This window comes from Kribbella sp. NPDC054772 (assembly GCF_053611945.1).
Genome location: NZ_JBSHBJ010000002.1, coordinates 297,515 through 354,422, shown reverse-complemented (window position 1 = coordinate 354,422; position 56,908 = coordinate 297,515). Strand labels below are relative to the sequence as shown.

Sequence of the window (56,908 nt, the reverse complement as noted above, 5' to 3'; positions counted from 1 at the left end):
GACCGTGCCGGTGGCGCGTTCGGTGAACCAGGTGTCGGGGACCAACTGGGAGGGCGCCGGCGTCGTTCCCGATCTCGACGTACCGGCGGATCGTGCCTTTGACGAGGCCTACCGCCGAGCCGCCGAGCACGTGCTGGCGCTGCCGCCGGATCCGGAACGGAACGGTGTGACGGACGAGGCGCGGACGGTGCTGGGCGCCGCGGTCGCCGCTGGGTAATCTTCAGTCGTGTTCGGCTACGACGAGGTTCGCCAGGGTGTTCGCTTCGCCTTCACCGATCGCTTCGGTGGTGCGAGCCAACCGCCGTACGGCGAGCTGAACCTGGGCAGCGCATTGGGTCCGGACGCCCACGGAGTCACGGCCAACTTCAAGCTGGTCGCGGAGTCCTTCGAGGTGCAGCCCGAAGCGGTCGTCCGGGTCAGCCAGGTGCACGGTCGCGACGTCCACGTCGTACGGCCGGCTGACGCGCTGCCGATCCAGCCGATGCCGAAGGCCGACGGGCTGGTGACGACGCGATCCGATGTCGTCCTGGCGGTCCGTGCCGCGGACTGCCTGCCGGTCGTGCTGTACGCCGACGGTGTGATCGGTGCCGCACACTCCGGCCGCAAGGGGATGTACGTCGGCATCGTCCCGGCGACCGTCGAGGCGATGCGCGAACTCGGTGCGTCGGAGATCACCGCCGTACTCGGGCCGTATGCGTGTGGGAAGTGTTACGAGGTCCCCGAGCAGATGCGGGCCGAAGTCGCGGAACAGGTGCCGGCGTCGTACTCCGAGACGACCTGGGGAACGCCCGCGATCGACGTCGCCGCCGGTGTGAAGGCGCAGCTGGCCGAGCTCGACGTCGAGGTGGTCGACGCGACGGCCTGCACGATCGAGTCGGAGAACCTGTACTCCTACCGTCGCGAAGGTCCGGAGAGCGGCCGGATGGCGGGCCTCATCAAGCTGGCCGCGCGATGACGGCGCGCGACGACGAACTGCGGGCCAATCTCGAGCAGGTGCGGGAGCGGATCGAGAAGGCTTGTCAGGCGGCCGGGAGGGCGCCGGAGGAGGTGACCCTCGTGGCGATCACCAAAACCTTCCCCATCAGCGACGTACGGGCGCTGGCGGGCCTCGGGGTCCGGGATGTCGGTGAGAACCGCGAGCAGGAGCTCAAGGCGAAGGCGCCGGACTGTCCCGACCTCACCTGGCACTTCGTCGGGCAGCTGCAGTCGAAGAAGTCCCGCTCTGTCGTGAGATATGCCTCGGCCGTGCACTCCGTCGACCGCTCGTCACTCGTCGAGGCGTTGTCGAAGGCGGCGGTCGCCGAGGAGAAGTCGCTGCGCTGCCTGATCCAGGTGAGCCTCGCTGCGTACGGACCCGCGGACGCGGCGACCGGCGCGAGTCGCGGTGGCGTCGCGCCGTCCGACGTACCGGAACTGGCCGCCGCGATCGCTGCCGCCGACGGGCTGGAGCTCGGCGGCGTGATGGCCGTCGCACCCCTTGGTTCGGACCCGGAAACGGCCTTCGCGGGACTGCGCGAAGTAGCGTCCCGGCTACGCTCCGAACACCCTGGTGCGGACTGGATCTCGGCCGGGATGACCGGTGATCTGGAGGCCGCGATCAAGCAGGGTGCGACACACGTTCGGCTCGGGCGCGCATTACTCGGTACGCGCCCTCCGCTGGGCTAGTGTCGACATCGAGCAGGTTTCTTTCCTGCTCACTGTTGTCGTCGAACCGGATCGAGGTGCTGAGGGGCCATGAGCGGCGCACTGCGCAAGATGGGTGTGTACCTCGGCTTGGTCGAGGACGGGGAGCGCTACAACGCCCGCTATGACGACACCTACGACGACGAGTACGACGACGAGTACGCCGACGAAACCGTCGACGGGGACTCCCAGGAGACCGAGCCGGTACCCGCCGGCCGGGAGAGCCGCGAGACCCGGGAGCACCGCGAGGAGCGCCCCGAGCCGAGTGGTGCCACGGTCAGCAAGTTCCCAGACCGGCGCGGGGTCGCGCCGTCCCCGGAGGTTACCGAGTTGGCCCGCATCACCACCGTGCACCCGCGCAGCTACAACGAGGCGCGCGTCATCGGTGAGCACTTCCGCGACGGCACGCCCGTCATCATGAACCTGACCGAGATGGACCACTCCGACGCCAAGCGGCTGGTGGACTTCGCCGCCGGGCTGATCTTCTGCTGCCGGGGTTCCATCGAGCGGATCACCACCAAGGTGTTCCTGGTCTGCCCGCCGAACGTCACGGTCGCCGCCGAGGAGAAGGAGAAGATCGCCGCGGACGGGTTCTACAACCAGAGCTGAGGCTCTGGTTGGTTGCCCGCGTTGCGCCGTCTTCTACACTCATTGACGACATGAATGTTCTCGCGATCGTCCTCGGTGTCCTCAGCTGGGTCCTGCTCGCCTTCTTCCTGGTGCTGGTGGCGAGGTTCGTTCTCAGTCTGATCGTCATGTTCGCCCCGCAGTGGCATCCCAAAGGCCCACTGCTGCTGTTCTTCGAACTGATCTACTCGATCACCGACCCGTTCCTGAAGCCGTTGCGGCGGATCCTGCCCCCGATCGGGGCCGGTGGGGTGCGGATCGACCTGTCCATGCTGATGCTCTTCGTCATCGTCTCGGTGGCGATGTCCATCAACTCGACGGCCATCCGGTCGTTGTTGTGAGGGTGAGCACAGCGCTGACTGGGTAGGAAGAGTCACGGAAACTCGGGGCCGTAGCACGGGGCGCCGAACGGGTGCAGAGGCGTTCTCGCCCGCCCCGATTCCGTCATAAGACAACGAAGCGATAACGTGATCTACTGAGTCGCCAAGGCGCAGGCCACGGGGACTCCGCCAAGACACAGACAAACGAGGTGAAAGATGCCGCTGACGCCGGATGACGTCCGCTCGAAGCAATTCACGCCCGTCCGACTACGGGAGGGCTACGACGTCACTGAGGTCGACTCCTTCCTCGACGAGGTCGAGGCCGAGCTCGAGCGACTTCTCGCCGAGAACGAGGAGCTGCGGGCCAAGCTCGCGGCGGCGCAGCGCGCGGGTGCGGACCAGCAGCGGCCGGTCGTCGACCAGACCGCCGCGCTGCCGCCTGTCGTGCAGCAGCCGAAGCCCCCGGTCGTCGTCGAGAAGCCGGAGGAGCCGAAGCCGCCGGTGGCGGTCCCAGGTGCGGCTGCGGCGGCCGGCACGGTCGGCGACGCGTCCAGCTCGGCCGTGCGCCTGCTGGAGATGGCCACCAAGCACTCCGACGACCTGGTCCAGGAGGCGAAGGACACCGCCGACAAGATCATCGGCGAGGCCCGCGCCAAGGCGGAGCGGCTGGAGAACGAGGCTCGCGGCAAGGCCGACCGGATGACCGGTGAGGCCCGCGCCCGCGCCGAGAAGCTCGACGGCGAGATCGCCGAGCGGCGCGCGCAGATGCTCGGCACCCTGGAGAAGCAGAAGGGCCAGCTCGAGCGCACGATCGACGACCTGCACGCGTACGAGCGGGAGTACCGCAGCCGCCTGAAGACGTACTTCACCGAGCAGCTGAAGGCGCTCGGCAACGGCGACGACACGCTGAGCCCGCGCAACGGCTTCCGCCCGGAGGCCCGCGCCCAGGCTCACGGCCACGGCGTCTAAAAAACCTCGTAGAAGAGGCGGTGCTTTCCGGCGGCACCGCCTCTTCGCCATGTCTGGACACTTCTGACACAGGGTCCCTCGACGGTGACTCGCAGTCAGAACCCAGACCGAGGCGCTCCACCAGCCCGGAAATGTGAACGCCGCCCGCCGCCGGCCCCTCCGCGCGTCATCTGACGGGGAGGGGCCAGCGGGTGCGGGTCAGGCCTTCGTCAGCCAGTAGCTGAGCTGCAGGTCCTCTTCGGTGCCGGTGGCAACATCGGCCGACTCGGACGGGGCCGACTGGGTCAGCTCCACGGCGAGCACCTCGCGGGCGATCTCGTCCGCATGCTTGCCCAGCGCATCGGTCAGCTCGGCGTCGGTCGAGGTCAGCCAGACCCGGATCCGGTCCGACACCTCGAGTCCGGCGGACTTCCGGGCCTCCTGCAACGTCCGGACCACCTCGCGGGCCAGACCGGCCTGCTTCAGCTCCGGGGTCACTTCGAGGTCGAGGGCAACGGTCTCACCCTGCTCGTTGACCACCGACCAGCCTTCCTTCGGCCGCTCGGACAGCAGCACCTCGGCCTCGCTGACCCGAACGTCCTCGCCGTCGACGACGACACTCGCCGTCCCGGTCTCCTTCAGTTCGACCGCGAGCGCGCCCGCGTCCGCCGCAGCGATCGCGGCCGCGACCACCGGCGTCTGCTTGGCGAACCGCTTGCCCAGCTCCCGGAAGTTGCCCTTGGCAGAGAACTCGACCAGGTCCGCGCCGGCCGCGGACAGCGGCTCGACCGCGCCGACGTTGAGCTCCTCGGCGATCTCCCGCAGCAGCTCGGGGGACAGGTCCGCGATCGCGGCCGACCCGACCAGCGCCCGGGCCAGCGGCTGCCGCGTCTTCACCTTCGCCTCGGCCCGCGCCGACCGGCCGAGCTCGACGACCCGGCGCGCCATCGACACGTGCTGCGCCAGTACGTCGTCGATCACCGTCTCGTCGTACGTCGGGAAGCTGGTCAGGTGGACCGATTCGGGCAAGCCCGGTGTGACGGGGCGGAACACGTCCTGCCAGACACGCTCGGTGACGAACGGCATCAGCGGGGCCAGCACCCGGGTGAGTACGTCGAGCGTCTCGTGCAACGTGGCCAGTGCGCCGGCGTCACCGGACCAGAACCGGCGGCGCGAGCGGCGGACGTACCAGTTCGAGAGCACGTCGACGAACGAGTTGATCAGCGATCCGAGCCGCTGGGTGTCGTACGCCGCATACGCCTCGTCGGTGTCGCGGACCAGTCGGTGCGTCTCGCTGACCAGCCAACGGTCCAGCACCGAGCGCTCGGCGACGGCCGGGGCGTCCGCGGGGGACCAGTCGGCCAGCCGCGCGTACAGGGAGTGGAACGCGACCGTGTTCCAGTAGGTGATGAGCACCTTGCGGACGATCTCGTTCAGCACGTTCGGCCCGATGCCGCGCGCCTTCCACGGCGAACCGGACGCGGCCATGAACCAGCGCACCGCGTCCGCGCTGTGGTTGTCCATCAACGGGATCGGCTCGAGGATGTTGCCCAGGTGCTTCGACATCTTCCGGCCGTCCTCGGCCAGGATGTGCCCGAGGCAGACGACGTTGCGGTACGACGACTCGTCGAACACCAGCGTGCCGACCGCCATCAGCGTGTAGAACCAGCCGCGGGTCTGGTCGATCGCCTCGGAGATGAAGTCCGCCGGGTAGGTCTGCTCGAACTTCTCCTTCGAGCCCTCCGCCCACGGGTAACCCCACTGCGCGAACGGCATCGAGCCCGAGTCGTACCAGGCGTCGATCACCTCGGGAACCCGGCGGGCCTCCGCGCCGCAGGTCGGGCAGTCGAAGGTGATGTCGTCGACGTACGGCCGGTGCGGGTCGGTGGCGCTCACGTCGCGGCCGGCCAGTTCACCGAGCTCGGTCAGTGAGCCGACACACACCTGGTGGTCGTCGGCGCAGCGCCAGATCGGCAGCGGCGTACCCCAGTAGCGGGAGCGCGAGACGGCCCAGTCGATGTTGTTGCGCAGCCAGTCGCCGTACCGCCCCCACTTCACCGAGTCCGGGTACCAGTTGGTCTTCTCGTTCTCGCGGAGCAGGGCGTCCTTCACCTGAGTGGTGCGGATGTACCAGGACGGGAGTGCGTAGTACATCACCGGAGTGTGGCAGCGCCAGCAGTGCGGGTACGGGTGCTCGTACGGCACGTGCTTGAACAGCAGCCCGCGGTCACGCAGGTCCGCGACCAGGTCCTCGTCGGCCTTCTTGAAGAACTGCCCGCCGACCAGCGGGACGTCCGCGGCGAAGTGACCGTCGTTGTCGACCGGGTTCACCACCGGCAGCCCGTACGCCCGGCAGACCGTGAGGTCGTCGGCACCGAACGCCGGGGCCTGGTGCACCAGACCGGACCCGTCCTCGGTGGTCACGTAGTCCGCCAGTACGACGTAGTGCGCCGGCTCGGGGAACTCGACCAGCTCGAACGGGCGCTGGTAGTTCCAGCGCTCCATGTCACGACCGGTGTACCGCTCGGTGACCGTCCAGCCCTCGCCGAGCTTGTCCAGCAGCGGCTCGGCGACGACCAGCGACTCGGTGCCGTCCGTGGCGACGACGTACTCGACGTCGGGGTGCACGGCGACCGCGGTGTTGGAGACCAGCGTCCACGGCGTCGTCGTCCAGACCAGCAGCGACGCCTTGCCGGCCAGCGGGCCGGACGTCAGCGGGAAGCGGACGTAGACCGAGGGGTCCACGACCGTCTCGTACCCCTGGGCGAGCTCGTGGTCGGACAGGCCGGTGCCACAGCGCGGGCAGTACGGCGTGATGCGGTAGTCCTCGACCAGCAGGCCCTTGTCGTGGATCTGCTTGAGCGACCACCAGACCGATTGGACGTACTCCGGGTCCATCGTCTTGTACGGGTGGTCGAGATCGACCCAGTAGCCCATCCGGGTGGTCAGCTCGTTGAACGCGTCGACGTTGCGCAGCACCGACTCGCGGCACTTGGCGTTGAACTCGGCGATCCCGTAGGCCTCGATGTCGTTCTTGCCGTTGAAGCCGAGCTCCTTCTCGACCGCGACCTCGACCGGGAGGCCGTGGCAGTCCCAACCGGCCTTGCGCTCGACCCAGAAGCCCTTCATGGTCCGGTAGCGCGGGAACACGTCCTTGAAGACGCGGGCCTCGATGTGGTGGGTGCCCGGCATGCCGTTCGCGGTCGGCGGGCCCTCGAAGAACGTCCACGGCTTGCCGCCGGCGGACTGGTCGAGACTCTTCGCGAAGGTGTCGTGCTCGTCCCAGTAGGTGAGCACCTCCCGCTCGAGCGCGGGGAAGTCGACCTGGGCCGGGACCTGCCGCCAGGGAGTTTGCGGGGTGTTCGCTGCCGCCATCGTTCCGTGTCCTTCGTCGCCAGAGCTGGTGCTGACGAGGGACGAAGTACCCAGACCGAGCTGGTTACCGCGCGGTACCACCCTCCTTGGTGACCATCCGTGCGGTCACCCACTTCCTTCACGCGTCGCTGCCGGTTCTAATAGGTCCTTACGGACTGTTCTTCCGGCGGCTCCGGGGTGATGGCCCCATCGTTGCCTCTGCGGTTCGCGGTTGTCAGTGTACGGCGTCGTACCAGGTGACTACGAATCGTCAGGACGAACAGACCGCTCGGGTGTGGGGGAGAATTAATCCAGTGGTCAAGCGAGGTATCGGGGATGAGAATTCTGCTGCGGTCCGGGAGGCCGTGCGACTGACCTGGGGATTGTTACGGACAGTGATGTCCGCAATACGGTTGTGACGCGCTGAACATCGAGCGGACTTGAAGAACCGACTACCGTATGTCCACGGTCTGCGCGTCGGACTGGTACGCCGGGGGTACCTGGCCTACTGTCTTGCGACCAGTCCGCTTCAGTCTCCGACTAAGGCAGGGGGTAGCTGATCATGGCTACATCGGCACCCAGGAAATCCGCCCCCCAACGCTCCGCCGCGGCCACGAAGAACGCCGCCAAGAAGAGTGCCGCCAAGAAATCCGAGCCGGTCCAGAAGACCGCGACCCGGAAAAGCCCGGCGAAGACCACGCCGGCCAAGAAAACCCCCGCGGTGAAGAAGTCCGCTGCGACCACCGCGGCGAAGAAGGCTCCGGCCAAGAAGACCCCTGCCAAGCAAGCTCCGACGAAGAGGGTGGCCATGAAGACGAACGAGAACAGGACTCCGGCGACGGCGCCGGGCAAGTCCGCGGCCCATACGGCCGAGACCTTCAAGGTGAAGCCGGGCGAGGATCCGTGGACCGCTGCCGAGCTCGCCGAGCTGCGCACGGAACTGGAGGGTGAGGTCGAGCACCTCAAGGAGGAGATCCGCGACGCCGAGCAGGAGATCGCGGGCCTGTTCAGGGACGGGAGCGACGGCGCCGGCAACGACCAGGCGGACGTCGGTTCCACCACCCTGGAGCGCTACCACGAGCTGTCGCTGGCGAACAACGCGCGGGACATGCTGAACCAGATCGAGTTCGCGCTGTCCCGGATCGACGACGGCACGTACGGCGTCTGTGACAGCTGCGGCAACCCGATCGGCAAGGGTCGGCTGCAGGCGTTCCCGCGTGCGACACTGTGTGTCTCATGCAAAGAACGCCAGGAACGCCGCTGAACGACCCCGCCCCGTCTCCCGAGGCGGGCGACACAGCCACCCCGGAACCGGTCGACGACAAGTCGGCCGGTTCTCCGTCGTCCCCGACGCCCATTGCCGGCCGGTCCTGGAAGTGGACCGCGCTGTTCGGCGGGGTCGGGCTGGTGGTGTTGTTCCTGGACCAGCTGACCAAGGCGCTGGCGCTGGCCCATCTGACCCCGGGTGAGTCGGTCAACGTGGTCGGTTCGCTGCTGAAGTTCACCCTGATCCGGAATTCGGGCGCCGCGTTCAGCCTCGGGGCCGGTTACACGCCGTACATCAGCGCGATCCAGATCATCGTCGCGCTCGGCGTCGTCTACCTGTCCCGGCGGCTCGGGTCGGCCGGCTGGTCGGTCGCGTTCGGGCTGCTGTTCGGCGGCGCGGTCGGGAACATCCTGGACCGGATCTTCCGCGAGCCGTCGCCGTTCCACGGGCACGTGGTGGACTTCCTCCAGACCCCGCACTGGGCGATCTTCAACGTCGCGGACATGGCCGTGACGTCGGCCGCGATCCTGCTGGTGATCCAGACGCTGCGCGGCGTCAAGCTGGACGGGACCCGGGAGCAGCGCAAGTGAGCTCACGGACCGTGATGGTGCCGGACGGTCTGGCGGGGGAGCGGTTGGACGCGGCGCTGTCGCGCCTGTTCGGCGTTTCCCGGACCAAAGCGGCCGAGCTGATCGAGTCCGGGCTCGTCCAGGTGGACGGGGTCCCGGCGCCGAAGTCGTCCCGCGTCGCGGCCGGCGTACTGCTCGATGTCGAGCTGCCACCGCCGCCGTCCGAGGTGACCGTCGTACCGGAGACCGTGGACAACCTGCGGATCGTGTACGACGACGACGAGATCGTGGTGGTGGACAAGCCGGTCGGTGTCGCCGCACACCCGTCACCCGGGTGGACGGGCCCGACCGTGATCGGGCACCTGGCCGGCGCCGGTTTCAACATCTCGACCAGCGGAGCGGCCGAGCGCAAGGGCATCGTGCACCGCCTCGACGTCGGTACGTCGGGACTCATGGTGGTCGCGAAGACGGAGTACGCGTACACCGTGCTGAAGCGCGCCTTCAAGGAGCGCACGGTGCGCAAGATCTACCACGCGCTGGTGCAGGGGCATCCCGATCCGTTCACCGGCACCGTGGACGCGCCGATCGACCGGCACCCGCACCACGACTACAAGTTCGGCGTGGTGGCCGGCGGCAAGCCGAGCGTGACGCACTACGAGACCCTCGAGGCGTTCCGGTACGCGACCCTGCTGGAGATCACCCTCGAGACCGGCCGCACGCACCAGATCCGGGTCCACATGTCCGCGATCGGCCATCCGTGCTGCGGCGACCTCACGTACGGTGCCGACCCGGTCCTCGCCGAGCGCCTCGGCCTGATCCGCCAATGGCTGCACGCGATGCGCCTCGGCTTCACCCATCCGGGCAGCGGCGAGTACGTCGAGTTCACCTCGCAGTACCCCGATGACCTGGACCACGCCCTCGACCTCCTGGTCGACACCCAGTGACACTGCACGCTGATCCGCCCCGTACGTCCATCCCAGCGAAGGAGTTTGCGCAGGTGTCCACCTACGTTTCCGGTCTGGACCTGAGCCGTCGATTCTACGATGAGGCCGTCCGGCCGATCCTGGCATCTGAATTTGCCAATGTGCCGCACAGCGCAGCGCTGATCGGACGCGGTTCAGAGGTGCTCGGCTTCGATGACGAGATGTCGACCGATCACAACTGCGAAGCCCGAGTGGTGCTCTTTCTCGACGACGAAGACCACGACGCCTATGGTGCGGCCCTCGACGTCGCGCTGGACAAACGTCTGCCGAGGTCCTTTGCCGATCGGCCAACGGCGCACGAGGTCCACACCCTGCGCGACTATGTTCGACGGAATCTCGATTTCGACATCGAGCAGGACATCAAGGTGGATGACTGGATCACCTTCGCGGAGCAACGCCTACTGATGCTGACAGCGGGCGAGGTCTATCACGACGAGGTTGGCTTGGAGGCACTGCGCCAACGGTTTGCCTACTACCCCAATGACCTGTGGTTGTACCTGCTGATGGCCGGCTGGTGGCGTATCCATCCTGAGGCGAACCTGGTCGGCCGGGCCGGCTCGGTCGGCGACGAGCTCGGCTCGGCGGTGATTGGTTCTCGGATCGTTCTGGATGTGATGCGTCTCTGCTTCCTGATGGAGCGTCAGTACACGCCGTACTCGAAATGGCTGGGTACCGCATTCTCTCGCCTCACCTGTGGTCCACAGCTAGCGCCGCTTCTCTCGGACGTGCTCCGGACGACGAGCTGGCAGGACCGGGAGAACGCTCTGCTGCCTGTGTACGAGAAGCTGTCGGAGATGCACCATGCGCTGGGTGTCACCGGCCCGGTAGCAACCGAGATCGTCCAAATGTGGGATCGGCCGTTCAAGGTCCTGTGGGGAGACTTCCCGGCAGCGTTGCATGACCAGCTCGAGGACCCGGCCGTAAAGGCGCTCGCGGCGCAGTGGCCGGTCGGAGGCGCCGACCAGTTCCGCGAGATGATGACGCCGCCGTCGTATCGCGGCCGGTTGCGTCGGGTGTTCGAGTAGTCAGCGCATCTGCGAGAGCACAGTCATGGCGGGGTCTGGGCCTGTCAGAAGTCTCTCTGCCCGCGCGAACGCGCGACAAGCAGACGAAAACCTCGGGACCGCACGGATCGCGTCGATTACAGCTGCGGTCCGGAGCAGTGGCCCTGGGACGACTTTCCCCAGTCCGAGGTACTCGACCAGAGCGCCGCTGCGACCAGCGTCCGTCACCGGTCCGGATACTGACAGGACAAGGGAGGGCACGCCCGCCGCAGCAGCCTCCTTCAAGGTATTGAACCCACCGTGTGAGATCACCAGCGCGGCCCGCTGAATCAGCTGGAGCTGTGGGGCCACTCGACAGTGAACGACGTTCTCGGGCAGTTCGCTGGGAACCGTGGAACTCCCTGTTGCCAGAACCACTTGGTGGTCCGGCAACTCTGCTGCGGCTCGTGCGACTACGTCGAACGCGTGGTCGTGGGTGCCTCCTTCAAGGCGTTCGGTGCCGAAGGCGCAGTACACCAGCTTTCGTCCGGGATCAAGCTTCTCCCAGGCGAAGTCAACCGGGGGACGCCGATTGTCGATCAGAAGCCCCAGCCGATGGATACCGCGGACCCGGGTACGGCGGAAGTCGAACGCTGTGCTGGTGAATACGAACTCGTCGGTGTCCGGAGGACGAGGGAGAGGATACGGCGGCAGACTGACCGGTGCCGGTGGACGGTCTAGCTGGACGCCGTACTTGCCCGCGAGCTGCGACAGCGAGATGACGAACGCGTGTTGAACGGAGAGGCGCGTCGACGCTGTTCGCGCTTGCCGTCTGCTCGCGTACAAGAGCGCCGACCAGGCGAGCAGCAGCCGAGCTGATGACAAGCTGCTTCCCGGAACGATGCTCGAGTTGACCGGCGGCACCTGGAGATCGAGCCGGTTGGGCAGGTCTGTACACAACGTACCGGCCGGGATGCGGAGCAGTTTGGCGAGCAGGGCCGCCTGCGGTATGTACCTGTCGTACAGGATCGCCGGCCGATGGCTGGTCGCGATGGTATCGCCCAGCCTGGCCCAGACCTCCGTCATCTGCTGGGCCCACTCCTCTGTAGACCGCCCTGACGGCAAAGGCAGGACTACGACTTGGAAATCGAGATCGAGATGCGCGAGCAGCCGTACAGCGGGAGAACCCGTCGTGAGCGTGCCAGCGAAGTCGACCAGCACATACCGCACGCTGGCGCCGCAAGCCTCCAGTTTGGACGTCAGACTCGTGGTCGGCACGACGTGCCCGTAGTTGAGCGGAAGGACAATCCAGACGGTACCGATCCGGCTCCGCATCAGCTGGGCGGTCGCCGGATCGTCGCGACCATCGCGAGTGCATCACGCATCCCGCTGATGGTTGCCTGCAGCGAACGCTGGGCAATGTACTGGCAGGCATCCTGCCCAGGCGCTGCCAGTCGAAGCAAGTCCCGGGCCTCGCGTGAGAGTTGGTCCCACACATCGATCGGCAAGGCTCGCTTGGCCAGCCGATCGGTCGCGGCGACCCTGAGAAATTCGATGCTCGCGAGACCGGCCGCACGCACCAGATCCGGGTCCACATGTCCGCGATCGGCCATCCGTGCTGCGGCGACCTCACGTACGGTGCCGACCCGGTCCTCGCCGAGCGCCTCGGTTTCACCCATCCGGGCAGCGGCGAGTACGTCGAGTTCACCTCGCAGTACCCCGATGACCTGGACCACGCCCTCGACCTCCTGGTCGACACCCAGTAGGAACTCCGGGATACGTAGACAGATCCGTAGGTCTCCCGATGGCTGGGCGGGTCCCGGTCGGCAGCCTTGCTGTGGCGTCCCCTCACCGCCCGGCCCCTCCTACCGGGCGGTCGCCTGACCGGTGGACCCGGCGTCCTGAGACCCCTGCTCGGCGCTGGGTCCGCCGTTCCAACTGCTGTGACCCCGTCCTACGCTGAGGCATGGCGGAGTCGAAGCCCGCGGTACCGGCCCGGGGGCGGCTGCCGGCCGAGCTGACGAGTTTCGTCGGACGGCGTAGCGAACTGGCGGACACCAGACGGTTGCTGTCGAGCACCCGGTTGCTGACGCTGACCGGTGTCGGTGGGGTCGGCAAGACCCGGCTGGCCTTGCGGATGGCGGCAGAGGTACGACGGACGTTCGCCGACGGAGTCTGGTTCGTCGAGCTGGCGGCCCTCCACGATCCGGCGCTGCTCGGGCACACGCTGGCCGGGGCGCTCGAGCTGAGCCAGGTCTCGGCGAACCCCACCGCCGATCTGGCCGAGTACCTCGAGGACAAGCAACTGCTGCTCGTGCTCGACAACTGCGAGCAGCTCGCCGAGGCGTGCGCCGTACTCGTGAGCAAGTTGCTCGCGGCGGCACCCGAGGTTCGGATGCTCGTGACCAGCAGGCATGTCCTGGGTGTCGAGGGTGAGCTGGTGCATGTGGTGCCGCCGCTGTCGACACCACCGGAGGATGCCTCGCCGGCCGAGGCCGACCAGTACGAATCACCTCTGCTGTTCACCGATCGGGTCCGGGCCGGGCTGCCCGAGTTCACGATCGACGACACCAATCGTGCCCAGGTGATCGAGCTGTGCCGGTGGCTGGACGGCCTGCCGCTCGCTCTCGAACTGGCGGCCGTCTGGACGCGGACGCTCACCTTGCCTGAGATCCTCGATCGGATCGAGGACCGCTTCCGCCTGCTGTCCACCGGCAAGCAGGCGGCACCTCCCCGCCAGCAGGCGCTGGAGGCTGCTATCGGTTGGAGTTACGACCTGTGCTCGCCGACCGAGCGAATGCTGTGGGAGCGGTTGGCGGTGTTCTCCGGCGGCTTCGATCTCGAGGGTGTCGAGCAGGTCTGCTCGGGCGACGAGATCGAGCGGGACGACGTGGTCGACCTGGTCGCCGCCCTGGTGAACAAGTCGATCATCGCCCGGGCCATGTCGGCCCACCCCTCGGTCGCCAGGTACGACATGCTCGGAGCCATCAGCCAGTACGGCCGTGAGCGGCTCGCCGAGGTGGGACGGCTCCGGGAGTTCGAGGCCCGTCATCGCGACCACTACCGCACACTGGCCAGGCGATGGGAGGAGGACAGTTTCAGTCCGCGCCAGGCCGACTGGTTCCTGCGGATGCGCCGGGAACACGAGAACCTCCGGGCGGCGCTCGACTTCTGCCTGAACACCGAAGGTGAGGCCGCCGTCGCGCTGGAGATCGCGGCGCCGCTCTGGAACTACTGGATCGCCGGTTTCCCTCGCGAGGCCCTGCGGTACCTCCTCCGGGCCCTCGACGCCGCGCCCGAGCAGACTCCGGCGCGGGCCCGAGCGCTGTGGACCGCGAGCTACTTCGCCATGTTCCTCGGTGAGTCCGAGCAGTTGGGCCCGCTGCTGGCCGAGTGCGAGGAACTTGCCGAGCGGTACGACGACGACCTGCTCCGGGCCGAGATCGCGGAAGTGACTGGACACGCGTTGTTGCACGACGGCGACCTTGCCGCGTCGAGCGCCAAGCTCGAACAAGCATTGGCGGGCTACCGAGCGGCCGGTCACGATCTCGGTGAGTTCGACGCCCTGATCCTGCTGGCGGCGACGAACTTCTTCCTCGGCGATCCGCGGGCGGAGGAGTTCAGCCGGGCTGCCTACACGCTGGCGGACAGCCACGGCGCGGCTTCGTCGAAGGCCTACGCGTTGCGAGGGCTCGGCCTGGTGCTCTGGCGCGACCACGAGCGGTTCGAGGAGGCGATCGACGCGTTTCGGACCGCGATCCGGTGGTGGCAACCGCTGAACGACCGGACCGGCATCGGGTTCGGCCTGCAGGCCTTGTCCTGGTGCGTCGCGTCGCTCGCGCCCGACAGGTATGCGGCCAGGCTGATGGGTGCGTCCTGGGCGGCCTGGCGGTCAAGCGGTGCCCACATCGACGAGACGACGCCGTACAGCCGGTTCGATGCGCAGGCCGGGGCGCGCATCCGGCTCGCCATCGGTGACGCGGCGTACGACGAGGCGTTCGCGCGGGGAACGACGTACTCGTTCGAGCAGGCAGTCTCGCTCGCGCTGGGGCAGGACACCGAGCACGACCGATCTGCGGGTCCGGGGATGTCCGGGCGGTTGACCCGGCGCGAGCACGAGGTCGCGGTGCTGATCGGCGAGGGTCTGAGCAACCGCGAGATCGCGGCCCGTCTCGTCATCTCCCCGCGCACGGCCGAGACCCACGTCGAGCACATCCTCGGCAAGCTCGGCTTCAACTCCCGCACCCAGGTCGCCCGGTGGGTCGTCGACCATCCGGATCGCCAGGTACCTAGGTAGCCAGATCCGTAGGTGTCCCGATGCCCGTGGCGTCCGGATCGTGAATCGTTGGCTGGCAGCGATGCCCCCTCCCTCGCACGTTACGAAGGCCCCTCCCGATGTCCGCCGAACCCTGCCGCCCACCGAGTCCCTCATGCAGCACGAGCGACTGGTGGCGAAGCGCTGTTGTCTACCAGGTCTACGTCCGCAGTTTCGCCGACTCCGACGGTGACGGCATCGGCGACCTGGACGGCGTCCGGGCCCGGCTGCCGTACCTGCGCAGTCTGGGTGTCGACGGCCTGTGGCTGAACCCGTTCTATCCGTCACCGCAGTACGACCACGGGTACGACGTCTCGGACTACCGCGGCGTCCACCCGGAGTACGGAACGCTCGATTCGTTCGACCGGCTGATCCGGGACGCGCACCTGCTCGACCTCAAGGTCATCGTCGACGTCGTGCCGAACCACTGTTCCGTCGAGCACTCCTGGTTCCTCGATGCGCTCGCGGCCGGCCCGGACAGTCCGGAGCGCGCCCGGTTCCACTTCGCCGACGGTCTGGGGGAGTACGGCGAGTCGCCGCCGAACAACTGGCGGTCCATCTTCGGCGGTTCCGCGTGGCAGCGGGTCACCGACGGGCAGTGGTACCTGCACACGTTCGCGGCCGAACAGCCGGACTTCAACTGGCGGCACCCGGACGTCTCGGCGTACTTCGAGGAGGTACTGCGCTTCTGGCTGGATCGGGGTGTGGACGGTGTGCGGATCGACGTGGCGCACGGGCTGCACAAGGCGGACGGACTGCCGGACCACGAGCATGCCGGGCACGACGAGCTCACCGGCGATCCGGTCAACCCGTACGCCTGGAACCAGCCGGAGGTGCACGACGTGTGGCGCAGTTGGCGAGCGATCGCGGACGAGTACGCCTGGCGGACCGGTCGCGAGCGGGTCCTCGTCGGCGAGGTCGGCCTGCTGGACGCCGAGCAGCTCGCGCAGTACCAGCGTCCGGACGAGCTGCATCAAACCTTCTTCTTCGAGTTCCTCCGGGCGGAGTGGGACGATCAGGGACTGCGTGACGTGATCGACCGGGGTCTCGGGACGTTCACCGGATCCGGGTCGTCGGTGGCTTGGGTCCTGAACAACCACGACATGCCGAGGTCGGTCACCCGGTATGCCGGCGGCGCACCGGGTGAGGGACCCGGTGATCTCACCCTCGGCCTGGCCAGAGCGCGTGCCGCGGCTCTGCTGATGCTCGCGTTGCCGGGGTCGTCGTACCTCTACCAAGGCGAGGAGCTGGGGCTGCCGGAGGTCACGGACCTCCCGGAGCATCAGCTGGCCGATCCGATGTTCCACCGCAGTGGTGGTGTCCGGCGCGGGCGGGACGGTTGCCGGGTGCCGCTGCCGTGGACGGCGGCAGACACCTCGTTCGGGTTCTCCCCGGACGGCACCCGAGGGACAGCGTGGCTGCCCCAGCCGGACTGGTTCGCCGACCATGCGGCGGATCGGTTGCTGGCCAGCGGCGACTCGATGCTGCACCTCTATCGCGAGGCACTGGCCTTGCGGCACCGGATCCCGGCGCTGGCGTCCGGCGATCTGACCTGGCTGCCATCGGAGCCCGGCGTACTCGCGTTCACGCGTGGCGACGGATTCGCCTGCGTCGTCAACTGCTCGTCGCGCCCGGTCTGCAGCCCGGCCGGCGGCTCCCTCCTTCTCGCGAGCGACCCTGACACCGGCGAGAAGGTGCCCCCGAACAGTGCCATCTGGACTCTCCTGCCAGGCGGCACGTGAACCGGCTGACCTGGCGTCCCTGAGCCCCCTGCTCGGCGCCAGGTCGGCCCCACCATTGTGACCGGATAGCGGGCGCCGGGGGCCGTGCGCGGTGAGCCGATTCAGAACTGTCCACGGCGCCGCATACGCTGTGTCGGTCCACCTCGTTCACGCCCTGGGAGGTCTGCGTCGATATGGCGTCCAGTGACAGCTTCGTCCACCTGCATGTCCACACCGAGTACTCGATGCTGGACGGCGCCGCGCGGATCGACGAGTTGTTCAAAACCGCCCAGGAGGCGGGGATGCCGGCCCTCGCGACCACCGACCACGGCTACGTGTTCGGGGCCTACGAGTTCTGGAAGACCGCGAAGAAGTACGACGTCAAGCCGATCATCGGCGTCGAGGCGTACCTGACACCGCAGACCCACCGCACCGAGCGCAAGCGGATCCGCTGGGGCGACGCGAGCAACAGCGGCGACGACGTCTCCGGTGGCGGTTCGTACACGCACATGACGCTGCTCGCCAAGAACACCGGCGGGATGCACAACCTGTTCAAGATGGCGTCGCTGGCGAGCCTCGAGGGCTACTACTTCAAGCCCCGGCTGGACCGCGAACTGCTGCAGACCTACGGCCAGGGCCTGATCGCGACCACCGGGTGCGTGGGTGGCGAGGTGCAGACCCGGCTGCGGCTCGGGCAGTACAAGGAGGCCGTCGAGGCGGCGGCCGAGTTCCGGGACATCTTCGGCGCGGAGAACTTCTACTGCGAGGTGATGGACCACGGCATCGAGATCGAGCGCCGGACGCAGCAGGACCTGCTGCGGCTGGCGAAGGATCTGAACCTGCCGCTGCTCGCGACCAACGACCTGCACTACACCCACCAGGCGGACGCAACTTCGCACGCCGCGCTGTTGTGCGTCCAGTCGGCCTCGACGCTCTCGGATCCGAACCGGTTCAAGTTCGACGGCAACCAGTTCTACCTGAAGACGCCGGCCGAGATGCGCGAGGTCTGGAAGGAGCTCCCGGAGGCGTGTGACAACACGCTGCTGATCGCGGAGCAGTGCGATGTCGGCTTCACCGAGGGCGAGGGCCGGTTCATGCCGCGCTTCCCCTGCCCGGAGGGGCACAACGAGGAGTCCTGGTTCGTCTCCGAGGTCGAGACCGGTCTGCACCACCGCTACCCGGCCGGGATCCCCGACGACGTCCGTAAGCGCACCGACTACGAGATCGAGGTCATCGTCTCGAAGGGGTACGCCGGGTACTTCCTGGTCGTCGCCGACTTCATCAACTGGGCGAAGGCGAACGGTATCCGGGTCGGTCCGGGCCGTGGTTCCGGTGCCGGTTCGATGTGTGCGTACGCGATGAAGATCACCGACCTGGACCCGCTGCTCCACGGTCTGTTCTTCGAGCGCTTCCTGAACCCGGAACGGATGTCGATGCCGGACTTCGACATCGACTTCGACGACCGTCGCCGCCCCGAGGTGATCCGCTACGTCACCGAGAAGTACGGCGACGACCGGGTCGCGATGATCGTCACGTACGGCACGATCAAGGCCAAGCAGGCGATCAAGGACGCCGGCCGGGTGCTGGACTACCCGTTCGCCATGGGTGACCGGATCACCAAGGCGATGCCGCCCGCGGTGATGGGCAAGGACGTCCCGTTGTCGGGCATCTTCGACCCGCAGCACAAGCGGTACTCCGAGGCCGGCGAGTTCCGCGGGCTGTACGAGTCCGATCAGGACGTCCGCAAGATCGTCGACACCGCCCGCGGCCTGGAGAACCTGAAGCGCCAGTGGGGTGTGCACGCGGCCGGCGTGATCATGTCCAGCGAGCCGCTGATCGACCTGATCCCGATCATGCGCCGCGAGCAGGACGGCCAGGTCATCACCCAGTTCGACTACCCGAGCTGCGAGACGCTCGGCCTGGTCAAGATGGACTTCCTGGGTCTGCGGAACCTGACGATCATGGACGACGCGGTCAAGAACATCGAGGCCGCGCACGGGATCCAGATCGACCTGGACAAACTGAGCAAGGACCTCGACGACAAACCGACGTACGACCTGCTGGCGCGCGGTGACACGCTCGGCGTGTTCCAGTTCGACGGCGGGCCGATGCGGGCGCTGCTGCGGCTGATGAAGCCCGACAACTTCGAGGACATCTCCGCGAGTACGGCGCTGTACCGGCCGGGCCCGATGGGTGCGAACAGCCACACGAACTACGCGCTCCGGAAGAACGGCCTGCAGGAGATCAGCTACCCGCACCCCGAGCTCGCCGAGCCGCTAGAGCCGGTGCTCGGTGTCACCTACGGCCTGATCGTGTACCAGGAGCAGGTGATGGAGATCGCCCAGCGCCTGGCCGGCTACTCGCTCGGCAAGGCGGATCTGCTCCGCCGCGCGATGGGCAAGAAGAAGCGCGAGGTGCTGGACGCGGAGTACGTCGGCTTCTCCGAGGGCATGAAGGACAACGGGTACTCCGAGGCGTCCATCAAGGCGCTCTGGGACATCCTGCTCCCGTTCTCCGACTACGCGTTCAACAAGGCACACTCGGCGGCGTACGGACTGGTCTCGTACTGGACCGCGTACATGAAGGCCAACTACCCGGCGGAGTACATGGCCGCCGTCCTGACGTCCGTGAAGGACGACAAGGACAAGATGGCCATCTACCTGAACGAGTGCCGCCGGATGGGCATCAAGGTGCTCCCGCCGGACGTCAACGAGTCGGACTCGAACTTCACCCCGGTCGGCACCGACATCCGCTTCGGCCTGTCCGCGATCCGCAACGTCGGCGTGAACGTGGTCGCCGAGATCGTCGCGGCCCGCGAAGAGAAGGGCCGGTTCGGCGACTTCGTCGACTTCATCGACAAGGTGTCGCTGCCGGTCTGCAACAAGCGCGTGATCGAGTCGCTGGCCAAGGCCGGCTCGTTCGACTCGATGAACCACGCCCGGCGGGCGATCGTCGCGGTGCACGAGCAGGCCGTCGACGAGGCCATCGACCTGAAGCGGAACGAGGCACACGGCCAGTTCGACCTGTTCTCGATGGGCGACGACGACGCCGACGAGGGCGAGGGCAACAGCCGGCTGACCGTCACCGTTCCCGAGATCGAGGAGTGGGACAAGGCGACCAAGCTCGCGCACGAGCGCGACATGCTGGGGCTGTATGTGTCCGACCACCCGCTGTTCGGTGTCGAGCACGTGCTCACCAACGGTTCGGACTGCACGATCGGTCAGCTGCTCGCGGACGAGGACCGTCCGGACGGCAGCCGGGTGACGATCGGCGGCCTGGTCACCGCGGTGCAGCGGAAGGTGAACAAGCGCGGCGACATCTACGCGATCGTCACCATCGAGGACCTGGAAGGTTCGATCGAGGTGATGATGTTCTCCTCGGCGTACCAGTTGCACGCGCACCTGCTGAGCAACGACGCGATCATCCTGATGAAGGGCCGGGTACGCCGTCGTGAGGACCGGCTCGAGCTGAGCGGCGACGAGGTTGTGGTGCCGGACCTGACCGAGGGACCGAGCGGCCCGGTGGTGATCACGATGCCGGTCACGCGCTGCACCCAGCCGGTCGTCGACCAGTTGCGCGACGTCCTGCAGTCGCACCCGGGGATGACCGAGGTCCAGCTCCGGCTGCAGGCGCGGCAGAAGACCACGGTGATGCGGATCGGTGATCGCTTCCGGGTGACGCCGACCTCGGCGCTGATGGCCGACCTGAAGGCGCTTCTCGGTCCGTCCTGCCTGGCCGGCTGACCGGCCCAGCGGACCGGATCTGGAACCGATGCGTCACACTGTCGACGTGAGTCAACCGCAGTCTCCCCAGCCTTCGTCGCAGCCGTCACAGCAGCCGGCAGCGCACCCGTCTCCGTACGGGGCGCCGCCGTCGAGCAACCTGTTCGGGGCGCCGCCGGCCGCCGAGCCGGCGATGCCGTGGGCGAAGGCGATCCTGGTGACCGTGGTGGTGTTCCTGGCCGCCGGTGTGGTGGCCGGCTGGGCGTGGCAGCAGTTCTCGCCGCTGGCGAAGTACACCGTGGACGAGCAGGGCGGCGCGCTGGGTGAGGAGCAGATGACCCGGATCTTCGGGCCGGACGGGACGTTCACCGCGATCGGGTTCGTCGCCGCGATCGTGCTCGGGGCGGCGCTGTTCTGGTGGCTGCGGAACTACGGTCCGTGGTCGGTGGCGATCGTTGCCCTCGGCGCCTGCCTCGGGTCCGGCGTCTGCTGGGGTGTCGGCATGCTGCTCGGGCACGATCCGCTGAAGCCGCGGCTGCAGGCGGCGCACCCGGGTGACCTGGTCCCCGCGCCGCTCGAGCTGCACACCTGGACGCCGTTGCTCGCCTGGCTGGTCGGCGCGGCGCTGGCGTGCGCGATCATCGCGGCCACGACCTGGCGGGCCGACCCGGTTGCAACCACTTCGCAACCTGCTGCGTCAGAGCCTGCACCGCCGGTCCACTAGCCTTGCAGGTCCGGTTGGGTGAGGCCACCGGAGCCAGCGAGGGAGCATATGTCCGACCAGAACCGACCGCCGCAGTACCCAGGTGCCGGCGGCCCGCAGCCCCAGTACGGCCAGAACCAGGGCCAGGGTCAGAACCAGTGGCCGCAGCAAGGCCGCCCGCCGCAGCAGGGGCAGCAGCCGCCCAGCCAGCAGCGTTACCCGCAGCAGCAGCCGATGCACCCGCAGCAAGGGCAGCAGTACGGCGGCCGACAGCAGGGTGGCCCGCAGCACGGTGGACCCCAGTACGGCGGTCCGCAGCAAGGCGGCTCTCAGCACGGTGGTCCTCAGCACGGTGGTCCTCAGCAGGGCGGCCAGTACGGCGGTCCGCAGCAGGGTGGTCCGCAGCACGGTGGTCAGTACGGCGGGGCGCCGCAGGGTGGGCCGCAGTACGGGCAGGCGGGACAGTCGTCGTACGAGCAGATGCATGTCGGTGGTGGGCAGCCGCCGCAGGGCCCGGGGTTCGGTGGGCCGCAGCAGTGGCAGCCGGAGCCGAAGAAGAAGCGCGGCAAGCTGATCCCGATCGTCGCCGCGCTGGCGATGGTGCTGGTCGTGGCCGGCGGCGGAATCTTTGCCTACGGCAAGCTCAGCGGCGGCAAGCAGCCCGCTGACGTGCTGCCCGGCACCGCGGTCGGGTACGCCCGGGTGGACCTGAACCCGTCGGCCGGCCAGAAGGTCAACGCGATCCGGTTCCTGATGAAGTTCCCGTCGGTGAAGGAGCAGCTCGGTCTCTCCGGCGAGAAGGACGACCTGAAGCAGAAGCTGTTCGAGCAGATCAAGAAGTCCGCCGGTGACGACCTCGCCGACGTCGACTTCGACAAGGACATCAAGCCGTGGCTCGGTGACCGGGCCGGTGCGGCCCTGATCCCGTCGACCGACGGCGAGAAGCGTCCGAACCCGGTGGTCGCGGTCGAGGTGAAGAACGAGGACGCCGCGAACAAGGGCATGGACAAGCTGCTCGCGAACGAGAAGGACAAGCCGGGGCGCGCGTTCAGCAACGGGTACATGCTGGTCGCCGAGGACCAGGCGACCGTCGACTCGGCCGTCGCCGCGGCCAAGGACAGCCCGCTGAGCAAGAACGCCAAGTTCAGCGCCGACATGGACAAGCTCGGCGAGCAGGGCTTCGTGTCCGCGTGGGCGGACATGAAGGCGATCGCGTCGATGACCGGCCGTGTCGACTCCGGTCAGCTGGCCGGTTTCGGTGACGCGAGCAGTGCGATCGCGCTGCGGTTCGACTCGTCGTACGTCGAGCTCAAGGGCATCGGCCACAGCGACCAGAGCATCAAGGTGAACTCGGCCGATGCCGGTGACCTGATCTCGAAGCTTCCGGACAGCACGGCCGGCGCGGTCGCGATCTCCGGTGGCGACAGCCTGATCGACACCATCTGGCAGCAGGTGCAGAAGGCGGGCGGCGAGAACCTGAAGCCGATGCTCGACCGGATCACCGAGGAGACCGGGCTGACCCTGCCGGACGATCTGAAGAGCCTGGCCGGCAAGAACCTCGCGGTCGGCATCGACAAGGACACCGCGGACGGCCCGAAGATCGCGGCCCGGATGGAGACCGACCCGGCGAAGGCCGAGCCGGTGGTGCAGAAGCTGACCACGCTGTTGCGCGAGCGCTCGTCGCAGAACATCCCGATCGAGACCGCCAAGGACGACGACACGTTCGTGGTCTCGACCAGCAAGGACTACGCGGAGCAGGTGCTGAAGGGCGGCAACCTCGGCGGCACCGAGAACTTCAAGCAGGCCCTGCCGGACACCAAGGGCGCGGTGATGATCGGGTACGTCGACTTCGAGGCCGCCAGCGCGGTCAGCTCACGGCTCGCCGACAACAAGGACCTGGCCGCGCTCCGCTCGGCCGGCATCGTGACCCGGTCGACCGGTGATGGTGAGGCCGAGTTCAGCCTGCGGGTCGTCGCGAAGTAGCCCGCTCGAAGAAGCCCCGGACCGCCTGCGCGTAGGCGTCCGGGGCTTCTCTGTGGATCCAGTGCCCGGTGCCGTCGAAGCTGACGAACTCGGTCCCGGGCCGGCGACGGACCATCTCGGCGGCGTGCGCGGCGTCCAGCAGGAAGCTGTTTGTTGCCCGGAGCAACAGCGTGGGCTGTCGTACGGCGAGCCAGTCGCCCCACCAGTCGCCGACGTTCCCGCGCTGGACGGCCATCATGTCGTCGAGGTCGAACAGCAGCGCCCCGTCGTCGCCGACGCTCTCCAGGAAGTACTCCGGAGCAGGCGTGCCGGCGAAGAACTCGGCAGCGTCGGCGGGCGTTGCGAACCGGCGCGGCCAGCCGGTCACGTCCAGCACCGCGTCGCCCGGCACCGCGCCGACGTCCTCGATCACCACCGCGCGCACGAGCTCGGGCCGGCGCGCCGCGAGCTGGTACGCCGTGACGCCGCCGAGCGAATGCCCGATCACGAAGGCCGGACCCAACTCCAGCTCCTCGATGAACTCCGCCACATCGGAAACGAACGCCTCACGGCTGAAGTCGTAGCTAGCGGTCGCCGAACCGCCGTGTCCGCGGAGGTCTGGGGCGATCACGCGGTAGTCCGGGGCCAGCGCTTCGGCGAGGGCCGCGAAGGTCAGTCCGCGCCCGAACGTGCCGTGCAGCGCGACCACCGGCGTACCGGGGCCGCCCGCGTTCTCGTAGTTCATGCGCACGCGACCAATACTCGCGGACGGAAGACGGCGGGAAGCGCGATGACGATCAGGGCGAGCACCAGGCTGATGCGGAAGCCGGTCATGAAGTGCGCACCGGCAAGCAGCACCCCGAAGATCGCGGGCGCGGCACCGCTGCCCAACTGACGTGCGGCGTTGAAGAGCCCGGAGCCGAGACCACTGCGATCCGTTGGCACACCGTTGAGCATCAAGGTCGTCGCGGTTGGTGCCACGAGTCCGGCGCCGGCACCGATCGGAAGCAACCAGGCGGTTAGTTGCCAGATCGCTGTATCGGCGAAGCAGAGACCGAGCAGGCCCACGGCCATCAGCGCCTGACCGAGGAGCATCGTGCGGTTGACTCCGAGTCGGGCGCCGAGCTGACCGGCGGCGAGGTTCGCGGGGATGATCAGCAGCGTCATCGGGACGAACACCAGGCCGGTCGTCCATGCGGAGTGTCCGAGCTCCTGCTGCAGGAGAAACGTGACGACGAAGATCGCGCCGTACGATGCGAAGTTCAGCGCGAAGCCGGTCGCCGAGCTGAGTAGGACCGGTGCCGAGCGGAGGAGGGTCGTCACACCGGAGGTGGTGCTGGCCAGGGCGGCAGGTTCGCGATGACCGGCGGCGGTGGCGAGGACGATCAGGCTGACCGGCAGGTTCAGCCAGAAGGTGGCCTGCCAGCCGAGCCCGGAGGTGACGGCGCCGCCGAGAGGCGAGCCGACCACCAGCGCGACGGCACCGGCGGCAGCCCAGCGGCCGACATCCCGGGCGCGCGAGGTCGTGTCGCCGTTGAGCAGCGACAGCCCGGCCGGGAGGACGACGGCCGCCGCGGCACCCTGGAGTGCTCGGGCGATCAGCAGCACCCGGAGATCGGGGGCGAGTGCGCAAACGATTGACGTCGCCGCGAACACACTGACGCCGGCGGTGAAGGCCCGGGCGGGCCCGATGCGATCGGCCCAGGCGCCCGCGGGCAGGAGGCAGAGCGCGAAGACGAGCGAGTATCCGGTGAGTACCCAGGACAGGCCAGGGCCGGTCAGATCACGGCCGATCGAGGGGAGTGCGGTGGTGGTCATCGACGCGTTCAGGGTGACCAGGAAGAACGAGAGCGCGGCGGGGACGAGCGCGGAGCGGCGTACGGGCATAGGACTACCGTGGGCGGTTCCGGGTGACTCCGGGTACACCTGTCAGGTGCAGTCAGGAAGGAATACATGAACCGGCAGCTCGAGCTCGGCGCGTTCCTGCGGGAGCGCCGGTCGCGCCTCACCCCGGCCGCCGCGGGCCTGATCGACGGCCCTCCCCGCCGTACGCCGGGTCTGCGGCGCGAGGAGATCGCCGAACTCGCCGGGCTGAGCGTCGGGTACTACGCCCGCCTCGAACAGGGGAACGCGGCGCATCCGTCGGACAGTGTGCTCGCGGCGCTGATCCGGATCCTGCAGCTCACCTCGGACGAGGCCCGTCACCTCCGGGCGCTCGCCGGTGCACAGACTCCGGTGGCTGCGGAACAGGTGTCCCGATCGGCGCTCCGGATGATGGACCTGTTGCAACCGCGCACTGCCGCGCTGGTCCTCGGGCGGATCGGCGACGTGCTCGCCTGGAACGAGTACGCGCTGCGGCTGTTCCCCGGTCGGCTGCCCGAGCCCGGTGAGCAGAACAGGCGGCCGAACAACGCGCGGTACGTGTTCTGCGACCCGACTTCCCGGGAGATCTTTCCGAACTGGCCGGAGGTGGCCGACGACACCGTCGCGCACCTGCGCACCGCCGCCGGGCATCTCGTCGACGACCCGGCCTTTCGCGCCCTGGTCGACGACCTGCTGCGCGAGAGTCCGGACTTCGCCGCCCGTTGGTCCCGGCGGGAGGTACGGCGGCACGTGTCCGGCGAGAAGTACCTGAACCACCCGACGCTGGGCCGACTGACGGTCGACTACGAGGTGGTCGCCGTACTCGACGAGCCCGATCAGTTCCTGGTCGTCTACGGGCTGCGGAATTCTTTTCCGGACGATGTCGAAAACGCTCGCCCGGCTTCTACCTCTTGAGTGAAAGCACCTCCTCAGGACAAGGAGCACCACGATGAACCACATCAGCGAGATCCGGACCGTCGGCGTACCGGTGACCGATCAGGACCGTGCGCTGGAGTTCTACACCGAGAAGCTCGGCTTCGAACTGTTGATGGACGCGCCGCTGCCACAATTCGGCGGCCGCTGGATCGTCGTCTCCCCGGCAGGCTCGGCGGGATCGTCGGGCAGCATCGCGCTGGTCCCTGCCAAGGAAGGCATCCCGGCCGGCGTCGACACCGGCATCCGCATGGCCAGCCCCGACGCCAAGACCGCCCACCAGCACTTCCGCGACACCGGCGTCGACACCGACGACCTGCTGGAGTGGCCCGGCATCCCCCCGATGTTCAGCCTCCACGACCCAGACGGCAACCGCCTCTACATCTCCCAGGTCTGACCTCACACAGGCAGCCGCACTCCCGAGAGCGAGGCGCAGACGCCCAGAAACGCGTCCTGCGTCTCGCGATCCGCGGCCATCGGATGCGTCCGGTGCGGCTGCTGATGGTAGTAATACCTGCCACTTCCGGTGCCTGCGGCTGTCGCCAGCCAGACCTGCGTCAGATGCGCCTGCCCGAGATCACCTGGCGCCCCGCGCCCGCCCATCTTCGTCGGCACCCAGCCGGGGTCTACCGCGTTGGACAGCACGTCCGGCCACAGCCGAGCGACGGCGAACGTCAGCAGTACGTCGTACAACTTGGAGTCCGCATACGCCTGCGCTCCGCGCCACCGGCGCCGTACCCACTGGAGATCGTCAAGCTCGACGTCGCCGCCCTCGTGCATCCCGGAGCTGAGATAGATCAGCCGGTCCGGCCGGTCGATCAACGCGGTCAGCAGGTACGGCGCCAGCGCGTTGATGGCGAAGACGTGTTCCAGACCGTCGGCTGTCTCGACCCGTGGCTCCTGGTCTCCGACCGCCGCGTTGTGTACGACGACATCGAATCGACCCGACGCGTTCGCCTGCTCCGCCACCTTTCGGGTCTCGGCGATGCTCGCGAGATCACCCACCAGCACCGCCGCGGCACCCGGCACGGCTGCTGTCGCGTCAGCCGCGCGTTGCTCGTTGCGAGCGTGCAGGACGACCTCATGCCCTTGGTCGACGAGCTCACGCGCAACCATTTGCCCGAGGCCGTCGGCCGAACCGGTGATCAGAGTGCGAGTCACGCCCCCACTCTGCCTCACACCAGGACGTGGCCGCCGTCGACGGTGAGGATGGAACCGGTCGCGTACGGCTGGTTCATCAGGTACACGTAGGCGGCGGCGATGTCCTCCGGTTCGCCGACGCGTTGGACGGGGAGGTGGCGGGCGGTCTCGTCGTAGTCGAGGGCGTCGCGCCACAGTGGCGTGCGGACGACGCCGGGTTTGACCGCGTTCACCCGCAGCGGCGCCAGCTCGACGGCGAGTGCGCGGGTGAGCGAGTCCATCGCGCCGCAGATGCTCGCGGCGACCGACCAGCCGGGCCCGGGACGGTCCCCGGCGGCGCCGGTGGTGAGGACGATCGAACCGCCAGGACGGATCTTCGGTACGGCGGCACTCACCGCACCGAGCGCGCCGAAGTACCGCAGCTCGAAGGCCGTTCGCGCCTGGGCCAGATCCATCGAGCCGACCTCGAGCAACGTCAACGCCTCCCCGGCGGTGAAGACCAGGTGGTCGAACGGATCGAGCTCGGCGAAGAACGCGGCGACAGCGCCGGCATCGGTGAGGTCGACGGTCGCACCGGTGGCCGAGCCCGGGAGCATCTCGACAGCCCGCTTCACCGACTCAGGGTTGCTGGAGGCAACAATCACGGTGGCGCCGGCGCTCGCGGCGAGTTGTGCGGTGGCCAGGCCGATACCCGACGTACCGCCGAGGACGACGACGCGCTGATCCTGCAGAGTCACTGAACTGCCTTTCGTGGGAAGGGATTTCGCTTCCTACGATGCGGCGGCCCGGGCCCGGCCGTCCAAGACCTGTTCCGGCCGCTGTAATACCCTGAAGGTATTATGGATCTCGACCTCCGGAAGCTCCGGTACTTCGTCGCCGTCGCCGAGGAACTGCATTTCGGCCGCGCCGCCGAGCGCCTGCACATCGCGCAGCCGGTGCTGTCCCGGCAGATCCGCGCGCTTGAGGACGAGCTTCGCGCGCAACTGTTCGTCCGCACGAAACGCAGTACCGAGTTGACCGCGGCCGGACGTCAGTTGCTCGACGATGCCCGCCCGCTGCTCGCCGGCGCGGACGCCACCCGCCGTCGGGTGGCCAGGGCGGCGCGCGGTGCGAAGACGTTCACGATCGGTTTCATGCCGGGGCTCACGGTGACCGAGGCGGTCCGCGCGTTCGGCGCGCTGCATCCCGAGATCGAGGTCGAGCTGATCCGGTCGACGTGGAACGACCAGGTCGACGTACTGCGGGACGGCCGGGCCGACGTGAGCGTGGTGCGGCTGCCGATCGATCAAGCGGGGCTGACGGTTCGGCCGTTGTTCGAGGAGCCACGGGTCGCGATGCTGCCGACCGGACACCGGCTGGCGGGCAAGCTGGCGATCGACATCACCGATCTCGCGGACGAGCACCTGCTGCAGGACCCGGACGCCGTACCGGAGTGGCGGGACATCGCGGTCGAACTCCGCACCGGAACGGCCAAGCCGGTGCCCGCCATGCGCAGTGTCGAGGAGAAACTCGAGCACGTCGCCACCGGTCGCGGCGTCTCGATCATCCCGCTCTCGGTCGCCACCTTCTATCAGCGCTCCGACGTCGTCGCGGTTCCCGTCGGCAACCTGGCCCACAACACCGTCTGCCTGGCGTGGACGGCCACCCGCCGCTCCCACCTCCTCCAGGACTTCGCCGCCCTGGCGCCCACGGTCGCCTGGACGACCTAGCCAAGCCGGGATTCGGTGGCATCATCGGAAGATGAGGTGGAGCGCAACCGCCCTCCTGGTGATTGCGTTGGTGGGGTGCTCTGGTGGGGGAGACGAGCCGGTACCCTCGCCCGGCACGCCGTCGGCCCGTAGTTTCCCGGAGCCCGGTGTGCAGACCCTCGACCCGGCGCGAGCACGGGCTTTGCAGACGGCGCTCTCGCGGATCACGGAGTTCCCGGACAGCCCGTCCGGGGCGAGCGGCGCTACGGCCGCCGTGGTCACCGATCACTGGACGTGGTCAGGCGCTGTCGGCAAGGACGCCCGCGGTACGCCGTTGCGCCCGGACACCAGCATGGGGATCGCGAGCATTACGAAGACGTTCGTCGCCGCCGAGGTACTGCGGCTCGCGCAGGAAGGGAAGATCAACCTGGACCTGCCGATCTCGCGGTACGTCCGCCACAGGCTGACCGCCAACAGTGCGACCGTTCGTCAGCACCTCGCGATGACCTCCGGCGTTCAGGACTTCCAGGAGTCCGACTACGAGCGGATGGACAGGGCAGTTGCCGCGGCGCCGGCCAAGCACTGGACACTCGCGCAGCCGCTGGACTACTACACGTCAACGGTTGGTTCACCGGACGGCGACTACAGCTACAGCAATCCCAGCTACGCGCTGCTCGGCATGCTGATCGAGAACGTCACCCGCGAGCCGCTCGCCGTTGCTCTTCGCCACGACCTGGCCACGCCGGCGCGGTTGCCGCACGTGGCTTTCCAGGACGGTGAGAAGCCGGAGTCGCCGGTGGTGGGTGACGCCAACGAATCCTGTGGCGCGCCGGACGGCTACGTCCCGTGCCGGGCGTTCGCGAGTGCCGGGGCCGCGTTCGGCGGCGCCGCGGCGGACGCGCCGACGGTCGCCCGCTGGGGATACCAGCTGTACGGCGGTCGCGTGATCCCGTTCGACCTGGTCGACCAGATGACCGCCGGCGACGGCGAGTACGGACTCGGGACGATGCGGTTCACCCGGGAGTTCGGCATCGGCGACGCCTACGGTCACGCCGGCATTTCACCCGACCACACCAGCCTGCTGGTGGTGATCCCGGACAAGCACGTCTCGATCGCCCTGATCCTCGCCGACGGAGACCGCAACATCGGCCGGCGCATGGGCGACCTCACCGATGCGCTCCAACCCCTACTCAGCTGAGCCCCGGACTCGGTACCGGATGTGGGTGGCCTGCGCCGTGTCGATCACTCGAACGATCTCCAGCTCGATGCGCCGCGGCACGTTCTCGTAGCTCACCCGGCCCGGATCGTGACTCACCACGAAGATCGGTACGCCGTGGTGGTCGCCGCCGTAGTAGTCGACCTGTTCCGCCGTACGCCGACCAACCAGTACTGCGCCGGTCGCGTGCAGCTCGTCCCAGATGGCACCGGCGTCACCTGTCGGACGGCCGAACTCGCCGTCGGTGTCCTGGTACCACTGGTGCAGCCGCATGAAGTCGTCGCCGCCCGGGTTGTCCGGCCCGTCGTTCGGCGCCGCGATGTAGCCGTCGACGGACATCGACATCAACAGCACGGATGAAGACATGAGCGTTCTCCTTCGCTCCGCGGGCACGGTTCTTCCCTGCCCTCCTGTCTTCGCGTCGAAGCGCCGACGGCCGATTCGACATCACTCCGCGGTGAGTGCCTCCAGGACGCCCTCGCCGTACTTGGCCAGTTTGTTCTCGCCGATGCCGCTGATGCTGCCGAGCTCGGCCAGCGAGGACGGCATTTCGGTCGCGATCTGCCGCAGCGTCGCGTCGTGGAAGATCACGTACGCCGGGACGCCCTGCTCCTTCGCCACCGCTGCCCGCCACGTGCGCAACCGCTCGAACACCGGCGCTGCCTCGGGCGGCAGATCGACCGCCGCCTTCTTGCCGCCGGACGACCTGGACTTGGAGCGCACCCGCTCGGGCTCGCGGCGCATCATCACCTCGCGCCGCCGGCCGAGCACCTCGGCGCTCTCCTCGGTCAGCACCAGCGTGCCGTAGTCACCCTCGACCGCGAGCAACCGCAACGCGAGCAGCTGCCGGATCACCCCGCGCCACTCGGTGTCCTTCAGGTCGGTGCCGATCCCGAACACGCTCAACTGCTCGTGCCGGAACTGCTTGACCTTTTCGGTCTCCTTGCCGAGCAGGATGTCGATCAGCTGGCCGGCACCGAACTTCTGACCGCGCTCGTGCTGCAACCGGTACACCGTGGATAGCAGTTTCTGCGCCGCGATCGTCCCGTCCCAGGACTCGGGCGGCGTCAGGCAGGTGTCGCAGTTGCCGCAGGCGTCACCGTGCTGACCGAAGTACGCGAGCAGTTGCGACCGCCGGCACTGGACGGTCTCGCACAGCGCGAGCATCGCGTCGAGGTGCGAGCTGAGCCGGCGCCGATGCGCGAGGTCGCCCTCGGACGTGTCGATCATCTTCCGCTGCTGCACGACGTCCTGGAGCCCGTACGCCAGCCAGGCGGTCGACGGCAGTCCGTCCCGCCCCGCGCGACCGGTCTCCTGGTAGTAGCCCTCGACCGACTTCGGCAGATCGAGATGCGCGACGAACCGGACATCCGGTTTGTCGATCCCCATCCCGAACGCGATCGTCGCGACCACGACCAGCCCGTCCTCGCGCAGGAACCGCGACTGGTTCGTCGCACGGGTCCGACTGTCCAGACCGGCGTGGTACGGCACGGCCTCGATCCCGTTCTGGGTCAGGAAGGCCGCGGTCTTCTCGACACTGTTGCGGGACAGGCAGTAGACGATGCCCGCGTCACCCGCGTGCTCGGTGCGCAGCAGATCGAGGAGCTGCCGCTGCGGGTTGTCCTTGGGGGCGATCCGGTACTGGATGTTCGGCCGGTCGAAGCTCGCGACGAAATGCTTCGCGTCGGACAGATTCAGGCGGGTCGCGATCTCCTGGTGCGTCGCCTCGGTCGCCGTCGCGGTCAACGCGATCCGCGGTACGTCGGGCCAGCGCTCGTGCAACTCGGACAGCATCAGGTAGTCGGGCCGGAAGTCGTGGCCCCACTGGGACACACAGTGCGCCTCGTCAATCGCGAACAGCGCGATCTTGCCCTGGTCGAGCAGCCGCACCGTCGCGTCGACCCGCAACCGCTCGGGCGCCAGGTACAGCAGGTCGAGCTCGCCGGCCAGGAACGCCTGCTCGACCTCACGCCGCTGCTCGAAGTCCTGTGTGGAGTTCAGGAATCCGGCGCGAACGCCGAGTGCCGTCAGCGCGTCGACCTGGTCCTGCATCAGCGCGATCAGCGGCGAGATCACCACACCGACGCCGGAGCGGACCAGGGACGGGATCTGGTAGCACAGCGACTTGCCGCCACCGGTCGGCATCAGCACCAGCGCGTCACCGCCGGCGACGACGGTGTCGATGATGTCGGCCTGCTCGCCGCGGAAGGCGTCGTACCCGAACACCCGCCGGAGGACCTGAAGGGCTTCGGAGTCGGGCAGTTCGGAAATCTGGCTCACCTCGGCGAGTTTAGTGAGATCGCGCCGACGATGCTGGCGCGATCGCCGATGCCTGTGGATTACTCGACAGGTTCGGCAGTTCCTCGCGCATCCACTGCCGTGGCGAGCAGCCCGCGATCGCCCGGAACTCGCGGGTCAGGTGCGCCTGGTCGGCGTACCCGACGGCGGCCGAGAGGTCGGACAGCCGGATCTTCGGTTGCCGCCGCAGTCGTCCGGTGACGCGCTCGAAGCGCAGTACCCGCGCCGCGACCTTCGGTGGCAGACCGAACTCCGCGGTGAACCGATCGGTGAGGTGCCGCCGACTCCATCCGACCTCACTCGCCAGTTCCTGTACGCCGATTGCGCCGCCCGCCGCACACAGTCGCTGCCACGCCCACCCGAGCTCCGGCCGGACGCGTCCGAGACGGGTCTCGTCGAGTCGACGCAGCAGCAGGTTCTCGAACAGGTCGAAGCGTGTGTCCCAACTCGGCGACTCGCGCAGTTGCTCGGTCAGCTCGCGCGCGGGTCGACCGAGGACCTCGTCGAGACCGACCACCGTCGATGCGAGTGCCCCCGGTGGCAGGCCGAGAAGCGCGCGCGCCGCCGGGGGAGTGAGCGATACCTGGACGCCGGCGCGGCTCGGCGTCTGCCCGATGTGGACCGCGCTCGAGTGCAGTCCGCCGACGAGTGCGTCGTACTTCTCGACCGGACTGCCCGGCCACGCGACGCCGAGTGGCTCGTCGAGGGTGATGACGAGTGTGAGGTGGCGCGAGGGCAGGCCGCGGTGCAGTTCGGGGGGATCACCGGCGTACGCATATCCGCTGATGTCGCCCACGAACGGGCGCAGCGCGGGATGCGCCGTCCGGGTGTGATGCCCGAGCCCTGCCATGACCTCAGGCTAGGACCGTCCACCGACAGAAACCGCGGCTCCAGAATCCGGGACCCGCATACCGTCATTCGGACGGGCGTGGCACTATCAGGAGATACGCCACACCTAGCTAGGAGATGTTCGTCGTGCCTGCTCTGAGGTCCCGCACTGTCACCCACGGCCGCAACATGGCGGGCGCCCGCGCGCTCATGCAGGCCTCCGGGGTACTCCGGGAGGACTTCGGGAAGCCGATCATCGCGGTGGCGAACAGCTTCACCGAGTTCGTGCCCGGCCACACGCACCTCGCGCCGGTCGGCCGGATCGTCTCCGAGGCCATTCACGCGGCTGGTGGTATCGCGCGGGAGTTCAACACGATCGCCGTCGACGACGGGATCGCGATGGGCCACGGCGGGATGCTCTACAGCCTGCCGTCCCGCGACCTGATCGCGGACTCGGTCGAGTACATGGTCGAGGCGCACTGCGCGGACGCGCTGGTCTGCATCTCGAACTGCGACAAGATCACCCCCGGCATGCTGAACGCCGCGCTCCGGCTGAACATCCCGACCGTGTTCGTCTCCGGTGGCCCGATGGAGGCCGGCCGGGCGACGCTGGTCGACGGCACCGTCCGCAAGCTGGACCTGATCGACGCGATGTCCGAGGCCGTCAACGAGAACGTCTCCGACGCCGACATCCTGCGGATCGAGGAGAACGCCTGCCCGACCTGTGGGTCCTGCTCCGGCATGTTCACCGCGAACTCGATGAACTGCCTGACCGAGGCGATCGGCCTGTCGCTGCCGGGCAACGGTTCGGTCCTCGCGACGCACACCGCCCGCCGCGCGCTGTACGAGAAGGCCGGCGAGACCGTCGTACAGATCACCAAGCGGTACTACGACAACGACGACGCGACCGTGCTTCCGCGCAACATCGCCTCCAAGGAAGCGTTCGGGAACGCGATGGCGCTGGACATCGCGATGGGCGGGTCGACGAACACGATCCTGCACCTGCTCGCGGCCGCGCAGGAGGCCGAGGTCGGGTTCGACCTGGACGACATCAACGCGGTCTCGCGGCGGGTTCCGTGCCTGGCCAAGGTCGCGCCGAACGTCGCCCCGCAGGGCACGTACTACATGGAGGACGTGCACCGCGCCGGCGGCATCCCGGCCATCCTCGGCGAGCTGCACCGCGCCGGTCTGCTGAACGAGAACATCCACACCGTGCACAGCGACTCGATCGACGACTGGCTGAAGACCTGGGACGTGCGGGGCGGTTCGCCGTCGCCGGAGGCCGTCGAGCTGTGGCACGCGGCGCCGGGCTGCAAGCGGTCCGCGACCGCGTTCTCGCAGTCGGAGCGCTGGGAGACTCTCGACACCGACTCCGCGAACGGCTGCATCCGCGACCGCGAGCACGCGTACTCGAAGGACGGCGGTCTCGGCGTCCTGAAGGGCAACCTGGCCGTCGACGGCTGTGTCGTGAAGACGGCCGGCGTGGACGAGTCGATCTGGACGTTCGAGGGTCCCGCGGTGGTCTGCGAGTCGCAGGAAGAGGCCGTCGAGAAGATCCTCGCCAAGCAGGTCACGCCCGGCGACGTCGTCGTGATCCGGTACGAGGGCCCGAAGGGCGGCCCGGGCATGCAGGAGATGCTGTACCCGACCTCGTTCCTCAAGGGCCGCGGCCTCGGCAAGGTCTGCGCCCTGATCACCGACGGCCGCTTCTCCGGCGGTACGTCGGGACTCTCGATCGGTCACGTCTCGCCCGAGGCGGCGTCCGGCGGCACCATCGCGCTGGTCCAGGACGGCGACCGGATCAAGATCGACATCCCGAACCGCTCGATCGAACTGCTGGTCTCGGACGAGGAACTGGCGGCCCGCGAGGCGGCGCTGAACGGCGTCTACGCCCCGAAGAACCGCGAGCGCAAGGTCTCCAACGCCCTCAAGACCTACGCCGCGATGGCCACCAGCGCCGACAAGGGCGCCGTCCGCGACATCTCGAAACTGGGCTGACCCTGACGACCGACGAAGTCCTCCCCGGCGGCCGCTTCTCGAAGCCGGTCCGCCGGGGCGACACAGTCCGCCGCCGCCGCGGTACGGCGAACTCCCACGCCCTGCTGCGGCATGTCGAGCACGTCGGCTTCGACCTCGCCCCGCGCTTGGTTGACGAACGCGTGCGGGCGGCTGACCCGGCATTCGCCGTACATGCCGAAGAGGATCACGCGGGTGGTTATCGCGCGGCATCGGCGTACGTGCTGGCGCATCGGGGCGAGTTGCTCTAGAGCTCCAGGTTTGCTTTACAGCTCCAGGTCGAAGGCGAGGTTGATGGCTTCGGCGAGGGCTGGCTCCTGGTCGGTGTGGAGGTAGCCGATCAGGCGGCCCAGCTGGGACTTCGGGATCGTCTGGATGTTGTCGCAGGAGATCGCGCTCGTGTGGTCGAGGCCGTTGTCGGGGCCGACCAGGACCTCGGTGGACAGGCCGCGGATCGTGCTGGTGATGGGGGCGACCGTGACGTTGGTCAGCCGGGGGCGGATGAGTTCCCGCGTCAGCACCACCACCGGCCGAGGCTTGTCGAGCCGGGCGATGTGCAGCGGGCGCATCAGTCGAGGTCGCTCAGCACCGTGCCGGCGGCGGCCGGCGCCAGGCCTTCGAGGTCGGGGTAGTCGCCGTGCTCGGCGAGGATCGCGAGATCCCGCGCGGCCAGCTCGCGCCGGCGTTCACGTTCCATCGCCCGAGCGACCACGGAGGCCCGGCTGGTCGCCTTGTCGGTGGCGACGAGCTCGTCCATGAAGTCGACCAGGTCGTCCGGCAACCGGACAGTGATCTGCTTACTCATACCAAAACCATACCGCCCCGGGATTCATTTCGGTAGCGCAGTCTGTCCCTCCAGCGTCGTCCACAGCCGCTCGGCGGCCGCCCGGTCCTGCGCCGCCGCCGACGGGTCGGTACGCCGTTCGCGCGAGTAGTAGAGCCCCGACTCGTCGGCCACGTCGGGGGAGGTGGCCAGCCAGACCATCGTCTCGGCGCCCTGTTCCGGGGTGCGGGCGAACGGTTTGGTCATCGCCATCATCAGCTTCATCAGCCGGCCGTTGTTCAAGTTGAACCCGGTCGCGACCAGGCCGGGCTCGAACGTGTAGGTGTGGATCCGCGGCATCCGGCGCGCGAGTTCTCCGCTGAGCAGGATCAGGGCGAGCTTCGTCTCGCCGTACCGGCGCAGTGATCCGCCGGTCAGCTTCGCCGACGCGGAGAAGTAGCGCTCGCCGCCCAGATCATCGAAGTCGACGGACTTCGCCTTCTCGTGCTCGTCCGACGCGGTCCCGATCACGCGCGCGCCGGACACCAGCCGATCGGCCAGCAGCGTGGTGATCAGGTACGGCGCGACGACGTTCAGCGCCCACGTCAGCTCGATGCCCTCGGCCGAGACCTGGTGGCTGCCGTAGATCGCGCCCGCGTTGTTTACCAGCACATCGATCATCGGCGCCCGCCCCGCGACGTCGTCGGCCATCGCTCGGATCGAGGCCTGTGAGGTCAGATCCGCCTCGAAGACGTCCGCGCCGCCGAGCTCGGCGGCGACCTGCTCCGCCTTCGCCCCGTTCCGCGCGACCAGCCCGATCCGGGCACCCTGCTTCGCGAGCGCCCGCGCCCCCGCCAGCCCGATTCCGTTGGTCCCACCCGTGATCAGTACATACCTGTCGTTCATCGCCTGGGTCCCCTCCCCGTTGTCCGGATCGCAGTCTAGGGACGCCAGGCGGTCGGCGGGATCAGTTCGGGGAAAGCGCCGACCACGAGATCAGGTCGGTGGCGGGGAGCGAGGGGAGTGCCGCGATGGCGGCCATCTCGCTGTCCATCAGGCCGACGAGCTGAACCAGCCGCGTGGTGGTGTCCGCGGCCTCGAGGAGTTTCTGCCGGTCCGGGGTCATGAGCTTCATGGCGGCCGACATCAGGTACGACAGCGTGCCCGGATCGTCCGGGAGGTCGCCGATGTGCAGGCCGGGCCGGCTGATCTCGCTGACCGCCGCGGCGTACTTCCGGAACCGTTCGACCGCGACCATCGCCGTACCCAGGGGGTCGTCGCCGCGTTCGTCGTCCAGCCACTCGACGTCCGCGACCAGGTAGTCGCCGCTGCCGTCGAGCTCGGACACCTTGAACCGACGGTTCCCGGTGAGCGTGACCTCGACCGGTCCGTCGTCGTCCGAGTCCAGCGTGATCTCGGAGATCGTGGCCGCGCAGCCGGTCCCGTACAGCGACCGGAAGACCCGCTCACCCAGCTCGTACCCGTCCCGGACCGCGAGGGCGCCACAGGCCAGCTCGCCCCCGTTCTCGACCAGGTCGCGGACCACCGCGCGGCCCTGGACGTCGGTCACCGGAATCGGGAGCACCAGCCCGGGAAAGATCACCGTGTCGACAGTGAGCAACGGCAGGCGGGAGTCCATGTCGACGAGCGTAGTGGACGCGGGCGGAGATCACGCCCGGTGACTGGCCGCCCTGTGGATGCGGCGCGGGGCCGAGGGGGTGTCACCACTAGACTGACGCCATGATTCGCCGCGTCGACCTGCGGGGCCGAGTGGCGGCCGGAGAGGTGACCGACCTCCAAGCCGAAGTACCTGCCCTCGTTCCCCGAGCCGTGTTCGACGTCGAGAAGGCCCTCGACGTCGCCCGACCGATCTGCCTGGACGTCCGCCATCGCGGCCTCGAGGCGATCAGGGAGTACGGCGAGAAGTTCGACCATGTGCGCGTCGACGACATCCGGGTCCCGGCCGCGGCGCTGAAGACCGCGCTCGAGGAGCTCGACCCCGAGGTGCGCAGCGCCTTCGAGGAGTCGATCCGCCGGGTCCGCGAGGTCAGTCAGGACGAGCTCACCGCCGACGTCACCTCCGAGCCCGCGCCCGGTGGCCGGGTCACGCAGCGGTTCGTCCCGGTGCAGCGCGTGGGGCTGTACGTCCCGGGCGGCCGCGCGCCGCTCGCGTCGTCGGTGCTGATGAATGTCGTACCGGCGCAGGTCGCCGGCGTGCCGTCGCTTGCTGTGGCTTCGCCGCCGCAGAAGGAGTTCGCCGGTCTGCCGCACCCGACCGTGCTGGCCGTGTGCGCGCTGCTCGGGATCGACGAGGTGTACGCGATGGGTGGCGCGCAGGCGATCGCCGGGTTCGCGTACGGCTTCGACGGGTGCAAGAAGGTCAACCTGATCACCGGTCCGGGCAACATCTTCGTGGTCGCCGCGAAGCGCTTCCTGCTGGGTGAGGTCGGTATCGACTCCGAGGCCGGCCCGACCGAGATCGCCGTCCTCGCCGACGACACCGCGGACCCGAAGCACGTCGCCGCCGACCTGATCAGCCAGGCCGAGCACGACCCGATGGCCGCCAGCGTGCTGGTCACGCCTTCGGAGGTGCTGGCCACGGCGGTCGAGGCCGAGCTGCCGCTCCAGGTCGCGAAGACCAAGCACCAGGACCGCGTCACCGAGGCACTGTCCGGTCAGCAGTCGGCCGTTGTGTTGGTCGACGACCTCGACCAGGGCACCGCGTTCGTGGATGCCTACGCGGCCGAGCACCTGGAGATCCAGACCGCGGACGCCGAGGAGCGGGCCGGTCTGATCACCAATGCCGGTGCGATCTTCGTCGGCAGCTGGTCCCCGGTGTCTCTCGGCGACTACTGCGCGGGTTCCAACCATGTGCTCCCGACGGCGGGTTGCGCCTGCCACTCGTCAGGCCTGTCCGTGCGCAGCTTCCTGAAAGCCGTGCACGTCGTGAACTACACCCGCGCCGCGCTGCAGGACGTTGCCGGCCACGTGGTCACGATGGCGCACGCCGAGGACCTGCCCGCCCACGGTGCCGCGGTGTCGGTGCGATTCCCAGAGGAGAACTGATGGGCCGCTTCGACGGGTTGCCGATCCGCGAGGAGCTGAAGAGCTTCGAGCCGTACGGCGCCCCGCAGCTCGACGTCCCGGTGCTGCTCAACGTCAACGAGAACCCGTACCCGGCGAGTGAGGCGACCGTCGCGGATATCGCCGCGGCGGTCACCGAGGCCGCCCGCGGCATGAACCGGTACCCGGACCGCGAGTTCCTCGGTCTCCGCGCCGACCTCGCGGCGTACCTGGCCCGGGAGTCCGGCGCGCAACTGGAGCCCGAGCAGATCTGGGCGGCCAACGGGTCCAACGAGGTGATGCTGCATATCCTGCAGGCCTTCGGCGGTCCCGGCCGTACGGCGTTGTCCTTCGCGCCGACGTACTCGATGTATCCGGAGTACGCGCGGGACACCAACACCGGCTGGGTCACCGGGCGACGCGCGGAGGACTTCACGCTGGACCGGAGCAAGGCGATCGCCGCGATCTCGCGACACCGTCCGTCGGTCGTGCTGCTTGCCTCGCCGAACAACCCGACCGGTACGGCGCTGCCGATCGACGTGACCGAGGCGATCGTCGCGCAGGCCGCGGCGCTCGGTTCGGTCGTCGTGGTCGACGAGGCGTACGCCGAGTTCCGCCGGGCCGGGACTCCGAGTGCGGTGTCCCTGCTGCCGTCGTACCCGAATCTGGCGGTGGCGCGGACGATGTCGAAGGCGTTCGCGATGGCCGGTGGCCGGGTCGGATACCTTGCCGCGAGCAAGCAGTTCGTGGACGCGCTGCGGATCGTCCGGCTGCCGTACCACCTGTCCGCGGTGACGCAGGCGACCGCCCGCGCGGCCCTGCGGCACTCGGACGAGCTGCTCGGCCGCGTCGAGCAGTTGCGTATTGAGCGCGACGAGACCGTCGACTGGCTGCGGTCGCTGGGACTGCGCGCGGTCGACTCGGACGCGAACTTCGTCCTGTTCGGCACGTTCGCCGACCGGCACGCGGTCTGGCAGGCGTTGCTCGACGACGGCGTCCTGATCCGGGAGACCGGACCGGACGGCTGGCTGCGGGTCTCGATCGGCACCGGCGAGGAGATGGCCGCGTTCCGCGCTTCGCTGGAGCGCATCCTCAAGACAGACACGGGAAGGCTGACATGACCCGCACCGCGCGGATTGATCGCGAGACCAGTGAGTCGAAGGTTCTCGTCGAGCTGAACGTCGACGGCGAGGGCCGGGCCGACATCTCGACGGGTGTCGGGTTCTACGACCACATGCTCAACGCGCTCGCCAAGCACGCGCTGCTCGACCTGCACGTGAACACGGTCGGCGACCTGGAGATCGACGCGCACCACACGGTCGAGGACACCGCGATCGGGATCGGCCAGGCGCTGAAGGAGGCGCTCGGCGACAAGCGCGGGATCCGCCGGTTCGGCGACGCGACCGTCCCGCTGGACGAGGCGCTCGTGCACTGCACGGTCGACCTGTCCGGCCGGCCGTACTGCGTGCACACCGGCGAGCCCGAGGGTCAGGTGTACGCGATCATCGGCGGCGACTACGCCGGTTCGCTGACCCAGCACGTGTTCGAGACGCTCGCGTTCAACGCCGCGATCTGCATCCACATCCGGGTGCTGTCCGGCCGCGACCCGCACCACATCGTCGAGGCGCAGTTCAAGGCGTTCGCCCGGGCGCTCCGGGCCGCCGCCGAGCTCGACCCGCGGCAGCCCGGCATCCCGTCGACCAAGGGCGCCCTGTGACGAAGGTCGTCCTGCTCGACTACGGCTCCGGCAACATCAGGTCGGGGGAGCGGGCGCTGCAACGCGTCGGCGCGGACGTCACGGTCACGTCCGACTTCGACGAGGCGATGAACGCCGACGGCCTGCTGGTGCCCGGCGTCGGCGCCTTCGAGGCCTGTATGACGGGCCTGAAGGCGGTCCGTGGCGATGTGATCGTCGACCGGCGGCTGACCGGCGGCCGCCCGGTGCTGGGAATCTGTGTCGGCATGCAGATCCTGTTCGCCCGCGGGATCGAGCACGGTGTCGAGACCGAGGGCTGCGACCAGTGGCCGGGCACGGTCGAGCGACTCCAGCCGGAGACCGGTGAGCCGGTCCCACACATGGGCTGGAACACGATCGACGTACCGTCCGGCAGCAAGCTGTTCGAGGGCATCGACAAGGAACGCTTCTACTTCGTGCACTCGTACGGCGTCCGCGCCTGGGAGCTCGTCGGCACCCGGGCGTCGGTCGCCCCGGCGGTCACCTGGACGTCGTACGGCGGCGACCGGTTCGTCGCGGCGGTGGAGAACGGCCCGCTGAGCGCCACGCAGTTCCACCCCGAGAAGTCCGGTGACGCCGGCGCGGCCCTGCTGGAGAACTGGGTCCGCTCGCTCTGACGGTGCGACGGCCGCCGGCTTGCGTCACCGACTGCGGCGAGCCCGCTGCCGGCGGTCGATGGCGACGGCGATCGCGGGGTACACCAGCACCGACAGGGCGCCCGCGCCGACCAGCGCGGCGGCGTTCTCGGGCAGCATCTTGCCGGTCTCGCGCCCGATCGTGGTGAGGGCGACGAGCACCGGCAACGCCGTCGACACGATGAAGACGAGCTCGAGCCGTCGCGCCCACGGCAGTGCGGTCCGATACACCAGCAGCGTCGGCAGACCGCGGACGATCAGCAGCAGGAAGAAGAACAGGAACAAGCGCGCCGGGGCTTCGGCGATGGACTCCACGGCGAGCCCCATTCCCGACGAGACGAAGAAGATCGGGATGAAGAAGCCGTAGCCGATCGTATCGAGCTTGCGGTCGAGCCCCTCGACGTTGCCGGGCGCCCAGCGACGCAGGACGACGCCCGCGACGAAAGCGCCGAGGACCGCGTCGAGCCCGAAGTCGCTGGCGACGACGAGGAGCAGCAGCAACAAGGCGATGGTCCACCGCAGCGTTGCCTGCGTCGTCGCGTCTTCGCCCTCCGAGAGGATCCGGGCGATTCGACGACCGCGAACCAAGCGGGGCAGCAGCGCGCTCAGGACCAGCGCGAACAGGCCCATCCCGATCAGCGAGATGAGCCCGACGAACCGGCCGTAGGACCCGAGCAGGATCGCGATCGCCACGACGGGCAGGAACTCGCCGACCGCCCCCGCGGCGAGAACGTGGGAGCCGAAGGACCCGCGCAGCATGTCGTTGTCCCGCAGGATCGGCAACAGCGTTCCGAGGGCGGTCGTGGTCAGAGCGAGCGCGACCGGCAGGAAGTCCTTCACGACGCCCAGCGCCGCGAGTCCTCCGACGACGGCACCGGCCAGCCCCACCGAGACCAGCCACCCGGCCACGGCGAGTTTGCCGGACCGCTGCTTGAAGAGCGCCAGCTCCAGCTCGTAGCCGGCGAGCAGGAACAGGAACCCCAGGCCGACGTTCGAGAGCAGCGCGATGCCGCTCGGATCGGCCAGGCCGAGCCCGTGCGGCCCGACGACCACGCCGCCGACCAGGAGCAGCACGACCTGAGGGACCCGGAGCCGGCCCAGCAAGCCGACCAGCACCGGTGTCACGGCCGCCACCAACGCGACCACGAACAGGCTGGTCAGTCCCGAACCGAGGTCAGCGTCCATCTCACCAGCCTGACCATGGCTGGGCGCCGCGGGCCTCCCTCAGGTCGGACGATCGTCGCGGCGCCGGTGGTGAATGTCTCCCTCCAAGGTCTTGTTGTTTGCGAATTGTTTACCGTACGTTCACTTCTCACCACTGCTTGTCATCGAGCCAGGAGGCCGCGCCATGTCCAGTTCCCTGTCCAGACGTCAGTTCGTCGGTCGTGCGGCAGCGGCCGGTGTCGCGGTGAGCGTGGCCGGGTCGGTGGACGCGCTGTACACCGCGCAGCCGGCCCTCGGTACGTCGGGACCGGCGATCGGCTACGGACCGCTGATCGAGGACCCCGACGGCATGCTCGACCTGCCCCGCGGGTTCAGCTACCGGATCCTGTCCCGCGAAGGCACGGTCCGGCCCGACGGGCTGCAGACGCCGAGCCGGTTCGACGGGATGGGCGTCTTCCCGGACCGGGACGGCGGCACCCGGCTGGTCCGTAACCACGAGTGCAGCCCGACCTCGAAGATCAAGGTCGTCGCCCCCGCCGAGCGCACCTACGACCCGGGCGGCGCCGGCGGCACCAGCACGCTGGCGGTCGACCGGCACAACGCGACCACGAAGGAGTTCGTCAGCCTCGGCGGTACGGCGATCAACTGCTCCGGCGGCCACACGCCCTGGCGCACCTGGCTGACCTGCGAGGAGACCGAACTCAAGGCCGGCGAGAGCGGCTACACCAAGGACCACGGCTTCATCTTCGAGGTCGACCCGTACGACGACCGCCGCAACGTGAACCCGTTCGCGCTGACCGCGATGGGCAGATTCCAGCACGAAGCCGTCGCGATCGACCCGCGGACCGGGATCGTCTACGAGACCGAGGACGCGTTCGTCGCGCCGCTCGGTGGGTTCTACCGGTTCCTGCCGAACCGTCCGCGCGGTGGCTGGGGTGCGCTGCGGGCCGGCGGCGAGCTCCAGGCCATGCACATTCCGGGCCTGCCGGACCTGTCCGTGGTCCAGGAGGCCGGCGCCGAGTTCCACGACGTGCAGTGGGTGACGGTGCCGGATCCGCTCGCGAAGACCGAGTCGGTCCGGGCGCAGGACTACGCCAAACCGATCACCGGCGGCTACAAGCTCGAGGGCTGCTGGTGGGGCGATCTCGACCGCTGTGTGTACTTCGTCTCGTCGTTCGCCCGGACCGAGCTGGGACCGAAGGTGGATCACGACGGTCAGGTCTGGAAGCTCGACCCGCGGAAGCGGACGCTGCGCCTCGAGGTGATCTTCACCCGGCCGAAGCCCGGCTCCGACGACCCGGAGTTCGACGCCCCGGACAACATCACGATGTCGCCGTACGGCGGTCTGATGATGTGCGAGGACGGGCTCGGTGAGCAGCACATCCTCGGCACCACCGCGGCCGGCGAGGTGTTCAAGTTCGCCCGCAACCGGGTGAACATCGGGACGCCGGACAAGCCGTCGTACGGCGAACTGTCGGGCGTCGGTTTCGCGGCGGACGGCCGGACGATGTTCTTCAACGTCTACAACCCCGGGATCACCTACGCGATCACGGGCCCGTGGCGGCGCCGCCGGTGAACTAGCCGCTGGTGAACTAGGCGCCCGGGAAGGCCACGGGCGCTCCACCCCAGGTGAGCTGGGCGGTCGCGGATCCGAGCAGGCTGTCGACCGCGAACGCGCGGACCGCGGGTTGTTCGGCGGCCTCGACGAGGTCGCCGTACACCGCGGCGATCCGGCGCTCGATCAGCAGCACCAGCGCGGTCGCGGTCGCGGTGTTCGTCACGGCCTGCGGCAGGTCGTACGCCGGTTCGGCCGCGACCGGGGTCTCGCCGGCCGCGACCAGCAGCGCGCTCAGCCGGTCGCGGTTGTCGCGGTGCTGCTCGAACGTGTCGGTGGCGTCGCGGAATCTGGCACCGCTCAGCTTGCCGCCGGCCACGCCGACGCCGTACAGCGCGGCGTGCTCACCGGCCAGGGCGGCCTGCAGGGCTTCCACCTGGTTCACGACGCCGCCTTCTTCTTCTTGGGTGCGAGGGTGGAGCCGAGTTGGGTCTCGGCGGCGGCGATCGTCGCCAGCAGCCGGGCCGGGGCGCCGGACAGCTTGCCGGCCGCGGTCGCATGGGCGGTCGCGGCGAGCTTCTCCTGCTGGGCGAGCGCCGCCAGCGCGGCCACCGACGACGCGGGGACCTTCGGCGGCTGGGTGGCCTTCGCGGCCACCCCCTGCGTCTCCTTGAGCTTCGCGAGATGGCTCACGTGGTACTTCGCTCCGGCGGCGAGCTGGGCCCGCAGCGCGGGAAACTTCCGGCTCAGGGTTGCGTAGTACTGGGACAATTGAGTCACCTGGGTCGCCGCCGTACTGAGCGCCGCGACGACCGCGGGGTCGACTGTCGGCGTCTCCTTGGCCGGACCCTGCGACGACGAGGGCGTTCCGTTGCCGGCACCCGGCGTACCGGACCCCGCGGCGGGATCGTCCTTGCAGCCGGTCAGCGCGAACGCGCCAGGCACGAGGGCGGCGGTCACGACGACGGCACGTCGAGTCAGCGATCGGCGGCGTTCAGGCACGGCGGAACCATACCTGGTGACGCGCCGACAACCGGTCCGGGACGAGCCGGTGACCCGGAACGGCGCAGCGGCCGGATAGGGTGGGCTACTGCCCTTGGCGCGATCGCCAAGGATGGAACGGGTGCACAACTGGAGAGAGGCAGGTCAACCTGTGAGCCGAAAGCCGAATCCCACGGGCCACACGGACACCACGAGCCTCGAGAACTTCCTGCGGCCGATCGTCGAGCAGTTCGGCTGCGATCTGGAGGCCGCGGACATCGCGCCGGCCGGCCGCCGCCGTTTGCTGCGGGTCCTGGTCGACCGCGACGGCGGGATCACCCTGGACGACGTCGCCGACGTCACCCGGGCCATCTCCAAGGCGCTCGACGTCGACGACATCATGGGCGAGGGCGCGTACACGCTGGAGGTCTCCAGCCCCGGCGTGGACCGGCCGCTCACCCTGCCCCGGCACTGGCGGCGCAACACCGACCGGTTGGTCGCGGTGACGCTGACCGCCGGCGGGAAGGTGACCGGGCGCATCAAGTCCGCCTCCGACGAGGCGGCCGAGCTGGACGTGAACGGCAAGCGGCGGACCGTCGCGTACGCCGACGTGGCCAAGGCCAAGGTCCAGATCGAGTTCAACCGGGCTGCCGGCAACGACACTGAGACAGTTGACGGCGTAGAAACACCTGCCGACGGCACGGTGGAGGAGAACTGACATGGACATCGACATGGCCGTGCTGCGGTCACTGGAACGGGAGAAAGACATCTCCCTGGACGTGGTCGTCGAGGCGATCGAGCAGGCGCTGCTGGTCGCGTACCACCGCACCGAGGGCGCCCAGCAGCACGCCCGCGCCGAGCTGGACCGCAAGACCGGGCACGTGACCGTCTACGCCCGCGAGCTCGCGGAGGACGGCACGGTCGCGCGCGAGTACGACGACACACCCGCCGACTTCGGCCGGATCGCCGCCACCACCGCGAAGCAGATCATCCTGCAGCGGCTCCGCGACGCCGAGGACGAGGTCCGGTACGGCGAGTTCTCGGGCAAGGAGGGCGACATCGTCTCCGGTGTCGTCCAGCAGGGCCGCGACCCGCGCTCGGTGATGGTGGACCTCGGAAAGATCGAGGCCGTGCTGCCGGCGCCCGAGCAGGTGCCGGGGGAGAAGTACGAGCACGGTTCCCGGCTGCGGGTGTACGTCGTCGGCGTCCGCAAGGGCTTCAAGGGCCCGCAGATCACCGTCAGCCGGACGCACCCGAACCTGGTGAAGAAGCTGTTCGCGCTGGAGGTCCCGGAGATCGCCGACGGCACCGTCGAGATCACCGCGATCGCGCGTGAGGCTGGTCACCGTACGAAGATCGCGGTCCGGACGCTGAACCCGTCGGTGAACGGCAAGGGCGCCTGTATCGGGCCGATGGGGCAGCGGGTGCGGAACATCATGCACGAGCTGCACGGTGAGAAGATCGACATCATCGACCACAGTGACGATCCGGCAACGTTCGTGGGGAATGCGCTGTCCCCGGCGCAGGTTACGTCGGTGGAGGTCGTCGACGCCGCGGCACGGGCCGCGCGGGTCGTCGTCCCCGACTACCAGCTCTCGCTGGCGATCGGCAAGGAGGGGCAGAACGCCCGCCTGGCCGCCCGCCTCACCGGGTGGCGGATCGACATCCGGCCGGATACCGATGTGACTCGGGATGGCGAGAAGGTAGACTGAGTGCTCGGTCGGTCGACTGAGTCGCAACCACACCCTGAGGATCACCTGACAGTGACGGCGGACGCGCGCCCTGGACTGAGTCAATCTCACCAGGCCCGGGAGCGCACCTGCATCGGGTGCCGGAAGCGATCCGGTCCGGCTGACCTGCTGCGGATGACGGTTTCTGGCGGTCTCGTACTGCCGGATCCCGATCGTCGGGCACCTGGCCGTGGGGCGCACCTGCACCCGGCGACCAAGTGCTTCGACCTCGCCGTCCGGCGCAAGGCGTTCCCCCGGGCCTTCCGGCTCACGGGTCCGCTCGACGTGACCGGGCTGCAGGACTATGTCGCGCAGCGTGATAAGTAAGAAGTAACACCAATGGCAGCCTCCGGGCTGCCCACGACGGTTCAGACCGTGCCGTCGTGACGACTTGAAGGCGGGTCCATCGACTCATGACCACTCGATGAGTGTCTACCGATGAGTGCAAAGCGATGAGCACGTACGTCAACTAACGGTCCGCGCCCAGGCTCGGACCAGAGGGAGAGTAGTGGCAAAGGTCCGGGTCTACGAGCTCGCGAAGGAGCTCGGAGTTACCAGCAAGGTCGTTCTGACCAGACTGAACGACATGGGCGAGTTCGTCCGGTCGGCATCCTCGACAATCGAGGCACCTGTCGTCCGGCGGTTGGCGGAGGAGTTCGAGAAGAACCCGCCGAAGAAGCGCACGGCCAAGAAGGCCGCTGCCAGCACGTCTGCCGCGCCGCAGGCGACCGCACCGGTCGCGCCCGCGGCGCCGAAGCCGGCCCAGCCGGCGACCCCGAAGGCTCCGGCCGAGCGTCCCGCTCCGGTCGCTGAGCCGACCCCGGCCCCGGTGGCCGAGTCGGCGCCTGCTCCGGCCGCTCCGGTGACCCCGGCAGCGACGGCTCCGGCGACCGAGTCGACGCCGGCTCCGGCGAAGGCCGCTCCGGCTCCGGGCGCCCGTCCGGGTCCGCGTCCGGGCCCGAAGCCGGGTCCGCGTCCGGAGCCCACCCCGGTGGAGTCCGCTCCGGCGGCTGCCGAGGCTCCGGCCCCGGCGGCTCCGGTGACCGAGACTCCGGCTCCGGCGACGCCGTCGTTCGAGGCTCCGGCCGCGAAGGCGGCTCCCGAGTCCCCGGCCTCGTCGGCTCCGGCCCCCGCGCCGCGCCGTACCGGTGGCGACAGCTCGGCCCGTCCGGGTCCGCGTCCGGGCGCTCCGCGTCCGGGCGGTTCCCAGCAGGGTGGCGGCGGCCGTCCTGGTCCTGGTGGTCAGGGCTCCGGCCCGCGTCCGGGTGCGCCCCGTCCGGGTGCCCCGCGTCCCGGCGCTCCGCGTCCGGGTGGTTCCCAGGGTGGCGGCGGTCCGCGTCCGGGTGCGCCGCGTCCGGGCAACAACCCGTTCAGCTCGACCCAGGGCATGCAGCGTGGTGGCCGTCCGGGTCCGGGCGGTGGCGGTGGCGGTGGCGATCGTGACCGTGACCGGCAGGCTCCGAGCCCGGCCGGCATGGCGCCGCGCCCGCCGCAGAACCGTCAGGGCGGTGGCGCCGGCGGTAGCGACCGGCCGCGTTCGGGCGGTGTGCCCGGCGCTCCGCGTCCGAACCCGGCGATGATGCCGAAGTCCTCGGCCGGAACCTTCACCGGTCGCCCCGGTGGCGGCTCGGGTGGTCCTGGTGGCGGTGGCGGTGGCGGTGGCGGTCGTGGCCGTCCCGGCGGCGGTCCGGGTGCCGGTCCGCGCGGTGGCGGCGGTGGCGGTGGCGGCTTCCGTCCCGGTGGCGGCGGCCCGAGCGGCCCGCCCGGTGGCGGCGGTGGCCGTCCGGGTCCGGGCAACCGTGGTCGTGGCGGAACGCAGGGTGCCTTCGGGCGTCCGGGCGGTCCGGCCCGGCGTGGTCGTAAGTCGAAGCGGGCCAAGCGCCAGGAATTCGACAACATGCAGGCTCCGGCCGTCGGCGGCGTGCGCGTCAAGCACGGTGACGGCGAGGTCGTGCGGCTGCCGCGCGGCGCCTCGCTGACGGACTTCGCCGAGAAGGTCGGAGTCGACCCGGCGTCGCTGGTCCAGGTGCTGTTCCACCTCGGTGAGATGGTGACCGCGACCCAGTCGGTGAACGAGGAGACGCTCGAGCTGCTCGGGACCGAGCTGAACTACGACGTCCAGATCGTTTCGCCGGAGGACGAGGACCGCGAGCTGCTGCAGTCGTTCGACATCGACTTCGGCAACGACGAGGGCGACGAGAGCGACCTGGCTCCGCGGCCGCCGGTGGTGACCGTCATGGGTCACGTCGACCACGGTAAGACGAAGCTGCTGGACGCGATCCGGATGGCGAACGTCCAGGCCAAGGAAGCCGGCGGTATCACCCAGCACATCGGTGCGTACCAGGTGACCACCGAGGTCGACGGCCAGGAGCGGGCGATCACCTTCGTCGACACCCCGGGTCACGAGGCGTTCACCGCCATGCGTGCCCGTGGTGCGCAGGCCACCGACATCGTGATCCTGGTGGTCGCGGCCGACGACGGCGTGATGCCGCAGACGATCGAGGCGCTGAACCACGCCCGTGCGGCGGGTGTCCCGATCGTGGTCGCGGTCAACAAGATCGACGTCCCGGCGGCGGACCCGACCAAGGTGCGCGGTCAGCTGACCGAGTACGGCCTGGTGCCCGAGGAGTACGGCGGCGACACGATGTTCGTCGACGTCTCGGCGAAGTCCCGGATCAACATCGAAGGCCTGCTCGAGGGCGTCGTGCTGACCGCGGACGCGGCGCTGGACCTTCGGGCGAACCCGAAGATGCACGCCGAGGGCATCGCGATCGAGGCGAACCTCGACAAGGGCCGTGGTCCGGTGGCGACCGTGCTGGTGCAGCGCGGAACGCTGCGGGTCGGCGACTCGATGGTGGTCGGTCCGGCGTACGGCCGGGTCCGGGCCATGCTCGACGAGCACGGCGACCCCGTCGAGGAGGCGACTCCGTCGCGTCCGGTCCTGGTCCTCGGTCTGACCGCGGTACCGGGTGCCGGTGACAAGTTCCTGGTCGTCGACGACGACCGGCGAGCACGGCAGATCGCCGAGAAGCGGGAAGCCCGCGCTCGTGCGGCGGCCAACGCGAAGCGTCGCGCCCGCCGTACCCTCGAGGACTTCATGGCCTCGATGGAGAAGGGCGAGAGCCAGGAGCTGCTGCTGATCCTCAAGGGCGACGTGTCCGGTTCGGTCGAGGCACTGGAAGACGCCTTGGTCCGGATCGAGGTCGGCGACGAGGTCAACCTGCGGATCATCGACCGCGGGGTCGGTGCGATCAACGAGAACGACGTCAACCTGGCCATCGCGTCGAACGCCGTCATCATCGGCTTCAACGTGCGGCCGGCGGGCAAGGCCGGAGACCTGGCCGAGCGCGAGGGCGTGGATGTCCGGTACTACTCGGTCATCTACTCGGCGATCGACGACATCGAGGCCGCCCTGAAGGGCATGCTGAAGCCGATCTACGAGGAGGTCACCCTCGGCCAGGCCGAGATCCGGGAGATCTTCCGCTCCTCGAAGGTGGGCAACATCGCCGGTTGCTGGGTGACCAGTGGCCTGCTGAAGCGGAACGCGAAGGTCCGGTTGATCCGGGACGGCGCTGTCGTCGTCGACAACACCGAGTTGTCGTCGCTGAAGAGGTTCAAGGACGACGCGTCCGAGGTCCGCGAGGGCTTCGAGTGTGGTCTGACCATCAACAACTTCAACGACATCAAGATCGGCGACGTCGTCGAGGCGTTCGAGCTCCGCGAGAAGCCGCGCAGCTGATAAGTAGGCGGTGACCCGGCCCCGGGTCACCAGGAGTAGCGTCCGGAGAGACTGCGGTCTCTCCGGACGTTGTTCATGAATGAGGGAGTGAGCCCTGATGGGTGAAGCAAGGGCGAAGCAGCTGGCCGATCGGATCCAGGTGCTCGTCGCGGAGCTGCTCGAGCGCCGGGTCAAGGACCCGCGGCTGGGATTCGTCACGGTGACGGACGCCCGGCTGACCGGCGACCTGCGCGAGGCCAGCGTCTTCTACACGGTGTACGGCGACGAGCAGGAGCGGGCGAACACCGCCGCGGCGCTGGAGTCGGCGAAGGGCCTGATCCGCAGCGAGGTCGGCAAGGCGCTCGGCCTGCGGCACACGCCGAGCGTCGAGTTCTTCCTGGACGCCGTACCGGAGACCGCCGGTCACATCGAGGAGCTGCTGGAGAAGGCGCGGATCGCCGATGCCGAGGTGGCCAAGAGCGCGTCGGGAGCGAAGCCGGCCGGTGACGCGGACCCGTACAAGCACAAGGACGACGAGGACGAGCAGGACTGAGTACTGCGTTGAGCTCTGACTTCACCTCGACGTCCGACGGGATCGTCGTCGTCGACAAGCCGGACGGAATGACCTCGCACACCGTCGTCGCCCGGATCCGCAGACTGGCCGGGACCCGCAAGGTCGGGCACGCCGGGACGCTGGACCCGATGGCGACGGGTGTCCTGGTCGTCGGTCTGAACCGGGCGACGCGACTGCTCGGCCATCTCCAGCTCGCCGACAAGTCGTACGACGCGACGATCCGGCTCGGCGCGACGACGACGACCGACGACGCCGAGGGCGAGATCGTGTCGACCGCGCCGGTCGACGGGGTCACCGCGGAGGCGATCTCGGCCGCGGTGGCCGGCTTCCGCGGCGAGATCTCGCAGGTGCCGTCCAAGGTGTCGGCGATCAAGGTCGACGGGAAGCGCGCGTACGAACGCGTGCGCGCGGGCGAAGAAGTCGCGCTGAAGGCCCGCGCGGTGACGGTGTCGCGGTACGACATCCTCGACGTCCGGGCCGATGCCGAGGGGATCTCGGTGGATGTCACCGTCGACTGTTCGAGCGGGACGTACATCCGCGCCCTGGCACGCGACCTGGGCGCCGAGCTCGGCGTCGGCGGTCACCTGACGGCGCTCCGGCGTACCCGGGTGGGGGCGTTCGATCTCAAGGTCGCGCACACACTGGAGGGGTTGGCGGAGTCGTTCGACTGGCTCCCGATCGCGGACGTTGCCGGGGGCACCTTCCCGCGGTACGACGCCGACGACGCGCAGGCGGCCGCCATCCGGACCGGCCGTCCGCTGTCCGGCCTGAACCTCGAGCCCGGCCAGACCGCCATGTTCGCCCCAGACGGCACGTTCCTCGCCCTGTACGAACCCCACGGCCCGCTCGCCAAACCCACCGCCGTTTTCGTCGCCTGACCGCGTTCGAGGGGCGGACCCCTCAAACGGTGGGTTGGCACCCTCATTTCGCTGCTCGCGGACGAACGACGACCGGCCGGGGTCCTCCCGCCCATGCCTCGCCCCAGGCCCCGCCGCCTTTGTGGAAACAATGTCGCGCCGGCTGATCCTTTCTTTCCACAAAGCCGCTGGTGACCGCCGCCATCAGCCGCTGACTGACCGTCGCCCGGCAGAATGCCGAACGCCGCCTCGCTGCAGGCACACCGCGAGTCGCCTGACCCCGCACGTACTCGAGCCCGCACGTACTCGAGCCCGCACGTACTCTGGGGAGGTGCGTTCTCGTCCGACGTTGGAATGGGCCCCGGGGCCCGAGGTACTGGCGTTGGCGCCGGGGTCGACCGATATCGGCCCGGTCGCGGAGACGCTCGCCGCTGGGAAGGTCGTCGTACTGAGTGGTGCCGGGATCTCCACCGAGTCCGGCATCCCGGACTACCGCGGTGAGACCGGCAGCCTGCGTACCCACACCCCGATGACGTACGGCGACTTCGTGGCCAGCGAGACGGGTCGTCAGCGGTACTGGGCGCGCAGCCACCTCGGCTGGCGCACGATCGCCCGCGCGGACCCGAACGAGGGCCACCGCGCCGTCGCCGCCTTACAGGCCCGCGGCCACCTGAGCGGGGTGATCACCCAGAACGTCGACGGCCTGCACCAGGCCGCCGGCGCCCGCGACGTGATCGAGCTGCACGGCAACCTGGACCGCGTCATCTGCCTGGACTGCGGTACGACGTCGGCGCGGGAAACCCTCGACCAACGGCTCCGCGACGCCAACCAGACGTTCGCCGCCGAGGCAACGAGGATCAACCCGGACGGCGACGTCGAGCTCCCGGACGACGTCGTCCACACGTTCGTCGTCGTCCCGTGCACCGTCTGCGGCGGCATCCTCAAGCCCGACGTCGTGTACTTCGGCGAGAACGTCCCGAAGAGCCGCGTCGAGCGCTGCTACTCGCTGGTCGACGAGGCCAGCGCGGTGCTGGTGCTCGGATCGTCGTTGACCGTGATGTCCGGCTTCCGCTTCGTCCGGTACGCCGCGAAGGCCGGTACGCCGGTGCTGATCATCAACCAGGGTCTGACCCGCGGCGATCCGTACGCGACGTACCGGGTGAACCTGCCGCTCGGGCAGGCGTTGACCGAGGTGCTGGAAGAAACCACCGGGCCGAGCCACGCGTGAGGTGGCCCGGCCCGGAGTCCGCAGTACGGATTGGAAAGGGTCAGCGTTGCGCGCTGGTCCGTATGCGGTTCAGGGAGGCCACATAGGCCTGTTGGGGTGACGCGGCGGCCTGCTTTGCGAGCGCCCGCGCCTGGGAGGTCCAGGCGGCCTGCTCGGCCGCCGTGATGACGGCCGGCTGGCCGGTCAACGTCTTGTAGCTGAGGGCGGTCATCCCGGCTTCGCCCTCGTAGCGCGGGTGGTAGTTGAAGGCGCGGAGCAGGTCCACGTCCTTGCCCTGGATCCACGCCTGCCCGTCCGGTGCGCAGGCGTCGTGCCCGGTCGACGGCCCGAAGGTGTCGACGTACTTCGCTCCGCCGGCGGCCGCCGCGTTGGAGACGGCCGCGTTCAGCGCTTCCTCGATCGAGTACAAGTATGTGTAGTCGCCGTCGGCGAACGGCAGGACCGAGGGGCAGGTGCCGTGCTCGGGCGCGATCTTCGGGTACCCGAGGAGCAGGATCTCGGCCTTCGGCGACCGGGCCTTGATGCCCTGGACGACGACCGCGATCCGGGTCTGGGTCTGCGCGATCTTCGCGCGCAGTGTGTCCTCGCCGTTGACCGTGAAGTGCGCCTTGCACGGTGCGCCGGTCGGGTCCGAGGCGCGCAGCTTCGGGCAGGTGTCGATGATGCTGCCGAACACCCCGAAGTCGTTGCCGCCGATCCCGACCGTCACGAGGTCGGTGTCCGGCGTCAGCGCGTCGAACTGCGGAGCCGCCGTACCGAGCAGGGTGCTCTGCGGCTGCGTCATGTTCGTGGTGTCGGCGCCGCCGCAGCTCACGTCGGTGAGGTGCCGGACGTGCAACTTCGCCGCGAGCTGCTTCGGGTAGTTGTTGTACGACCGGAAGCAGCCGAGCGACAGCACCTCGGGCAGCGGGACGAACGGGGCGGCGGTGTAGGAGTCGCCGAGCGCCACGTACTTCGTGAACCGCGGAGTCGCCGCGGCGTTGGCGGCAGGCATGCCGACCAGCAGCGCGAGCGTCGCGCAGACGGCGACAAGACGGCGTAGCTTCACTGGACCTCCCCAGACTGACCAGATGCGCGGCCCAGACTAAGTTGAGTCACCTCGTGATTACAAGGGGTGATCATGGACCTGCTGCACGGATCACCGCTGGGACATGGAATCCTGCTGCCATGCGTGTCTGGCACGGAGTGGACCAGGTGAGCCCCGATTTCGGGCCGACGGTCGTCACCATCGGCAATTTCGACGGCGTCCACCGCGGTCACCAGCAGGTGCTCGCGCACGCCCGCGCGCGGGCGGCCGAGCTGGGCGGCCTCCCGGTCGTCGCACTGACCTTCGACCCGCACCCGATGCGGGTCCTGCGGCCGGATCACGCGCCGCTGATGCTCAGCGATCCCGAGCACCGTGCCGAGTTGCTCGGCGCGCACGGCGCGGACGCCGTACTGATCCTCCCGTTCACCAAGGAGGTGTCGGGCTGGTCGCCGGAGGAGTTCATCGAGCGCGTCCTGGTGAATGCGTTGCATGCGAAGGCGATCGTCGTCGGCGAGAACTTCCGCTTCGGTCACAAGGCGGCCGGGCACGTCGACACGCTCGTCCAGGCGGGCACGCAGTACGGCTTCCAGGTCGAGGGGCTGAGCCTGGCCGGTGACGAGCAGCCCTGGTCGTCGACGTACGTGCGGCAGCGGCTCGCCGATGGTGACGTCGAGGCCGCCGCGGTGGCGCTCGGCCGGCCGCTGCGGGTGACCGGCGTGGTCGTCGAGGGGGACAAGCGCGGCCGCGAGCTCGGGTACCCGACCGCCAACCTGCCGGCCGACCCGGGCGCCGCGGTCCCGCAGGACGGCGTGTACGCCGGGTGGCTGACCGTACTCACCCCGGCGCCGGGCGCTCCGGCGTACCCGGATCCGTTGCCGGCCGCGATCAGTGTCGGCAGCAACCCGACCTTCGACGGCGTGGACCGCCGGGTGGAGTCGTACGTGCTCGACCGCGACGACCTCGAGTTGTACGGCGCCACGGTGGCGGTCGACTTCGTCGCGCGGCTGCGGGGCACCCAGATCCGGTTCGACAGCATCGACGAGTTGCTGGTGCAGATGAAGGCCGACGTCGACGGCGCGCGCCGCATCCTCACCCCTCGTGCAGCTGATTAGGGTGACGCGTCCACGGACTGATACGCTGGCTGCTGCCGTCTGAACGGCCGCGGACAGAGAGTGCTCGGGTGAAGAAGCCCCGGTGCGCCGCGCAACGGAAATCGAGAGGACACCTGTGTCAGCTGTTGACGCTGCTACGAAGAAGAAGATCATGGGCGAGTACGCCCTGACCGAGGGCGACACCGGGTCCCCCGAGGTCCAGGTCGCGCTGCTGACCCACCGGATCAGCCACCTGACCGAGCACCTCAAGGAGCACAAGCACGACCACCACAGCCGTCGTGGCCTGCTGCTCCTCGTCGGTCAGCGCCGCCGGCTGCTGAACTACCTGGCGAAGAAGGACATCAACCGCTACCGGTCCCTGATCGAGCGGCTCGGCCTCCGCCGATGACGTCGCGAGGAGCGGCCCCCGAAACCTGGGTGGCCGCTCCTGGCGTATCCACGCACCAGTAGCGTGGGAATCCACAACTGAATACGTAGAGAGACGTACGAGGCGACGCGAAGCGCGTGGCGGGAGGACGACCGGTCCTCGGTAGTGGCTTTCGGGTGACAGGTAGCACTGCAGACACCCGCGGGCCTCGATCGAAGACCGGCACCCCGGAAGCTCGCGCCTCGCAGTCGTCACACTGCTAGAGAGGGGTATCCCGTGTCGGGATCCACAAGCGCGCCCATGGAGGGCGCCGAATTCGCTGAAGCCGTCATCGACAACGGCAGCTTCGGTACTCGCACCATCCGCTTCGAGACGGGCCGTCTGGCCCAGCAGGCCGCCGGCTCCGCCGCGGCGTACCTCGACGGCGACACGATGGTGCTCTCGGCCACCACGGCCAGCAAGAAGCCCAAGGACCAGTTCGACTTCTTCCCGCTGACGGTCGACGTCGAGGAGCGGATGTACGCCGCCGGGCGCATCCCGGGCTCGTTCTTCCGCCGCGAGGGCCGGCCCTCGGAAGAGGCCATCCTGACCTGCCGGCTGATCGACCGCCCGCTGCGGCCGTCGTTCGTGTCCGGCCTGCGCAACGAGATCCAGGTCGTCATCACCGTCCTGGCGCTGAACCCGGACAAGCTGTACGACGTGCTCGCGATCAACGCGGCCTCGATGTCGACCCAGCTCGCCGGCCTGCCGTTCTCCGGCCCGATCGGCGGCGTCCGCGTCGCGCTGATCGAGGGCCAGTGGGTGGCGTTCCCGACCCACACCGAGCTCGAGGACGCGGTCTTCGACATGGTGGTCGCGGGCCGGGTCACCGAGACCGGTGACGTCGCGATCATGATGGTCGAGGCGGAGTCCACGCCGACCACCTTCGACAAGGTCGCCGGTGGCGCGCAGGCGCCGACCGAGGAGATCGTGGCCGAGGGCCTCGAGGCCTCCAAGGCGTTCATCAAGACGCTGGTCGAGGCGCAGGCCGACCTGGCTCGCCGGGCCGCGAAGCCGACCGGTGAGTTCCCGGTCTTCCCGGACTACGCCGACGACGCGTTCGCCGCGGTCGAGGCCTCCGCGAGCGAGGAGCTCGCACAGGCGCTGACCATCGCCGGCAAGCACGAGCGCGAGGACGCCACCGATGCGGTCAAGGCCGCCACGGTGGAGAAGCTGGCCGCCGACTTCGAGGGCCGTGAGAAGGAGCTGTCCGCAGCCTTC

55 protein-coding genes and 1 pseudogene (2 of these 56 cut by a window edge) are annotated in these 56,908 nt (G+C 68.9%); 36 read left to right on the top strand and 20 right to left on the bottom strand.

What is annotated here, in order from left to right:
- From ACWGID_RS04535 to ACWGID_RS04510, 6 genes are all read left to right on the top strand, one after another.
- Positions 1-217, top strand: partial view of a S41 family peptidase gene (locus tag ACWGID_RS04535; RefSeq protein WP_452194378.1) — the final stretch only. It extends 767 nt beyond the left edge of the window; the window shows 217 of its 984 coding nt (coding positions 768-984); its start codon lies off the left edge, out of view; it ends in the stop codon at positions 215-217.
- 9 nt (positions 218-226) lie between these two features.
- Positions 227-955: a peptidoglycan editing factor PgeF gene (gene pgeF / locus ACWGID_RS04530; protein ID WP_452194376.1), complete on the top strand. Its 729-nt coding sequence runs from the start codon at positions 227-229 to the stop codon at positions 953-955.
- Complete coding sequence (locus ACWGID_RS04525; protein ID WP_452194374.1) at positions 952-1,665, top strand: YggS family pyridoxal phosphate-dependent enzyme; 714 nt, start codon at positions 952-954, stop codon at positions 1,663-1,665. Before pgeF ends, ACWGID_RS04525 begins: the two co-directional genes overlap by 4 nt.
- Before the next feature lie 69 nt (positions 1,666-1,734).
- Positions 1,735-2,292 (top strand): cell division protein SepF, encoded by a 558-nt coding sequence (locus ACWGID_RS04520; RefSeq protein WP_452194372.1) that lies wholly within the window; start codon positions 1,735-1,737, stop codon positions 2,290-2,292.
- 50 nt (positions 2,293-2,342) lie between these two features.
- A complete protein-coding gene (locus ACWGID_RS04515; RefSeq protein WP_452194371.1) occupies positions 2,343-2,651 on the top strand; it encodes a YggT family protein in 309 nt (102 codons plus the stop codon).
- Positions 2,652-2,846: 195 nt separating this feature from the next.
- Positions 2,847-3,599 (top strand): DivIVA domain-containing protein, encoded by a 753-nt coding sequence (locus tag ACWGID_RS04510; protein WP_387772877.1) that lies wholly within the window; start codon positions 2,847-2,849, stop codon positions 3,597-3,599.
- 198 nt (positions 3,600-3,797) lie between these two features.
- On the opposite strand, the gene ileS is transcribed toward ACWGID_RS04510, so the two are convergent.
- Together ileS and ACWGID_RS04500 are read right to left on the bottom strand one after the other, a co-directional pair.
- Complete coding sequence (gene ileS / locus ACWGID_RS04505) at positions 3,798-6,953, bottom strand: isoleucine--tRNA ligase (RefSeq protein WP_452194368.1); 3,156 nt, start codon at positions 6,951-6,953, stop codon at positions 3,798-3,800.
- Positions 6,954-7,472: 519 nt separating this feature from the next.
- The gene (locus ACWGID_RS04500) at positions 7,473-7,742 is read right to left on the bottom strand and encodes a hypothetical protein (protein WP_452194366.1); all 270 of its coding nucleotides are present in this window, start codon (positions 7,740-7,742) and stop codon (positions 7,473-7,475) included.
- Here ACWGID_RS04500 and ACWGID_RS04495 point away from each other — a divergent pair.
- From ACWGID_RS04495 to ACWGID_RS04480, 4 genes are read left to right on the top strand one after another with little or no spacing between them, the layout of a single operon-like run.
- Positions 7,741-8,196, top strand: a complete 456-nt coding sequence (locus tag ACWGID_RS04495) for a TraR/DksA family transcriptional regulator (RefSeq protein WP_452194364.1) — start codon at positions 7,741-7,743, stop codon at positions 8,194-8,196. The genes ACWGID_RS04500 and ACWGID_RS04495 overlap by 2 nt on opposite strands.
- Positions 8,169-8,789: a signal peptidase II gene (gene lspA / locus ACWGID_RS04490; protein ID WP_452194362.1), complete on the top strand. Its 621-nt coding sequence runs from the start codon at positions 8,169-8,171 to the stop codon at positions 8,787-8,789. Before ACWGID_RS04495 ends, lspA begins: the two co-directional genes overlap by 28 nt.
- Before the next feature lie 14 nt (positions 8,790-8,803).
- Entirely contained in the window at positions 8,804-9,712 is a 909-nt protein-coding gene (locus ACWGID_RS04485) for an RluA family pseudouridine synthase (RefSeq protein WP_452194693.1), read from the top strand.
- Positions 9,713-9,765: 53 nt separating this feature from the next.
- A complete protein-coding gene (locus ACWGID_RS04480; protein WP_452194360.1) occupies positions 9,766-10,776 on the top strand; it encodes a DUF4037 domain-containing protein in 1,011 nt (336 codons plus the stop codon).
- Here ACWGID_RS04480 and ACWGID_RS04475 read toward each other — a convergent pair whose 3' ends face one another.
- Positions 10,777-12,069, bottom strand: coding sequence for a glycosyltransferase (locus ACWGID_RS04475; RefSeq protein WP_452194358.1), 1,293 nt, complete (start codon positions 12,067-12,069; stop codon positions 10,777-10,779).
- Positions 12,069-12,329 (bottom strand): hypothetical protein, encoded by a 261-nt coding sequence (locus tag ACWGID_RS04470; RefSeq protein WP_452194704.1) that lies wholly within the window; start codon positions 12,327-12,329, stop codon positions 12,069-12,071. Before ACWGID_RS04470 ends, ACWGID_RS04475 begins: the two co-directional genes overlap by 1 nt.
- On the opposite strand from ACWGID_RS04470, the pseudogene ACWGID_RS04465 reads away from it, so the two are divergent.
- The 6 genes and pseudogenes from ACWGID_RS04465 to ACWGID_RS04440 form a co-directional block, all read left to right on the top strand.
- Positions 12,297-12,500 (top strand): annotated as a pseudogene (locus tag ACWGID_RS04465) (RluA family pseudouridine synthase); the annotation flags it as partial. The gene ACWGID_RS04470 and the pseudogene ACWGID_RS04465 overlap by 33 nt on opposite strands.
- Positions 12,501-12,700: 200 nt before the next feature.
- Positions 12,701-15,031 (top strand): ATP-binding protein, encoded by a 2,331-nt coding sequence (locus ACWGID_RS04460; protein ID WP_452194356.1) that lies wholly within the window; start codon positions 12,701-12,703, stop codon positions 15,029-15,031.
- A 98-nt stretch (positions 15,032-15,129) separates the two neighbouring features.
- On the top strand, positions 15,130-16,791 hold the full coding sequence (locus ACWGID_RS04455; protein ID WP_452194355.1) for a glycoside hydrolase family 13 protein: 1,662 nt from the start codon (positions 15,130-15,132) through the stop codon (positions 16,789-16,791).
- A 173-nt stretch (positions 16,792-16,964) separates the two neighbouring features.
- Entirely contained in the window at positions 16,965-20,513 is a 3,549-nt protein-coding gene (gene dnaE / locus ACWGID_RS04450; RefSeq protein ID WP_452194353.1) for a DNA polymerase III subunit alpha, read from the top strand.
- A 46-nt stretch (positions 20,514-20,559) separates the two neighbouring features.
- The gene (locus ACWGID_RS04445) at positions 20,560-21,216 is read left to right on the top strand and encodes a hypothetical protein (protein ID WP_452194352.1); all 657 of its coding nucleotides are present in this window, start codon (positions 20,560-20,562) and stop codon (positions 21,214-21,216) included.
- Between the two features lie 48 nt (positions 21,217-21,264).
- Positions 21,265-23,178: a DUF3352 domain-containing protein gene (locus ACWGID_RS04440; RefSeq protein WP_452194350.1), complete on the top strand. Its 1,914-nt coding sequence runs from the start codon at positions 21,265-21,267 to the stop codon at positions 23,176-23,178.
- Here the strand turns inward: ACWGID_RS04440 and ACWGID_RS04435 are convergent.
- Positions 23,153-23,902, bottom strand: a complete 750-nt coding sequence (locus ACWGID_RS04435) for an alpha/beta fold hydrolase (protein WP_452194692.1) — start codon at positions 23,900-23,902, stop codon at positions 23,153-23,155. The two genes, ACWGID_RS04440 and ACWGID_RS04435, sit on opposite strands and share 26 nt — an antisense overlap.
- Complete coding sequence (locus tag ACWGID_RS04430; RefSeq protein WP_452194348.1) at positions 23,899-25,044, bottom strand: MFS transporter; 1,146 nt, start codon at positions 25,042-25,044, stop codon at positions 23,899-23,901. The genes ACWGID_RS04435 and ACWGID_RS04430 overlap by 4 nt, the downstream gene beginning before the upstream one ends.
- A gap of 66 nt (positions 25,045-25,110) precedes the next feature.
- Between ACWGID_RS04430 and ACWGID_RS04425 the strand changes: the two genes are divergently transcribed.
- Together ACWGID_RS04425 and ACWGID_RS04420 are read left to right on the top strand one after the other, a co-directional pair.
- A complete protein-coding gene (locus ACWGID_RS04425) occupies positions 25,111-25,935 on the top strand; it encodes a helix-turn-helix transcriptional regulator (protein WP_452194346.1) in 825 nt (274 codons plus the stop codon).
- 34 nt (positions 25,936-25,969) lie between these two features.
- Positions 25,970-26,350: a VOC family protein gene (locus ACWGID_RS04420; RefSeq protein ID WP_452194344.1), complete on the top strand. Its 381-nt coding sequence runs from the start codon at positions 25,970-25,972 to the stop codon at positions 26,348-26,350.
- A gap of 2 nt (positions 26,351-26,352) precedes the next feature.
- Here the strand turns inward: ACWGID_RS04420 and ACWGID_RS04415 are convergent, their stop codons facing one another.
- Positions 26,353-27,114 (bottom strand): SDR family NAD(P)-dependent oxidoreductase, encoded by a 762-nt coding sequence (locus ACWGID_RS04415; protein ID WP_452194342.1) that lies wholly within the window; start codon positions 27,112-27,114, stop codon positions 26,353-26,355.
- Positions 27,115-27,128: 14 nt separating this feature from the next.
- On the bottom strand, positions 27,129-27,830 hold the full coding sequence (locus tag ACWGID_RS04410; RefSeq protein WP_452194340.1) for an SDR family oxidoreductase: 702 nt from the start codon (positions 27,828-27,830) through the stop codon (positions 27,129-27,131).
- A 102-nt stretch (positions 27,831-27,932) separates the two neighbouring features.
- Here ACWGID_RS04410 and ACWGID_RS04405 point away from each other — a divergent pair, with 102 nt between their 5' ends.
- Both ACWGID_RS04405 and ACWGID_RS04400 read left to right on the top strand, forming a co-directional pair.
- Positions 27,933-28,802: a LysR family transcriptional regulator gene (locus tag ACWGID_RS04405; protein WP_452194338.1), complete on the top strand. Its 870-nt coding sequence runs from the start codon at positions 27,933-27,935 to the stop codon at positions 28,800-28,802.
- A 148-nt stretch (positions 28,803-28,950) separates the two neighbouring features.
- Entirely contained in the window at positions 28,951-29,979 is a 1,029-nt protein-coding gene (locus ACWGID_RS04400) for a serine hydrolase domain-containing protein (RefSeq protein WP_452194336.1), read from the top strand.
- On the opposite strand, the gene ACWGID_RS04395 is transcribed toward ACWGID_RS04400, so the two are convergent.
- The 3 genes from ACWGID_RS04395 to ACWGID_RS04385 form a co-directional block, all read right to left on the bottom strand.
- A complete protein-coding gene (locus ACWGID_RS04395) occupies positions 29,968-30,363 on the bottom strand; it encodes a hypothetical protein (protein ID WP_452194334.1) in 396 nt (131 codons plus the stop codon). The genes ACWGID_RS04400 and ACWGID_RS04395 overlap by 12 nt on opposite strands.
- Positions 30,364-30,444: 81 nt before the next feature.
- Positions 30,445-32,277: a DNA helicase RecQ gene (recQ, locus tag ACWGID_RS04390; RefSeq protein ID WP_452194332.1), complete on the bottom strand. Its 1,833-nt coding sequence runs from the start codon at positions 32,275-32,277 to the stop codon at positions 30,445-30,447.
- 10 nt (positions 32,278-32,287) lie between these two features.
- Entirely contained in the window at positions 32,288-33,145 is an 858-nt protein-coding gene (locus ACWGID_RS04385; protein WP_452194330.1) for a helix-turn-helix domain-containing protein, read from the bottom strand.
- Between the two features lie 125 nt (positions 33,146-33,270).
- Here ACWGID_RS04385 and ilvD point away from each other — a divergent pair, with 125 nt between their 5' ends.
- The gene (ilvD, locus tag ACWGID_RS04380) at positions 33,271-35,121 is read left to right on the top strand and encodes a dihydroxy-acid dehydratase (protein ID WP_452194328.1); all 1,851 of its coding nucleotides are present in this window, start codon (positions 33,271-33,273) and stop codon (positions 35,119-35,121) included.
- Here the strand turns inward: ilvD and ACWGID_RS04375 are convergent.
- From ACWGID_RS04375 to ACWGID_RS04355, 5 genes are all read right to left on the bottom strand, one after another.
- Positions 35,058-35,315, bottom strand: a complete 258-nt coding sequence (locus ACWGID_RS04375; protein WP_452194327.1) for a hypothetical protein — start codon at positions 35,313-35,315, stop codon at positions 35,058-35,060. The genes ilvD and ACWGID_RS04375 overlap by 64 nt on opposite strands.
- Before the next feature lie 90 nt (positions 35,316-35,405).
- Positions 35,406-35,708 carry a type II toxin-antitoxin system PemK/MazF family toxin gene (locus ACWGID_RS04370; RefSeq protein ID WP_452194325.1) on the bottom strand — a complete coding sequence of 101 codons (303 nt, stop codon included), beginning with the start codon at positions 35,706-35,708 and terminating at the stop codon, positions 35,406-35,408.
- Complete coding sequence (locus tag ACWGID_RS04365; RefSeq protein WP_452194324.1) at positions 35,708-35,944, bottom strand: ribbon-helix-helix domain-containing protein; 237 nt, start codon at positions 35,942-35,944, stop codon at positions 35,708-35,710. The genes ACWGID_RS04370 and ACWGID_RS04365 overlap by 1 nt, the downstream gene beginning before the upstream one ends.
- A gap of 24 nt (positions 35,945-35,968) precedes the next feature.
- Positions 35,969-36,808, bottom strand: coding sequence for an SDR family NAD(P)-dependent oxidoreductase (locus ACWGID_RS04360; protein WP_452194322.1), 840 nt, complete (start codon positions 36,806-36,808; stop codon positions 35,969-35,971).
- 61 nt (positions 36,809-36,869) lie between these two features.
- Complete coding sequence (locus ACWGID_RS04355) at positions 36,870-37,541, bottom strand: LON peptidase substrate-binding domain-containing protein (RefSeq protein WP_452194320.1); 672 nt, start codon at positions 37,539-37,541, stop codon at positions 36,870-36,872.
- Positions 37,542-37,642: 101 nt separating this feature from the next.
- Here ACWGID_RS04355 and hisD point away from each other — a divergent pair, with 101 nt between their 5' ends.
- Genes hisD through hisH form a run of 4 tightly spaced genes read left to right on the top strand, consistent with a single transcriptional unit; the run spans position 37,643 to position 41,317 of the window.
- Positions 37,643-38,968: a histidinol dehydrogenase gene (hisD, locus tag ACWGID_RS04350; protein ID WP_452194318.1), complete on the top strand. Its 1,326-nt coding sequence runs from the start codon at positions 37,643-37,645 to the stop codon at positions 38,966-38,968.
- Positions 38,968-40,086 (top strand): histidinol-phosphate transaminase, encoded by a 1,119-nt coding sequence (locus ACWGID_RS04345; protein ID WP_452194316.1) that lies wholly within the window; start codon positions 38,968-38,970, stop codon positions 40,084-40,086. The genes hisD and ACWGID_RS04345 overlap by 1 nt, the downstream gene beginning before the upstream one ends.
- Positions 40,083-40,682 carry an imidazoleglycerol-phosphate dehydratase HisB gene (gene hisB, locus ACWGID_RS04340; protein WP_350276995.1) on the top strand — a complete coding sequence of 200 codons (600 nt, stop codon included), beginning with the start codon at positions 40,083-40,085 and terminating at the stop codon, positions 40,680-40,682. The genes ACWGID_RS04345 and hisB overlap by 4 nt, the downstream gene beginning before the upstream one ends.
- Complete coding sequence (gene hisH / locus ACWGID_RS04335) at positions 40,679-41,317, top strand: imidazole glycerol phosphate synthase subunit HisH (RefSeq protein ID WP_452194314.1); 639 nt, start codon at positions 40,679-40,681, stop codon at positions 41,315-41,317. The genes hisB and hisH overlap by 4 nt, the downstream gene beginning before the upstream one ends.
- A 24-nt stretch (positions 41,318-41,341) precedes the next feature.
- On the opposite strand, the gene ACWGID_RS04330 is transcribed toward hisH, so the two are convergent.
- Positions 41,342-42,520 carry a cation:proton antiporter gene (locus ACWGID_RS04330; protein ID WP_452194312.1) on the bottom strand — a complete coding sequence of 393 codons (1,179 nt, stop codon included), beginning with the start codon at positions 42,518-42,520 and terminating at the stop codon, positions 41,342-41,344.
- A gap of 163 nt (positions 42,521-42,683) precedes the next feature.
- Here ACWGID_RS04330 and ACWGID_RS04325 point away from each other — a divergent pair, with 163 nt between their 5' ends.
- The gene (locus tag ACWGID_RS04325) at positions 42,684-44,075 is read left to right on the top strand and encodes an alkaline phosphatase PhoX (RefSeq protein WP_452194310.1); all 1,392 of its coding nucleotides are present in this window, start codon (positions 42,684-42,686) and stop codon (positions 44,073-44,075) included.
- 16 nt (positions 44,076-44,091) lie between these two features.
- Here the strand turns inward: ACWGID_RS04325 and ACWGID_RS04320 are convergent, their stop codons facing one another.
- Both ACWGID_RS04320 and ACWGID_RS04315 read right to left on the bottom strand, forming a co-directional pair.
- On the bottom strand, positions 44,092-44,499 hold the full coding sequence (locus ACWGID_RS04320) for a ferritin-like domain-containing protein (RefSeq protein ID WP_452194308.1): 408 nt from the start codon (positions 44,497-44,499) through the stop codon (positions 44,092-44,094).
- Complete coding sequence (locus ACWGID_RS04315; RefSeq protein ID WP_452194306.1) at positions 44,496-45,056, bottom strand: cell division protein FtsK; 561 nt, start codon at positions 45,054-45,056, stop codon at positions 44,496-44,498. Before ACWGID_RS04315 ends, ACWGID_RS04320 begins: the two co-directional genes overlap by 4 nt.
- Before the next feature lie 151 nt (positions 45,057-45,207).
- On the opposite strand from ACWGID_RS04315, the gene rimP reads away from it, so the two are divergent.
- The 7 genes from rimP (at position 45,208) to ACWGID_RS04280 (ending at position 53,142) form a co-directional block, all read left to right on the top strand.
- Complete coding sequence (gene rimP, locus ACWGID_RS04310; protein ID WP_452194305.1) at positions 45,208-45,753, top strand: ribosome maturation factor RimP; 546 nt, start codon at positions 45,208-45,210, stop codon at positions 45,751-45,753.
- Between the two features lies 1 nt (position 45,754).
- Positions 45,755-46,747: a transcription termination factor NusA gene (gene nusA, locus ACWGID_RS04305; RefSeq protein WP_452194303.1), complete on the top strand. Its 993-nt coding sequence runs from the start codon at positions 45,755-45,757 to the stop codon at positions 46,745-46,747.
- The gene (locus ACWGID_RS04300) at positions 46,748-47,092 is read left to right on the top strand and encodes a YlxR family protein (RefSeq protein WP_452194301.1); all 345 of its coding nucleotides are present in this window, start codon (positions 46,748-46,750) and stop codon (positions 47,090-47,092) included.
- A gap of 181 nt (positions 47,093-47,273) precedes the next feature.
- A complete protein-coding gene (gene infB / locus ACWGID_RS04295; protein WP_452194299.1) occupies positions 47,274-50,504 on the top strand; it encodes a translation initiation factor IF-2 in 3,231 nt (1,076 codons plus the stop codon).
- A 97-nt stretch (positions 50,505-50,601) separates the two neighbouring features.
- Complete coding sequence (rbfA, locus tag ACWGID_RS04290; protein ID WP_452194297.1) at positions 50,602-51,036, top strand: 30S ribosome-binding factor RbfA; 435 nt, start codon at positions 50,602-50,604, stop codon at positions 51,034-51,036.
- 8 nt (positions 51,037-51,044) lie between these two features.
- Positions 51,045-51,935 (top strand): tRNA pseudouridine(55) synthase TruB, encoded by an 891-nt coding sequence (gene truB / locus ACWGID_RS04285; protein WP_452194295.1) that lies wholly within the window; start codon positions 51,045-51,047, stop codon positions 51,933-51,935.
- A 310-nt stretch (positions 51,936-52,245) separates the two neighbouring features.
- The gene (locus ACWGID_RS04280) at positions 52,246-53,142 is read left to right on the top strand and encodes an NAD-dependent protein deacetylase (protein ID WP_452194294.1); all 897 of its coding nucleotides are present in this window, start codon (positions 52,246-52,248) and stop codon (positions 53,140-53,142) included.
- Between the two features lie 40 nt (positions 53,143-53,182).
- Here ACWGID_RS04280 and ACWGID_RS04275 read toward each other — a convergent pair whose 3' ends face one another.
- Positions 53,183-54,190, bottom strand: coding sequence for an SGNH/GDSL hydrolase family protein (locus tag ACWGID_RS04275; RefSeq protein WP_452194292.1), 1,008 nt, complete (start codon positions 54,188-54,190; stop codon positions 53,183-53,185).
- A 119-nt stretch (positions 54,191-54,309) separates the two neighbouring features.
- On the opposite strand from ACWGID_RS04275, the gene ACWGID_RS04270 reads away from it, so the two are divergent.
- The 3 genes from ACWGID_RS04270 to ACWGID_RS04260 all read left to right on the top strand — a co-directional run.
- Entirely contained in the window at positions 54,310-55,281 is a 972-nt protein-coding gene (locus ACWGID_RS04270) for a bifunctional riboflavin kinase/FAD synthetase (RefSeq protein ID WP_452194290.1), read from the top strand.
- Positions 55,282-55,396: 115 nt separating this feature from the next.
- Positions 55,397-55,669, top strand: coding sequence for a 30S ribosomal protein S15 (rpsO, locus tag ACWGID_RS04265; RefSeq protein ID WP_171670133.1), 273 nt, complete (start codon positions 55,397-55,399; stop codon positions 55,667-55,669).
- Positions 55,670-55,948: 279 nt separating this feature from the next.
- On the top strand, positions 55,949-56,908 hold the start of the coding sequence (locus ACWGID_RS04260; RefSeq protein WP_452194289.1) for a polyribonucleotide nucleotidyltransferase. 1,254 nt of this gene lie beyond the right edge of the window; only the first 960 of its 2,214 coding nucleotides appear in the window; it begins with the start codon at positions 55,949-55,951; its stop codon lies off the right edge, out of view.

Bases quoted from the DNA above. Each gene is read 5' to 3' on its own strand.
- ACWGID_RS04525 (WP_452194374.1), top strand. From the start codon at position 952: ATGACGGCGCGCGACGACGAACTGCGGGCCAATCTCGAGCAGGTGCGG.
- ACWGID_RS04520 (WP_452194372.1), top strand. From the start codon at position 1,735: ATGAGCGGCGCACTGCGCAAGATGGGTGTGTACCTCGGCTTGGTCGAG.
- ACWGID_RS04515 (WP_452194371.1), top strand. From the start codon at position 2,343: ATGAATGTTCTCGCGATCGTCCTCGGTGTCCTCAGCTGGGTCCTGCTC.
- ACWGID_RS04510 (WP_387772877.1), top strand. From the start codon at position 2,847: ATGCCGCTGACGCCGGATGACGTCCGCTCGAAGCAATTCACGCCCGTC.
- ileS (WP_452194368.1), bottom strand. From the start codon at position 6,953: ATGGCGGCAGCGAACACCCCGCAAACTCCCTGGCGGCAGGTCCCGGCC.
- ACWGID_RS04495 (WP_452194364.1), top strand. From the start codon at position 7,741: ATGAAGACGAACGAGAACAGGACTCCGGCGACGGCGCCGGGCAAGTCC.
- ACWGID_RS04500 (WP_452194366.1), bottom strand. From the start codon at position 7,742: ATGGCCACCCTCTTCGTCGGAGCTTGCTTGGCAGGGGTCTTCTTGGCC.
- lspA (WP_452194362.1), top strand. From the start codon at position 8,169: ATGCAAAGAACGCCAGGAACGCCGCTGAACGACCCCGCCCCGTCTCCC.
- ACWGID_RS04485 (WP_452194693.1), top strand. From the start codon at position 8,804: ATGGTGCCGGACGGTCTGGCGGGGGAGCGGTTGGACGCGGCGCTGTCG.
- ACWGID_RS04475 (WP_452194358.1), bottom strand. From the start codon at position 12,069: ATGCGGAGCCGGATCGGTACCGTCTGGATTGTCCTTCCGCTCAACTAC.
- ACWGID_RS04460 (WP_452194356.1), top strand. From the start codon at position 12,701: ATGGCGGAGTCGAAGCCCGCGGTACCGGCCCGGGGGCGGCTGCCGGCC.
- ACWGID_RS04455 (WP_452194355.1), top strand. From the start codon at position 15,130: ATGTCCGCCGAACCCTGCCGCCCACCGAGTCCCTCATGCAGCACGAGC.
- dnaE (WP_452194353.1), top strand. From the start codon at position 16,965: ATGGCGTCCAGTGACAGCTTCGTCCACCTGCATGTCCACACCGAGTAC.
- ACWGID_RS04440 (WP_452194350.1), top strand. From the start codon at position 21,265: ATGTCCGACCAGAACCGACCGCCGCAGTACCCAGGTGCCGGCGGCCCG.
- ACWGID_RS04435 (WP_452194692.1), bottom strand. From the start codon at position 23,902: ATGAACTACGAGAACGCGGGCGGCCCCGGTACGCCGGTGGTCGCGCTG.
- ACWGID_RS04430 (WP_452194348.1), bottom strand. From the start codon at position 25,044: ATGCCCGTACGCCGCTCCGCGCTCGTCCCCGCCGCGCTCTCGTTCTTC.
- ACWGID_RS04425 (WP_452194346.1), top strand. From the start codon at position 25,111: ATGAACCGGCAGCTCGAGCTCGGCGCGTTCCTGCGGGAGCGCCGGTCG.
- ACWGID_RS04420 (WP_452194344.1), top strand. From the start codon at position 25,970: ATGAACCACATCAGCGAGATCCGGACCGTCGGCGTACCGGTGACCGAT.
- ACWGID_RS04405 (WP_452194338.1), top strand. From the start codon at position 27,933: ATGGATCTCGACCTCCGGAAGCTCCGGTACTTCGTCGCCGTCGCCGAG.
- ACWGID_RS04395 (WP_452194334.1), bottom strand. From the start codon at position 30,363: ATGTCTTCATCCGTGCTGTTGATGTCGATGTCCGTCGACGGCTACATC.
- ACWGID_RS04385 (WP_452194330.1), bottom strand. From the start codon at position 33,145: ATGGCAGGGCTCGGGCATCACACCCGGACGGCGCATCCCGCGCTGCGC.
- ACWGID_RS04375 (WP_452194327.1), bottom strand. From the start codon at position 35,315: ATGTACGGCGAATGCCGGGTCAGCCGCCCGCACGCGTTCGTCAACCAA.
- ACWGID_RS04370 (WP_452194325.1), bottom strand. From the start codon at position 35,708: ATGCGCCCGCTGCACATCGCCCGGCTCGACAAGCCTCGGCCGGTGGTG.
- ACWGID_RS04365 (WP_452194324.1), bottom strand. From the start codon at position 35,944: ATGAGTAAGCAGATCACTGTCCGGTTGCCGGACGACCTGGTCGACTTC.
- ACWGID_RS04360 (WP_452194322.1), bottom strand. From the start codon at position 36,808: ATGAACGACAGGTATGTACTGATCACGGGTGGGACCAACGGAATCGGG.
- ACWGID_RS04355 (WP_452194320.1), bottom strand. From the start codon at position 37,541: ATGGACTCCCGCCTGCCGTTGCTCACTGTCGACACGGTGATCTTTCCC.
- hisD (WP_452194318.1), top strand. From the start codon at position 37,643: ATGATTCGCCGCGTCGACCTGCGGGGCCGAGTGGCGGCCGGAGAGGTG.
- ACWGID_RS04345 (WP_452194316.1), top strand. From the start codon at position 38,968: ATGGGCCGCTTCGACGGGTTGCCGATCCGCGAGGAGCTGAAGAGCTTC.
- hisB (WP_350276995.1), top strand. From the start codon at position 40,083: ATGACCCGCACCGCGCGGATTGATCGCGAGACCAGTGAGTCGAAGGTT.
- ACWGID_RS04330 (WP_452194312.1), bottom strand. From the start codon at position 42,520: ATGGACGCTGACCTCGGTTCGGGACTGACCAGCCTGTTCGTGGTCGCG.
- ACWGID_RS04325 (WP_452194310.1), top strand. From the start codon at position 42,684: ATGTCCAGTTCCCTGTCCAGACGTCAGTTCGTCGGTCGTGCGGCAGCG.
- nusA (WP_452194303.1), top strand. From the start codon at position 45,755: ATGGACATCGACATGGCCGTGCTGCGGTCACTGGAACGGGAGAAAGAC.
- rbfA (WP_452194297.1), top strand. From the start codon at position 50,602: ATGGGTGAAGCAAGGGCGAAGCAGCTGGCCGATCGGATCCAGGTGCTC.
- ACWGID_RS04270 (WP_452194290.1), top strand. From the start codon at position 54,310: ATGCGTGTCTGGCACGGAGTGGACCAGGTGAGCCCCGATTTCGGGCCG.